General features: G+C 32.4%; 56 protein-coding genes (1 of these 56 running past the window's edge). 27 read left to right on the forward strand and 29 right to left on the reverse strand.

The window, feature by feature from the left end:
• Window positions 1-194: 194 nt before the first annotated feature.
• The 4 genes from BUE95_RS10430 to BUE95_RS10445 all read right to left on the reverse strand — a co-directional run bounded on the left by BUE95_RS10430 (window position 195) and on the right by BUE95_RS10445 (window position 3,807).
• A complete protein-coding gene (locus tag BUE95_RS10430; protein ID WP_073584222.1) occupies window positions 195-800 on the reverse strand; it encodes a hypothetical protein in 606 nt (201 codons plus the stop codon).
• Window positions 801-925: 125 nt separating this feature from the next.
• Complete coding sequence (locus BUE95_RS10435; protein ID WP_073584224.1) at window positions 926-2,335, reverse strand: MBL fold metallo-hydrolase; 1,410 nt, start codon at window positions 2,333-2,335, stop codon at window positions 926-928.
• 63 nt (window positions 2,336-2,398) lie between these two features.
• Window positions 2,399-3,175 carry a sulfite exporter TauE/SafE family protein gene (locus BUE95_RS10440; RefSeq protein ID WP_073584226.1) on the reverse strand — a complete coding sequence of 259 codons (777 nt, stop codon included), beginning with the start codon at window positions 3,173-3,175 and terminating at the stop codon, window positions 2,399-2,401.
• On the reverse strand, window positions 3,175-3,807 hold the full coding sequence (locus tag BUE95_RS10445) for a Crp/Fnr family transcriptional regulator (protein WP_026726080.1): 633 nt from the start codon (window positions 3,805-3,807) through the stop codon (window positions 3,175-3,177). The genes BUE95_RS10440 and BUE95_RS10445 overlap by 1 nt, the downstream gene beginning before the upstream one ends.
• Before the next feature lie 84 nt (window positions 3,808-3,891).
• On the opposite strand from BUE95_RS10445, the gene BUE95_RS10450 reads away from it, so the two are divergent.
• Genes BUE95_RS10450 through BUE95_RS10460 form a run of 3 tightly spaced genes read left to right on the forward strand, consistent with a single transcriptional unit; the run spans window position 3,892 to window position 6,329 of the window.
• Complete coding sequence (locus BUE95_RS10450; protein ID WP_073584228.1) at window positions 3,892-4,449, forward strand: hypothetical protein; 558 nt, start codon at window positions 3,892-3,894, stop codon at window positions 4,447-4,449.
• A gap of 48 nt (window positions 4,450-4,497) precedes the next feature.
• The gene (locus BUE95_RS10455; RefSeq protein ID WP_394333989.1) at window positions 4,498-6,102 is read left to right on the forward strand and encodes a class I SAM-dependent methyltransferase; all 1,605 of its coding nucleotides are present in this window, start codon (window positions 4,498-4,500) and stop codon (window positions 6,100-6,102) included.
• Between the two features lie 8 nt (window positions 6,103-6,110).
• Entirely contained in the window at window positions 6,111-6,329 is a 219-nt protein-coding gene (locus BUE95_RS10460) for a hypothetical protein (protein WP_073584232.1), read from the forward strand.
• A gap of 110 nt (window positions 6,330-6,439) precedes the next feature.
• Here BUE95_RS10460 and BUE95_RS10465 read toward each other — a convergent pair whose 3' ends face one another.
• Window positions 6,440-6,997 carry a 2'-5' RNA ligase family protein gene (locus tag BUE95_RS10465; protein WP_073584234.1) on the reverse strand — a complete coding sequence of 186 codons (558 nt, stop codon included), beginning with the start codon at window positions 6,995-6,997 and terminating at the stop codon, window positions 6,440-6,442.
• A 3-nt stretch (window positions 6,998-7,000) separates the two neighbouring features.
• Entirely contained in the window at window positions 7,001-7,999 is a 999-nt protein-coding gene (locus BUE95_RS10470) for a metal-dependent hydrolase (protein WP_073584236.1), read from the reverse strand.
• A gap of 197 nt (window positions 8,000-8,196) precedes the next feature.
• Between BUE95_RS10470 and BUE95_RS10475 the strand changes: the two genes are divergently transcribed.
• The 7 genes from BUE95_RS10475 (at window position 8,197) to BUE95_RS10505 (ending at window position 18,625) form a co-directional block, all read left to right on the forward strand.
• Window positions 8,197-8,574, forward strand: coding sequence for a hypothetical protein (locus tag BUE95_RS10475; RefSeq protein ID WP_073584238.1), 378 nt, complete (start codon window positions 8,197-8,199; stop codon window positions 8,572-8,574).
• A 185-nt stretch (window positions 8,575-8,759) separates the two neighbouring features.
• Window positions 8,760-9,617 (forward strand): DUF3347 domain-containing protein, encoded by an 858-nt coding sequence (locus BUE95_RS10480; RefSeq protein WP_143165275.1) that lies wholly within the window; start codon window positions 8,760-8,762, stop codon window positions 9,615-9,617.
• Window positions 9,617-10,177 (forward strand): helix-turn-helix domain-containing protein, encoded by a 561-nt coding sequence (locus BUE95_RS10485; protein ID WP_073584240.1) that lies wholly within the window; start codon window positions 9,617-9,619, stop codon window positions 10,175-10,177. The genes BUE95_RS10480 and BUE95_RS10485 overlap by 1 nt, the downstream gene beginning before the upstream one ends.
• A gap of 79 nt (window positions 10,178-10,256) precedes the next feature.
• Window positions 10,257-12,677 (forward strand): heavy metal translocating P-type ATPase, encoded by a 2,421-nt coding sequence (locus BUE95_RS10490; protein WP_073584242.1) that lies wholly within the window; start codon window positions 10,257-10,259, stop codon window positions 12,675-12,677.
• Window positions 12,678-12,688: 11 nt separating this feature from the next.
• A complete protein-coding gene (locus BUE95_RS10495; RefSeq protein WP_073584244.1) occupies window positions 12,689-12,910 on the forward strand; it encodes a heavy-metal-associated domain-containing protein in 222 nt (73 codons plus the stop codon).
• A 260-nt stretch (window positions 12,911-13,170) separates the two neighbouring features.
• Window positions 13,171-15,435 carry a multicopper oxidase family protein gene (locus BUE95_RS10500; RefSeq protein WP_073584246.1) on the forward strand — a complete coding sequence of 755 codons (2,265 nt, stop codon included), beginning with the start codon at window positions 13,171-13,173 and terminating at the stop codon, window positions 15,433-15,435.
• Window positions 15,436-15,913: 478 nt separating this feature from the next.
• Entirely contained in the window at window positions 15,914-18,625 is a 2,712-nt protein-coding gene (locus BUE95_RS10505; protein WP_073584248.1) for a CHAT domain-containing protein, read from the forward strand.
• Here BUE95_RS10505 and BUE95_RS10510 read toward each other — a convergent pair.
• Together BUE95_RS10510 and BUE95_RS10515 are read right to left on the reverse strand one after the other, a co-directional pair.
• Window positions 18,605-19,321 carry a tetratricopeptide repeat protein gene (locus tag BUE95_RS10510; protein WP_073584250.1) on the reverse strand — a complete coding sequence of 239 codons (717 nt, stop codon included), beginning with the start codon at window positions 19,319-19,321 and terminating at the stop codon, window positions 18,605-18,607. The genes BUE95_RS10505 and BUE95_RS10510 overlap by 21 nt on opposite strands.
• 6 nt (window positions 19,322-19,327) lie before the next feature.
• On the reverse strand, window positions 19,328-19,864 hold the full coding sequence (locus BUE95_RS10515) for an RNA polymerase sigma factor (RefSeq protein ID WP_073584252.1): 537 nt from the start codon (window positions 19,862-19,864) through the stop codon (window positions 19,328-19,330).
• Between the two features lie 101 nt (window positions 19,865-19,965).
• Here BUE95_RS10515 and BUE95_RS10520 point away from each other — a divergent pair, with 101 nt between their 5' ends.
• From BUE95_RS10520 to BUE95_RS10565, 10 genes are read left to right on the forward strand one after another with little or no spacing between them, the layout of a single operon-like run.
• Entirely contained in the window at window positions 19,966-21,264 is a 1,299-nt protein-coding gene (locus tag BUE95_RS10520) for an OmpA family protein (RefSeq protein ID WP_159433509.1), read from the forward strand.
• A gap of 3 nt (window positions 21,265-21,267) precedes the next feature.
• On the forward strand, window positions 21,268-22,287 hold the full coding sequence (locus BUE95_RS10525) for a hypothetical protein (RefSeq protein WP_073584256.1): 1,020 nt from the start codon (window positions 21,268-21,270) through the stop codon (window positions 22,285-22,287).
• 1 nt (window position 22,288) lies between these two features.
• Window positions 22,289-22,747, forward strand: coding sequence for a T9SS type A sorting domain-containing protein (locus BUE95_RS10530; RefSeq protein WP_073584258.1), 459 nt, complete (start codon window positions 22,289-22,291; stop codon window positions 22,745-22,747).
• Entirely contained in the window at window positions 22,744-24,411 is a 1,668-nt protein-coding gene (locus tag BUE95_RS10535; protein ID WP_084530275.1) for a T9SS type A sorting domain-containing protein, read from the forward strand. The genes BUE95_RS10530 and BUE95_RS10535 overlap by 4 nt, the downstream gene beginning before the upstream one ends.
• On the forward strand, window positions 24,408-25,682 hold the full coding sequence (locus BUE95_RS10540) for a hypothetical protein (protein ID WP_073584262.1): 1,275 nt from the start codon (window positions 24,408-24,410) through the stop codon (window positions 25,680-25,682). Before BUE95_RS10535 ends, BUE95_RS10540 begins: the two co-directional genes overlap by 4 nt.
• Before the next feature lie 19 nt (window positions 25,683-25,701).
• A complete protein-coding gene (locus tag BUE95_RS10545) occupies window positions 25,702-26,346 on the forward strand; it encodes a hypothetical protein (protein WP_143165276.1) in 645 nt (214 codons plus the stop codon).
• 6 nt (window positions 26,347-26,352) lie between these two features.
• Complete coding sequence (locus BUE95_RS10550) at window positions 26,353-27,075, forward strand: hypothetical protein (protein ID WP_073584266.1); 723 nt, start codon at window positions 26,353-26,355, stop codon at window positions 27,073-27,075.
• A gap of 1 nt (window position 27,076) precedes the next feature.
• A complete protein-coding gene (locus BUE95_RS10555; RefSeq protein ID WP_143165277.1) occupies window positions 27,077-27,472 on the forward strand; it encodes a hypothetical protein in 396 nt (131 codons plus the stop codon).
• 1 nt (window position 27,473) lies between these two features.
• The gene (locus BUE95_RS10560) at window positions 27,474-27,971 is read left to right on the forward strand and encodes a hypothetical protein (protein WP_073584270.1); all 498 of its coding nucleotides are present in this window, start codon (window positions 27,474-27,476) and stop codon (window positions 27,969-27,971) included.
• A gap of 2 nt (window positions 27,972-27,973) precedes the next feature.
• A complete protein-coding gene (locus BUE95_RS10565) occupies window positions 27,974-28,450 on the forward strand; it encodes a hypothetical protein (RefSeq protein WP_073584272.1) in 477 nt (158 codons plus the stop codon).
• 54 nt (window positions 28,451-28,504) lie between these two features.
• Here BUE95_RS10565 and mnmE read toward each other — a convergent pair whose 3' ends face one another.
• From mnmE to BUE95_RS10600, 7 genes are all read right to left on the reverse strand, one after another.
• Window positions 28,505-29,896 (reverse strand): tRNA uridine-5-carboxymethylaminomethyl(34) synthesis GTPase MnmE, encoded by a 1,392-nt coding sequence (mnmE, locus tag BUE95_RS10570; RefSeq protein WP_073584274.1) that lies wholly within the window; start codon window positions 29,894-29,896, stop codon window positions 28,505-28,507.
• 444 nt (window positions 29,897-30,340) lie between these two features.
• Window positions 30,341-31,459: a DNA polymerase III subunit beta gene (gene dnaN / locus BUE95_RS10575; RefSeq protein WP_073584276.1), complete on the reverse strand. Its 1,119-nt coding sequence runs from the start codon at window positions 31,457-31,459 to the stop codon at window positions 30,341-30,343.
• A gap of 88 nt (window positions 31,460-31,547) precedes the next feature.
• Window positions 31,548-33,230, reverse strand: a complete 1,683-nt coding sequence (gldG, locus tag BUE95_RS10580; protein WP_073584574.1) for a gliding motility-associated ABC transporter substrate-binding protein GldG — start codon at window positions 33,228-33,230, stop codon at window positions 31,548-31,550.
• The gene (gene gldF / locus BUE95_RS10585; RefSeq protein WP_073584278.1) at window positions 33,230-33,955 is read right to left on the reverse strand and encodes a gliding motility-associated ABC transporter permease subunit GldF; all 726 of its coding nucleotides are present in this window, start codon (window positions 33,953-33,955) and stop codon (window positions 33,230-33,232) included. The genes gldG and gldF overlap by 1 nt, the downstream gene beginning before the upstream one ends.
• A gap of 58 nt (window positions 33,956-34,013) precedes the next feature.
• On the reverse strand, window positions 34,014-35,015 hold the full coding sequence (locus BUE95_RS10590; protein ID WP_073584280.1) for a serpin family protein: 1,002 nt from the start codon (window positions 35,013-35,015) through the stop codon (window positions 34,014-34,016).
• Window positions 35,016-35,088: 73 nt separating this feature from the next.
• Window positions 35,089-35,385: a putative quinol monooxygenase gene (locus BUE95_RS10595; RefSeq protein ID WP_073584282.1), complete on the reverse strand. Its 297-nt coding sequence runs from the start codon at window positions 35,383-35,385 to the stop codon at window positions 35,089-35,091.
• Between the two features lie 3 nt (window positions 35,386-35,388).
• Entirely contained in the window at window positions 35,389-36,216 is an 828-nt protein-coding gene (locus BUE95_RS10600) for an SAM hydrolase/SAM-dependent halogenase family protein (protein ID WP_073584284.1), read from the reverse strand.
• A 106-nt stretch (window positions 36,217-36,322) separates the two neighbouring features.
• Here BUE95_RS10600 and BUE95_RS10605 point away from each other — a divergent pair, with 106 nt between their 5' ends.
• From BUE95_RS10605 to BUE95_RS10615, 3 genes are all read left to right on the forward strand, one after another.
• Window positions 36,323-37,276, forward strand: coding sequence for a PhoH family protein (locus BUE95_RS10605; protein WP_073584286.1), 954 nt, complete (start codon window positions 36,323-36,325; stop codon window positions 37,274-37,276).
• 314 nt (window positions 37,277-37,590) lie between these two features.
• Complete coding sequence (locus BUE95_RS10610; RefSeq protein ID WP_073584289.1) at window positions 37,591-38,100, forward strand: hypothetical protein; 510 nt, start codon at window positions 37,591-37,593, stop codon at window positions 38,098-38,100.
• Window positions 38,101-38,386: 286 nt separating this feature from the next.
• Window positions 38,387-39,337, forward strand: a complete 951-nt coding sequence (locus tag BUE95_RS10615) for a phosphoribosylaminoimidazolesuccinocarboxamide synthase (RefSeq protein WP_073584291.1) — start codon at window positions 38,387-38,389, stop codon at window positions 39,335-39,337.
• Window positions 39,338-39,400: 63 nt separating this feature from the next.
• On the opposite strand, the gene BUE95_RS10620 is transcribed toward BUE95_RS10615, so the two are convergent.
• From BUE95_RS10620 to BUE95_RS10635, 4 genes are all read right to left on the reverse strand, one after another.
• Window positions 39,401-40,297: a DUF6438 domain-containing protein gene (locus BUE95_RS10620; protein ID WP_143165279.1), complete on the reverse strand. Its 897-nt coding sequence runs from the start codon at window positions 40,295-40,297 to the stop codon at window positions 39,401-39,403.
• Window positions 40,298-40,307: 10 nt separating this feature from the next.
• Window positions 40,308-41,123 carry a hypothetical protein gene (locus BUE95_RS10625; RefSeq protein ID WP_073584294.1) on the reverse strand — a complete coding sequence of 272 codons (816 nt, stop codon included), beginning with the start codon at window positions 41,121-41,123 and terminating at the stop codon, window positions 40,308-40,310.
• A 152-nt stretch (window positions 41,124-41,275) separates the two neighbouring features.
• Window positions 41,276-42,853 carry a S41 family peptidase gene (locus BUE95_RS10630; RefSeq protein ID WP_073584296.1) on the reverse strand — a complete coding sequence of 526 codons (1,578 nt, stop codon included), beginning with the start codon at window positions 42,851-42,853 and terminating at the stop codon, window positions 41,276-41,278.
• Between the two features lie 66 nt (window positions 42,854-42,919).
• Complete coding sequence (locus BUE95_RS10635; RefSeq protein WP_084530276.1) at window positions 42,920-43,759, reverse strand: helix-turn-helix domain-containing protein; 840 nt, start codon at window positions 43,757-43,759, stop codon at window positions 42,920-42,922.
• A 282-nt stretch (window positions 43,760-44,041) separates the two neighbouring features.
• On the opposite strand from BUE95_RS10635, the gene BUE95_RS10640 reads away from it, so the two are divergent.
• Window positions 44,042-44,446 (forward strand): ankyrin repeat domain-containing protein, encoded by a 405-nt coding sequence (locus BUE95_RS10640; protein WP_073584300.1) that lies wholly within the window; start codon window positions 44,042-44,044, stop codon window positions 44,444-44,446.
• 134 nt (window positions 44,447-44,580) lie between these two features.
• Complete coding sequence (locus tag BUE95_RS10645; protein WP_143165280.1) at window positions 44,581-44,985, forward strand: ankyrin repeat domain-containing protein; 405 nt, start codon at window positions 44,581-44,583, stop codon at window positions 44,983-44,985.
• A 48-nt stretch (window positions 44,986-45,033) separates the two neighbouring features.
• Here the strand turns inward: BUE95_RS10645 and BUE95_RS10650 are convergent, their stop codons facing one another.
• The 7 genes from BUE95_RS10650 to BUE95_RS10680 form a co-directional block, all read right to left on the reverse strand.
• The gene (locus BUE95_RS10650) at window positions 45,034-45,549 is read right to left on the reverse strand and encodes a CAP domain-containing protein (RefSeq protein WP_073584304.1); all 516 of its coding nucleotides are present in this window, start codon (window positions 45,547-45,549) and stop codon (window positions 45,034-45,036) included.
• Between the two features lies 1 nt (window position 45,550).
• Window positions 45,551-46,678 (reverse strand): hypothetical protein, encoded by a 1,128-nt coding sequence (locus BUE95_RS10655; protein WP_143165281.1) that lies wholly within the window; start codon window positions 46,676-46,678, stop codon window positions 45,551-45,553.
• A 111-nt stretch (window positions 46,679-46,789) separates the two neighbouring features.
• Complete coding sequence (locus BUE95_RS10660; RefSeq protein ID WP_073584308.1) at window positions 46,790-49,027, reverse strand: monovalent cation:proton antiporter family protein; 2,238 nt, start codon at window positions 49,025-49,027, stop codon at window positions 46,790-46,792.
• An 85-nt stretch (window positions 49,028-49,112) separates the two neighbouring features.
• Window positions 49,113-50,456 carry an adenylosuccinate lyase gene (gene purB, locus BUE95_RS10665; RefSeq protein WP_073584310.1) on the reverse strand — a complete coding sequence of 448 codons (1,344 nt, stop codon included), beginning with the start codon at window positions 50,454-50,456 and terminating at the stop codon, window positions 49,113-49,115.
• 75 nt (window positions 50,457-50,531) lie between these two features.
• Window positions 50,532-51,221, reverse strand: a complete 690-nt coding sequence (locus BUE95_RS10670) for an SIR2 family NAD-dependent protein deacylase (protein ID WP_073584312.1) — start codon at window positions 51,219-51,221, stop codon at window positions 50,532-50,534.
• A 56-nt stretch (window positions 51,222-51,277) separates the two neighbouring features.
• Entirely contained in the window at window positions 51,278-52,063 is a 786-nt protein-coding gene (locus BUE95_RS10675; RefSeq protein WP_073584314.1) for an anti-sigma factor, read from the reverse strand.
• Complete coding sequence (locus BUE95_RS10680; RefSeq protein ID WP_073584316.1) at window positions 52,056-52,586, reverse strand: RNA polymerase sigma factor; 531 nt, start codon at window positions 52,584-52,586, stop codon at window positions 52,056-52,058. Before BUE95_RS10680 ends, BUE95_RS10675 begins: the two co-directional genes overlap by 8 nt.
• Before the next feature lie 55 nt (window positions 52,587-52,641).
• Between BUE95_RS10680 and BUE95_RS10685 the strand changes: the two genes are divergently transcribed.
• Entirely contained in the window at window positions 52,642-53,313 is a 672-nt protein-coding gene (locus BUE95_RS10685) for a TrmH family RNA methyltransferase (protein ID WP_073584318.1), read from the forward strand.
• Here the strand turns inward: BUE95_RS10685 and nhaA are convergent.
• The 3 genes from nhaA to BUE95_RS10700 all read right to left on the reverse strand — a co-directional run bounded on the left by nhaA (window position 53,297) and on the right by BUE95_RS10700 (window position 57,277).
• Window positions 53,297-54,460: a Na+/H+ antiporter NhaA gene (gene nhaA, locus BUE95_RS10690; RefSeq protein WP_073584320.1), complete on the reverse strand. Its 1,164-nt coding sequence runs from the start codon at window positions 54,458-54,460 to the stop codon at window positions 53,297-53,299. The genes BUE95_RS10685 and nhaA overlap by 17 nt on opposite strands.
• A 68-nt stretch (window positions 54,461-54,528) precedes the next feature.
• The gene (locus BUE95_RS10695) at window positions 54,529-55,302 is read right to left on the reverse strand and encodes a carboxypeptidase-like regulatory domain-containing protein (RefSeq protein WP_073584322.1); all 774 of its coding nucleotides are present in this window, start codon (window positions 55,300-55,302) and stop codon (window positions 54,529-54,531) included.
• Between the two features lie 85 nt (window positions 55,303-55,387).
• Window positions 55,388-57,277, reverse strand: coding sequence for a DEAD/DEAH box helicase (locus tag BUE95_RS10700; RefSeq protein WP_073584324.1), 1,890 nt, complete (start codon window positions 57,275-57,277; stop codon window positions 55,388-55,390).
• Window positions 57,278-57,461: 184 nt separating this feature from the next.
• Between BUE95_RS10700 and BUE95_RS10705 the strand changes: the two genes are divergently transcribed.
• Window positions 57,462-57,671, forward strand: the 5' portion of a protein-coding gene (locus BUE95_RS10705) for a trimeric intracellular cation channel family protein (protein ID WP_073584326.1). It continues 405 nt past the right edge of the window; only the first 210 of its 615 coding nucleotides appear in the window; the start codon lies at window positions 57,462-57,464; its stop codon lies off the right edge, out of view.

Below are 57,671 nucleotides of genomic sequence, written 5' to 3' on the forward strand. Positions count from 1 at the left end.
CCGACTGCGCAGATGGTACTGCATTTATGTGGGAGAGTATGTCGCCGCCTTTCTTTTGAAAACCCTTCATCTATCGATGAGGGGTTTTTTGTTACCAATATAACGTCCCAAAGGGACTCTAAATAAGAAATTCTAACTTTCAACAGTTAGGATTTTTCTGTTTTTACAAATAGTAGACTTCTTATCAAATTGATTTAATGAATTGAATAGTTATCTTTTAAAATTTCAATGAAATTATTCAATAGGAAATGGATATTATTAAGTTGTTCTATTGTTTTTAATTTTTCTTGTTTAGCATAATAGAGCATATATTTTCCATCTTCGGGAAGTTCATTAAATAATCCTTTATCATTAATGATTTCTAATCTATCTGGTTGTAAAGAAATGATTTGATTTATCAAGATTTCATTTTTTAAAATGGCGATAGCCTTATATTCATGATTACTTTGGAGGAAGTATTTTTTATCAAAATCTTTATTATTAATCATAATATCTTTTCGATTAAAAACTTTGCCAATTTTTGTTAGAATATCTTCTTGGGTGATACACAATTCGATTTTAATAGGATTGAAGAATTCGACAATCCCAATCATGTATTTTTTCTCAAATGTTCTTCCACCTGAAGTGACATAATAGGTTTTGTTTGCAATATTATATCTAAAACCTGAATGCTCATAGGTTACAAATAAATCACCACTTTCAGATTTTAATATCCCATTTCTTTCAGTAGCAAATTGCTCCCAAATGTATCTTATATCTTTTCCTAGTATGAATTCTTTAATTTTCTTATAAACGGACATTATATTAACTAGATAAATTAGTTTTCAATAAAGATAGTAATTAATGTCATTTTATATAAGTATATGGGGATATAAAAAAATCCGACTTTAAAAGAGTCGGATTTCGTATTTTATCTAAAATTATCTTATTTTAAAGTACTCGGACAAACAAAAGCTGTTAATGGTATATCAGTAGTTCTGATACCAGCCATTCCTTTTTCTACATTGATCATGTTGTGATATCCTCTTGCTTTTAGAATAGATGACATGATTACTGAACGATAACCGCCCGCGCAATGAATGAAGAATTTCTCGTCTTTTGGTACTTCGGCTAATTGTTCGTTAACGTAGTCTAATGGGATGTTTTTAGCATTTACCACATGTTCGGATGTAAATTCTCCTGGTTTTCTTGAGTCGATAACTGGAGCGGTTTCGTATTGTGTTGCGAAAACTTCTGGTGAAATCGATTCAATACTATCGGTTTCGTAACCTGCGGCTTTCCATGCTTCGATTCCTCCTAATAAGAAGCCTAACGTATTATCAAATCCTACACGAGATAATCTTGTGATGGTTTCTACTTCTTTTCCTTCAGGTGTTATTAATAGAATAGGTTGTTTGGTATCTCTAATCAAAGCTCCAACCCAAGGCGCAAATTGTCCATGTAATCCAATGAAAATAGAACCAGGAACATGTTCCTTTACGAAATCATTCTCGTTTCGAACATCTAAAACTAAAGCATCTGTTTGATTCGCAACCGCTTCAAATTCTTTTGGATGTAAAGGCGTTTCCGCTTTCGACATAATTGTATCTAAACTTTCGTATCCTTGAATGTTCATCAAAACATTTTGAGGGAAATATGCAGGAGGTGGTGTTAATCCATCTAATAATTCTTTGATGAATTCTTCTTTCGTCATATTGGCTCTTAAAGCGTAATTGACTTTCTTTTGATTGCCCAATGTATCAGTGGTTTCTTTACTCATGTTTTTTCCACAAGCACTTCCGGCACCGTGATTTGGATATACAATTAAATCATCGCTCAAAGGCATAATTTTGTTGCGTAACGAATCAAATAAATGTCCTGCTAATAATTCTTGTGTTAAATCTTCTACTAATTCCTGAGCTAAATCAGGACGACCTACATCACCAATAAATAAAGTATCTCCGGTGATAATTCCGTGTTGTTTTCCAGTTTCGTCGGTAACTAAATAACATGTGCTTTCTAGTGTGTGACCAGGTGTGTGAATTGCTTTAATCTTTACAGCACCTACTTTAAACTCTTGTCCGTCTGTAGCAACAATGCAATCAAAGTTTGGTTTTGCTGTTGGACCATAAACGATTGAAGCTCCAGTTTTCTTAGCCAAATCTAAATGTCCCGAAACGAAATCCGCATGAAAGTGTGTTTCGAAAATGTATTTTATTTTTGCATTATCTTTTTGTGCTCTGTCTATATAAGGCTGTACTTCTCTTAATGGATCAACAATCGCCGCTTCACCATTGCTTTCAATATAATACGCTGCGTGAGCAATGCATCCGGTATATATTTGTTCGATTTTCATAATATCTTAATTTTTTACAAATTTACGTTCTAAAATTTATTTCTTCTGTACCCAAAGTTACATTTACATTTCTTTTAACAAGATAATGGCAGCCATTACTAATACAAAGTAAGCAAAAATCTTTTTTAATTGGTTTTCATTCGTGTATTTTGTGAGGTACATTCCCAAAAATATTCCCGCGACCGAAATGGCAGAAAACGTTAACAAAAATTGCCAATCGATTTCCAAATTCTGCAAATCACCTATAAATCCTACCAGTGAGTTCATGGCAATGATAAAAAGGGAAGTTCCAACCGCTTTCTTCATCGGTAATTTGGCAAACAAAATTAGCGATGGTATGATTAAAAATCCACCACCTGCTCCGACTAATCCAATGATGATTCCAATAGTAAAGGTTTGAATTCCGATAAGAATAAGATTTCTTTTTTCTTCATTATTGGTATTTTGATTTTTCTTTCTCAATACCGAAAGCGCTCCAAAAACCATAATCACTGCAAAAAACAACATTAAAAAGGAGTCTTTAGTGATGAGAATAGGAGATTCGAATATGACTTTGGGTATTTCGGCTACAATATATTTCCGAGTTAAATAAACTGCTATGAAAGATGGAATGGCAAAGATAAATCCGTTTTTGATGTCGACTAAGTTTTTTCTATAGTTTTGAATCGCGCCAAAAGTAGATGTCGTTCCAACAATAAATAGGGAATATGCCGTTGCTGTAACAGGATTTATGCTCATCAAGTACACTAAGATCGGTACTGTTAAAATTGAGCCACCACCGCCTGTTAGCCCTAAAACTAATCCAATAAACAAAGCCCCAACATAGCCTAAAATCTCCATTAGAATTGAAGAATTTCGATTTTATTTCGGTGTAATTTGATTTTACCTTGTAATTCTAATGCCTTCAATAAACGCGAAATTACAACTCTCGATGTATGCATTTCGTAAGCAATTTCTTGATGTGTATTTTTGATTTCGGTATCACCAATTACTTTCGCTTTATCGGTTAAATATTTGTACAAACGTTCGTCTAAATTCATGAAAGCCAAGGTGTCAATCGCTTCTAACATTTCGTTTAAACGCACATTATAGCTGTCAAAAACGAAGTTTCGCCACGTTTTGTATTTGGTTAACCATTCTTCCATTTTCTCTACAGGAATCATTAACATCGCGCCATCGGTTTCGGCAATGGCACGAATACGACTTTTCGATTGACCCATGCAACACGTTAAGGTCATGGCACACGTATCGCCACGCTCTAGGAAATACAATAACAATTCATCGCCATTTTCATCCTCTCTCAATATTTTAATCGCGCCAGTTAATAAAAGCGGCATCGTTTTGATGTAATCCCCAATTTCAATTAGGTAATCATCGGCTTTAAATTCCTTGTAAATCGCCACTTTAGCAATTTCGTCCAATAAAGCTTCCTCAAAAATATAGCTGTAGGCTTGATCTAAAATAGCTCTCATTTGTAATCCTTTTTTTGTAAAGATACGACGATTCTTTAAAAATCAAATGTTACTTTTGTTACAAAGAAATCGAATTTACGCTTTATGACCTTAAAAAAATACAATGAAACCAATTTTCATAAACACACTTTTTGCGAGTTTACTGAAGTCGATGTTGCTGCGATTCCGAATATCGAGTGGCATTACAAAAGTAAATCGGGTAGTGGGTATTGTTTTACTGAGGAAGGCGTTTATCGTATTTCGAATCATTGGGGAAGAGCTGCGAATTGTAGGTGGCGATTGATTTCTAATGCAAGTTCAAATTCAAAAATCAACAATAGCCAGAATCGAATAGGTTATGCCAAATGGACTGATTTTTATCCGAATAACGAAACTGAAAACTTTTTCTATATAGAAGTTAATTTCGAAACTAAAGAAGCAACTTTCCAACATAAGAATAATCCGAATTACGTCGGAAAATCTGTTTTGCGTAATGCTTCCGAAACCGCAAAAATCATCCGACAAATAAAAGAAATTTTGGAATCAGATGCTTGGGCGAAATATTTGGATTTTGATGATTTGGAGGAACTTCGAAAAACAATTATCTTAAAACTAATCCAAACTTCCATTTCTTTTGCCGAGATAAAAAGAAGTTTAGTGTAAAATGAATCATAATTTTCATAAATTTGAGAATAAACCACTCAATTTATGATGAAACGAAACCAATTACGCGAAGCTATTTTTAGACATTTAGATGGATTAGTTGTTGTTCCTGTCGCTTATTCTCTGTTCAAGAAAGGAATTTTAGCACATCTTTTAAAGGAGAAATCCACAACTTTAGCTCAAATTACAGATGAGTTTCATGCTAATGAAGGCTATTTGAATGTGGCGTTACGCGTTTTGGCATCGCAGGGTTTTCTAAAATACGAAGTAGATAATGCTTCTGGAAATGTTACGATTACTACTTTGCCTATTAGTGAATTTGCGTTTTCGCTTGTTCCTGTGTATGAAGAGACATTTCAATTATTAACCAAAACTTCGGTTTTTACAGCTAATAAAATGGATGTGGATTCTATTGCTTTATTGGAACCTATTTTAAAGAAATTCACCGAAAATTATCATATTCATTTTGAAGAAGATGAACATCTACGAGCTATTCAAGAGCAAATGTTGACGCATATTGAAGGGTATTTAGTGGGTCCAATCGTTGTCAACTTAGGAATGACAGGCATGTTTCACAAGTATTTCATGGAGAGTTCGTTTCGTGCAGATGAATTCCACAAGCATCCTGACGCTTTTACTAAGATTCTCGATTTTTTTGTGCATTTGGGTTGGTTTTCTAAGAAAAACGACAATTATCAATTTACAGAAGATGGTTTTTTCTTTGCCAAACGCGCCTCTGCTTATGGCGTAACGGTTTCGTATCTTCCAATGTTTCAACATATCGATAGTTTGCTGTTTGGAAATGCGATTGAGTTGAGAAACATTAGTAAAAATGAAGACGAAATTCACGTCAATCGAGAAATGAATGTTTGGGGAAGCGGTGGTGCACACGCGACCTATTTCAAAGTAATTGACGATATTATCATCGAACTTTTTAATAAACCTATAGCAGAACAACCAAAAGGAATTTTAGATATGGGTTGTGGAAATGGCGCTTTTTTACAACATATTTTCGAAGTCATCGAACGCCAAACCTTACGAGGTAAGATGTTAGATGATTATCCTTTGTTTTTGGTGGGAGCGGATTATAACCAAGCTGCTTTGAAAGTCACTAGAGCCAATTTGATTAAAGCTGATATTTGGGCAAAAGTCATTTGGGGTGATATTGGAAATCCAGATTTATTAAGCAGCGATTTGCAAGAGAATTATAATATAGATTTGAAAGATTTGTTGAATGTTCGTACTTTTTTAGACCACAATCGCATTTGGGAAGACCCAAAAAATAAGACAAAAGATAGCGTAAGCACTTCCACCGGGGCTTTTGTACATCGAGGTGTTCGCATTTCTAATAATGATGTCGAAGATAATTTATTAGAACATTTTATGAAATGGAGTCCGTATGTTCGTAAATTTGGCCTTTTAATCATCGAATTGCATACGGTAGCGCCCGAATTAACAGCACGGAATCTTGGAAAAACAGCAGCGACAGCCTACGATGCTACCCATGGTTTTTCTGACCAATTTATTGTAGAGATTGAAGTCTTGCGAAAAATAGCAGCTGAAGCGGGTTTACATTCGGATGATAATTATTTTAAAAAATATCCAGATACCGATTATGCAACGGTAAGTATTAATTTATTGAAAGGAAAATAAAAACAACAATGGAAGAACAATTTGACACAATTAAAAAAGACATACAATTGATCATCGATAACATGGCGATAAAGAATTTTTCGGAAGCCAGTATCAAACTAATTGAAGTGAGTGATGATTTAGATGTTATGCTTGATAGTACAGATGATGAAGCGATACTGAGAGAAATAAGTAAATACCAAGTTTTATTGAATCATTTGCAGATTAAAATGAGTACCAAAGACTAGTGGAACAAATTTTTCTTGTGAAGAAGATTAAAAAATCATCAGTTCTGGATACCATTTGTGCTTTTAAAAGTCTCACGAAATGATAGATTTATAAGCATGTGTTTTTAAATTTAAAACAGCGTCCATTGTTCTTTTTCTGGTTTTGTTTCACTCAAAAAAGGAATCGTTTCTAGTATATCATATTGTTTTCTTATGGTATTAAAAATTCTGAGGGTGATACCATTGCAAATGAAATTTAAAGCTACAGATTGAAACAAACTATATGCGATTTGAAGTTGCTCTTTGTTAAGTTGTCTTCCTATTGAAATATGAGGATCTACACTTTTATGGTTGACAGAAAATGGTATTTGTTTGGGAATTTCTCTCATAACGTTTTCCATTTTAAGTTTGCTTTCGATGGTAGGAGCAATGAAAAAAGCACCATTGGTATAATTTCCAAAATCGTTAAAAGTAACAGGGAAAGGAATTTGATAACGACAGTACTCGGCAATACGGGATTTTATAATTTCATACGTTATATCTTCACAGTCAAACTCACAGATTGTTACGTGTGCCAAGGAATTTTTACTTGGAAACCATCCAATTTTAGCACTCAATTGCTCTTTGAGTAATTTAACCGCTTCCAAAACGGTTTCAGAGGGATGAAAAACTACTGAGTATTTTGCCATGTGTTAATTTCCTTTTAATCGAATCATAATCTTTTGAAGTAGCGCTTTTCCGTCCCGTTTGGCTTTAGGCACCTCATAGGCAGTTAAACTTCCATCCGAGTTCGATTTAAATTCATAACTGAACGCAAACTGTGGATTTTCGGGATTATCATTCAATAAACCAAACCGCAAATCATTAAAATACAAGCGATTGGTTTGTTCGGTAACGAAATACCAACCTTCGCTAATTTTTTTAAGTTGCTGAAAATCATACGAATTTATTAATTTTTCTTCTAATTTTAGATTTTTGGAATAGAAAGTAAACCGTATTGGTTGCGAATCAAAAAGGGAATAATCGGCAAGATAATAGCCATCAGAAGTAGCTACATTCACATTCCAAAGTATACAATTGAAGGCGGTCGGTTTTACTATTAATTCTTGATACGTTATTTTTTTATTTTGCAATGCTTTTTCGAATTGTTGCACAGCAAAAAGTTTCAAAATACAAGTTAGAAGTAAATACGAAGAACTCATTACTAAACCTCGAATTACATATTTTCTTCTGACTAAAATTTCTTTGTTTCTCCAAACAAAAATCAAGCTAATCATTAGTGGGATTGTGTATAAGGGATCGATTACAAAGATGGTTTTCAATGCAAACCGTTGTTCCAATGGCCAAAGTATTTGCGTACCCCAAGACGTAAACAAGTCAAGCAAAACATGTGTAACCAAACACCAAAACGCTAATAAAGTGGCGTTTCGGAAACTGATTTTATTCTTCTCAATTTTAGAAATTATCCCACCTAAAACAGGGGATAAAAGACCGAAAAAAAATAGGGAATGGCTCAACCCTCTATGAATAGCAACTCCATCAACATCACTTAAAAATTTCCCAACTACTATATCTAAATCTGGAACCGTACCTAAAACAGCACCATACAAGAAGGTTTTGTTTTGCAGTTTTTTACCTGCCATTAATTCGGCTGTGGCTATTCCAAGTGCGATTTGGGTTAGTGAATCCATTTTGGGAGTATTAGTTAAATTAATTTCTTACTATTTCGAATCGAATCTGTTTTTAAAAATACTTCAATTTCTTCAATAAACGAACATAATATTTGGATCAAAAAAAAAATATTACTTTTTGTCAAATAACCATTTAACACTATTTTAAACAAACCCCAATTCATTTTTTATAAATTTGTAGTGTTTAGAAATGAAAAATGAAAAAATATCACATCATATTGTTTTTACTTTTAGGGTTGTTTTTAGTGCCTGGAAGTGTTATGGCTTGTGATATGGATAACTCAAAGTCCATTTGTGAAAAAGAAATTACTACAAGTAACACCGATAAAAAATGTTGTTGTGGTAACGATAATTCAAATGAAAGTGAGAACAAAGGTTGTGAAGGAAATTGTATGGATTCTAAATGCGGCTGTACTTCAAGTTGTACATCAGTTTCGCTGAGTTTTTTAGCAGATAGTAATTTTACATTTCAAGAGGTTTACTTTTCAATATTTAAAAAAGTAAGTTTTTCTTATACTACACCGTCAATTTCTGATGGTTTTCATTCCATTTGGTTAATACCTAAAATAGGTTAAATTCTTTTTTTGACAGCCACTAGTGTGTCAAATTTATAGCATTGCTATTAAATTAATCATCAGTTTACTTTCCGTTTTTAAAATTATTATTAATTATTTCAAACCGATAGACTTCTAAACTGTAATTCATTATTTATTTATCAACTTATCAAAGGAATTCACTTTGATACAAATACATTATTAAAATGAAAAATTCATTTAAAAATATAATGGTAGCAACTTTTGTATTGCTATCTATTACAATCAATGCACAAATAAATAATGCTACAACTGAAACCGTTACCATATACGGTAATTGTGGCATGTGCGAAGCTAAAATCGAAAAAGCAGGAAATATTAAAAAAGTAGCTCAAGTAGATTGGAATCAAGAAACTCAAATGGCCACTTTAACTTATGATGCTGCTAAAACTAATCCAGATGAAATTCTGAAACGAATTGCATTAGCGGGTTATGATAGCGACCAATTCCTTGCGCCAGATGATGTATATAGTAAACTTCCAGGATGTTGTCAATATGATAGAGTAGCAAAAATTCCAGTAAAAGAAGTAGCTATGGAAGATCACAGTAATCATGCGAATCATCAGGACATGAAAGTAATAGCAACTTCTAAAAATACAGAATTACAAACGGTTTTTGATACTTATTTTTTACTAAAAGATGTATTGATTACCTCTGATGCTTCTGCTACGTCAACAGCTGCTGAAAAATTAGTTACAGCTCTTAACAATGTTAAAATGGATAAATTAGAGATGGATGTACACATGGTTTGGATGAAAGTATTCAATCAATTAAAAACAGATGCCACTCAAATAGCGACTGCAAAAGATATTAAAAAGCAACGTCATCATTTCGTAACTTTATCCAATGAGATGTATTCATTAATGAAAGTAGCTAAATACGATACAACGGTGTATTACCAACACTGTCCTATGGCAAACGACGGAAAAGGAGCCAATTGGTTAAGCAAAGAAAATGAAGTGAAGAATCCTTATTACGGAAGTAGAATGCTAACTTGTGGAAAAACAGTTGAAACCCTTAAATAATGATTTTACACATAAAAAATATGGTTTGCGACCGATGTAAAATGGTAGTGAAGTCTGAGTTAGAACAACTCGGGCTTCAATTGCTATCGGTTGATTTAGGTAAGGTTGAAATCAAGAATACTATTAATGAAAACAAGAAAAATGAAATTTCTAAAGTTTTAATAGCACTGGGATTTGAATTGATTGACGATAAAAAAAGCAGGATTATCGAAAAAATCAAAACCTTGCTTAGAGATCTTATCCAAAATAAAAATGCCGATTTAAATCAAAATTTATCTGCCTATATAGCTGATCATCTAAATCATGATTACAGTAAATTGAGTAACTTATTTTCAGAAGTGGAAGGAATTAGTATTGAAAAATACTATATCAACCTAAAAATAGAGAAAGCAAAAGAGTTAGTAATGTACGACGAATTGAGTCTAAGTGAAATTGCTGACTTACTGAATTACAGTAGTGTAGCGCATTTGAGTAACCAATTTAAAAAAGTCACTGGATTTACACCCACGCATTTCAAGCAAATCAAAGAAGCCAAACGCATCCAAATTGATAAAATATAAATGATGTAAATCATAGCCATAATTATACAACACATTGCCGGTTTTTCATTCGAACTTTGTATCATTAAATCCGTTAAAAATGAAAACAGTAAAAACACAACCGTATGCCATCCCACTCGAAAATGTGGAAAGCGAGCATTGTGCTATGATTGTAAATAAAGGATTGCAGACTGTTACCGAAATTTCTCAACTAAAAGTAGCATTAAATAACAAACAAGCAATCATTGAAACCGATAAACCTGAAATTGCGATACCTAATGCTGTTAAAACCATCCGTGATTTAGGTTATGACGTAGCCACAACTACACAAACCATTCCTGTGTTGCAAATGACTTGTGCTTCCTGTGCTGTGAGTGTAGAGAGTATCATTAAGTTTCTTCCTGGAGTAGTCAACGCTTCGGTAAATTATGCTTCAGCGGAAGTTAAAGTAGAATATATTCCTAGTTTAGTTACGCTAAATCAAATGCGTGAAGCTGTCCAAAGTATTGGTTATGATTTATTTTTGAATCAAGATAATGCCCAACAAGAAACTCTAGAGGATGTCCACCAAAGAAAGCAAAAGCAATTAAAGGTAAAAACAATTGGAGCCATCCTTTTATCGATTCCGTTAGTGGTAATTGGGATGTTTTTTATGGAGATTCCGTATGCGAATTATATCATGTGGGTATTGGCAACACCAATAGTTCTTTATTATGGGAAAGATTTCTTTGTTAACGCTTGGAAACAGTTAAAGCATCGCTCGGCTAACATGGACACTTTAGTAGCTTTGAGTACAGGTGTCGCTTATGTTTTTAGTATATTCAACACGCTTTTTCCCGATTATTGGCACGCAAAAGGATTACACGCGCATGTGTATTTTGAAGCTGCTGGGGTGGTAATTGCCTTTATTCTATTAGGTAAATTATTGGAAGAAAATGCCAAGGGAAATACTTCCTCCGCCATTAAAAAGTTAATTGGCTTGCAACCCAAAACGGTAAACATTGTTGATGCCAATGGGAACCAAATGGAATTACCTATTGAGCAAGTCGAAGTGGGAATGACCATCATGGTAAAACCTGGTGAAAAAGTAGCGGTTGACGGAATCGTAACACAAGGAAGTTCGTTTGTAGATGAAAGTATGTTGAGTGGTGAACCTGTTCCAGTACGAAAAGAAGCAAATGACAAAGTATTTTCGGGAACCATTAACCAAAAAGGAAGTTTTCAATTCAAAGCCGAAAAAGTGGGTACCGACACCCTGCTTTCGCACATTATTAAAATGGTTCAAGAAGCCCAAGGAAGTAAAGCACCAGTTCAAAAATTAGTAGATAAAATTGCCAGTATTTTTGTTCCAATTGTTATTGCAATTGCTTTATTAGCACTAATCGTTTGGATGGTTTTTGGAGGAGAAAACGGATTTACTCAAGGCTTATTGGCATTAGTAACGGTTTTAGTAATTGCATGTCCGTGTGCTTTAGGTTTAGCCACACCAACTGCCATTATGGTTGGAGTAGGAAAAGGAGCTGAGCAAGGTATTTTAATCAAGGATGCAGAGAGTTTGGAATTAGCCAAAAAAATCAATGCAATTATTTTAGATAAAACAGGAACTATTACCAAAGGGAAACCAACCGTAACGGATTCGATTTGGACAGAAGAAAACGATACATTGAAACAAATTTTAGTGGCTATCGAAAAACAATCAGAACATCCATTGGCAGAAGCGGTAGTTCAGTATTATAAAGAGGAAAGTTCAGTAGTCATCCATCACATAGAAAGCATTACAGGAAAAGGAGTGAAGGCACATTACAATGGAGCCTACTATTTCGTTGGGAATAAAAAATTACTTGTTGAAAATGGTATTTCCATCTCGGAAAAGTTAGAACAAGAAGCCTCTAAATGGTTGGAAGCAGCTAAAACTGTAATTTGGTTTGCTAATGATAAAAATGCGTTAGCTGTTTTAACCATTGCCGACGAAATCAAAGCAACTTCTAAAGTCGCCATAGAAACGCTTCAAGATATGAATATTGAAGTATATATGCTTACTGGTGATAATACAAATACAGCCAAAGCAGTAGCAGAACAAGTAGGCATTACTCATTACAAAGGGGAAGTCTTACCCAAAGACAAAGCCGATTTTGTAAAAGAACTTCAAGCAAAAGGAAAAATTGTAGCTATGGTGGGTGACGGTATTAACGACAGTACCGCTTTAGCGCAAGCCAATGTAAGTATTGCTATGGGAAAAGGAAGTGACATTGCTATTGATGTAGCTAAAATGACGATTATTTCATCCGACTTATCAAAAATTCCATTGGCCATTAAGATTTCAGCTAGAACCGTGAATACCATCAAACAGAATCTCTTTTGGGCATTCATTTATAATATCATCGGAATTCCCATTGCTGCCGGAATTTTATATCCCATAAACGGATTTTTATTGAATCCAATGATTGCCGGAGCTGCCATGGCACTAAGTAGTGTTAGTGTAGTTGCTAATAGTTTACGATTAAAATATTTCAATAATTAAAAAATATCAAAATGAAAAATAACATTTTAAAATTCAAAACGAATATCAATTGTATGGGCTGTGTAGCCAAAGTAACTCCCGAGTTAAACCAACTAACTGAAATTGAAAATTGGGAAGTAGATATCCAAAATAAAGAAAAAATACTAACCGTTACTGCATCATCTGAAAAAGAAGTGGAAATTGTGCAAGCGGTTGAAAAAGCAGGATTTAGAATTGAAAAAATTAATTCATAATTCTACCTGCGTCATTTTGAGTATTATTTCGGTTCTAGAGTTCTCGATACTATTTTCAAAAGTAAAAATTGGCATTTTTCCTTTTAAAAATCACTCGAAGTGACGGTAGTGTTATTTCGGTTCTAGAGTTCTCGATACTATTTTCAAAAGTAAAAATTGGCATTTTTCCTTTTAAAAATCACTCGAAGTGACGGTAGTGTTATATCGGTTCGCATTTTATATAATTATACCCAACAGGTTTACTTTCTGAAAATATAAATATGGAAAAACAAAAAAACATTTCAAAAATAGTCACACTTATAGTCATCATGGTATTATCGGCACAAACATTATTTTCCCAAAAAATAGTACGCTACGATTTATACGTTCGTGATACGATTGTTAACTATTCTGGAAAAGAAAAAAGAGCCATTGCGGTTAATGGTCAAATCCCGATGCCGACTTTAACTTTTACGGAAGGAGATATTGCCGAAATATATGTCCATAATGAATTGAAAGAAACCACTTCGCTGCATTGGCACGGATTATTTTTGCCTAATAAAGAAGATGGAGTACCGAATTTAACCCAAATGCCCATTCAACCAGGTACAACACATAAATACACATTTCCTATTATCCAAAACGGAACCCATTGGTATCATTCACACTCAGGATTACAAGAACAAATCGGAATGTATGGTATGTTCATCATGAATAAAAAAGAAGACGATCTTACTTTTAGAAAAGGTATTGATGATTTACCAACGATTCCTGTCATTTTAAGTGAATGGACCGATTTAAAGCCCGAAAATGTTCATCGAATGTTACACAATGCCTCGGATTGGTTTGCCATCAAAAAAGGTTCCACACAGAGTTATAGCGAAGCCATTAAGCAAGGGCATTTTAAAACAAAACTAGGTAACGAGTGGAAACGTATGAATGCTATGGATGTGAGCGACGTTTATTACGAAAAGTTTCTTATTAACGGTAAAAACGAAAGTCAATTAGCACAGTTCAAAGGAGGTGATAAAGTCCGATTGCGTATTGCTAATGGCGGTGCGTCCTCTTATTTTTGGTTGACCTATGCCGGTGGAAAAATTACGGTAGTGGCTAGTGATGGAAATGATGTGGCGCCTGTGGAAGTAGATCGATTACTTATTTCAGTTTCCGAAACCTATGATGTCATAGTGACAATTCCAGCCGATAATACTTCGTATGAATTTTTGGCTACTGCCGAAGACAGAACAAAATCCGCATCCCTTTACATTGGAAATGGGATTAAACAATTGATTTCACCTTTACCAAAATTGAAGTATTTTGAAGGGATGAAAATGATGAATGACATGATGAAAATGAATGGGGAATTAGACGATATGGGAATGAGCATGTCTTTAAACCAAATGGATATGAACGTAGTGATGTATCCCGAAATTACAGGTGAAGCTGATAATAAAGAGAAAAAAACAGAACCAAAAGCAGCAAACGGTCACGAACATTCCAATCACAATAAATACGATGCTAATGCATTGGCAAATATTACCACGCTTAATTATGCCATGCTAAAAGCAACTGAAAAAACAACATTACCAAAAGATGCTCCGGTAAAAGAACTTCGTTTTGAACTTACGGGAAACATGAACCGTTATGTTTGGAGTATGGACAACAAAGTGATTTCAGAAACGGATAAAATCTTAATTAAGAAAGGCGAAAATGTTCGAATTACGCTCTACAACGGTTCCATGATGCGCCATCCAATGCATTTACACGGACACGATTTTAGAATCATTAACGGACAAGGTGATTATGCACCTTTAAAAAACGTAATGGATATTATGCCCATGGAAACCAATGTAATTGAATTTAATGCCAATGTTGAAGGCGATTGGTTTTTTCATTGTCACATTTTGTACCACATGATGGCAGGAATGGGCAGGATTTTTACTTATGAAAATCAAGAACCTAATCCATTAATCCCGAATCCCAAATTAGCCCAACGTAAATTATACGCAGATGATAGCGCTTTTCACATCATGGCTGAAAATGATTTTGCTACTAATGGAAACGATGGTATGGCAATGATCCAAAACACCCGTTGGAGTTTGGGCGCAGAATGGAGATTAGGATATAACGACATGCATGGTTATGAAGCCGAATTTCACTTGGGAAGATACATCGGTAAAATGCAGTGGTTCATGCCATTTATCGGTTTCGATTGGCGTTACCGAGATATGGAAGGTGAGATAGAAAAAAATATCTTCGGACAAAAAAATACAAAAGACCACAGAGCCGTTTTAAGTGCTGGTTTTGCCTATACCTTACCCATGTTGGTACAATTCCAAGCTGAGGTGTTTCAAGATGGAAATCTAAGATTGCAATTAATGCGAGAAGATATTCCTGTTTCCAACCGATTACGAATGGGGTTCATGGTTAATACCGATACCGAATACATGTTGGAAGCACGTTACATCCTAAAACGAAATCTTAGTCTAAGAACCCATTACGATAGTGATATGGGATTTGGAGTAGGGTTGAATTTGAATTATTAATAGAAAAGAGCGCTTTTCAACTGCGCTCTTTTCTATTAAAATCAGTTTTATAATAATTTTGTAAGTCTTTCTAGGTTTTACTTGCCGATACAATATCTTTTTTCTCTTTATTCATAAGGGTTGAAGAGGGTGGAGGTGTACTCGAGGTGTTAAAAATAAGATTAAAAAATATTATATTAGTATCCAATGATATCGTTTTTTAGTCCAAAGTATAAAAAAATACCCAAACGTGAAATAAATTGAAAATAAATAGTTGTAATATAACTTTGAGTTTTTCTTTTAAATCTTTCAAACTTAAATTTGGAAATGGTACATATAACCAATCTCAATTCGATATGATTTAAAATAATATTTAAGTAACATTTTCAGTATTAAAATAATGAAAACTAAAACATTTTTTCAATTATGCTATTTTAATCATGTCAACGTTTATGTAATTTAACTTATTTATTTAAATTTATAACTATAAAATTACAAAATGAAAATGAAAAGCCGTTTTAAAAATATTATTGTAGGTTTTGCGTCTATTTTATGGGTTATTTTATTGTTTTCTTCTTGTAATTCTTCTGATAGTAATACTGTTGCTACAGAAATAGCGTCAAATTTTAAAGTTGAAAAAGAACAAGTAACAGATACAATTCAATTAAATCAATTAATAAAAGAAGCTGAAACTTTTAGTGAAGAATACAAATTTAGAGAAACAATCTATGTTTTAAAAAAGATTGTAACAGATTATAAGGATTATCTTTTAGAAAATGATCCAAAAGAATTAGTCAATGCATATTTAGATTTATCTTTTAATTATTCAAGTATTCACAATCAAAAATATGAATTAGTTTACACCAAAAAAGCTATTGAAATTTGTGAGAAAAAAGGATTAATAACTACTACAGATTATCTTACAGCTTATAATAATTTACATGTTTTTCAACAAAATTATGGCGATTTAAAAAGTTCAAGAGAAACAATAAATGCATTTGAAAAGTATATTGATAAACTAGATAAAGGAGAAGTAATTTTAAGTGAAAAAGACGAGAATTACGCCAAACGGATATTTTACAGAATGGAAATATCGCGAATGGATATTAATACACAACAAGAATTAATAGAAAAGAAGCTACGAGATTTTTCCAAATTTGCATTGGATAGTGGTAATGAAAGAGAAGAAAACTTGAATTTTTATTTATCTACTTATGATGAATTTTGTTATAGATTGTACGAAACAGAACAATACTTTTTAGCAGAGAAACATCTAAAACGATTTAATGAACAAGCATTAGCCTATAATTTTCTTTTTTACAGTATGAAAGCTAATGCAATTTTAGGTTCCGTCTATTATTTTTTAAATAAATATGAAGAAGGATGTAAAAAAATAGATATTGCACTTAATACTATCGAATTTGGTCGTTTTAATTCGAGTAAATACTCTCTTGAAACGATTAAAGCAATGAATTTGGTAGGTTCAAGGAAATTTTCTGAAGCATCTAATTTAGTTGAGCAGAATATAATCGATTTAGTTCAAAATCATACGCAAAAAAAAACTGAAATAGTTGATTTAAAATTTAATTCTTTTAGAGATTTAAATTCTCATAATTACATTAATATTTTTGCTACTTCGGCTCTTATTTTTAAAGATAGTTACATCAATAGTAAGGATATTGATGATTTGAATAAAGCTGAAAAACTGAGTTTAATTGCTGCCGAAATGTTTAATGAATTTTATTTGAATGGCAGTTATAATCCTACTCTAAATAAACTACAAGATAAAATTTCAGAAGGCTTACTTTTTGTGATTTCTGAAAAATATCAAAAAAATGTACCTAAGAAAATTGAATTGCTCAATTGGATTGAAAGAAATGCTTCACAACATTTGTATAAAGAAGTGCAAAAGAAATTTCTTTTGGCAAACGAATCTTTATCTAAAATTTACGATGAATTTACGGAATTAGAAGATAAGAAAAAATATCTGGAAGGAATTAAACAACAAGGAAATCAAGCAAATAAAGAATTAAACGCTATTTCAAATAGAAGTAACCAATTGAAAGCTTTAATTAAGAATAAATTCCCCAATTTTATTCAAGTTAATACTGATTTCGATATTACTTCAATTAAAAATAAAATAGCAGATGCAAATTTGATAAAGTATTATGTTGCTTTTGAAAATGTGTATGTTCTTTTAGTAAATGCAACTTCAATTGAAGTAAAAAAAATAGATAAGGTAGATAGAATTTCGCTAGAATTAGAACAACTAATCAAAGAATACAAAGAGCCAGATGTTGGTTACAAGAATGAAAACAAAGCAATTTCAAGCCAATTAGTTCCTTTTAATATTGATGGAAAAATTACGATAATTCCAGATAAGTTTTTAAACTATTTACCTTTTGAAAGTTTAGAAGTAAATAACAAATTGTGGATTGAAAGCGCACAAATTACTTATGCTTATTCATTTCCGCTTTGGTTGATTTCAATAGAGAATAAAAGTAATTCTGAATTCAATTTGGTTAGTTTTGCACCTAGATACAATCAAAGTAAATTTCAATCAAATCGTGTTGTTAATTTACCTTTTGCAAAAGAAGAATCTGAAAAAATTTGCGACGTTACAAATGGTAGTTTGTTTGCTGATAATCAAGCTACAAAATCAAATTTTATAAACTCTTTCACAAACTATTCTATTTATCATTTGGCAATGCATTCGTACTTGTATGCGGATGATTTTGAAAAGTCGTGTTTACTCTTTGCTAATAACGAACCATTATATTTTTATGAATTATATGAGTATTTTCTACCCGCAGATTTAGTTGTTTTGAGTGCTTGTGATACTGGAAATGGAACTTTAATTAAAGGCGAAGGTATTATGAGTTTATCAAGAGCTTTTGCTTATAGCGGAGTTAAAAGTGCTGTGGTAAGTTTATGGCAAGTTCCCGACAAAGAAACATCAGAATTGATGATTTTGTTTTATGAAAATCTTGAAAAAGGATTGGAAAAAGACAAAGCGTTACAATTGGCTAAATTGGAATTTTTAAAGCAAAATCCTTTAAAATCGCATCCTTATTATTGGTCGGGTTTTGTTTTAAACGGAAACAACAGTGCATTAAAAACAAAATCCTATTATTGGTTCTATATAATAGGATTTGGATTATTTACACTTTTAATTTTATTCAGAAAAAAATTAATCCAACTTAGACAATAATTCTTTCGATTTTGACTGAAAAGGATTTACGGTTTTAACGACTTCGTTTAATAGCTTTTTAGAATTTTCAATATCATTTTCTTTTAAATAACATAAGGCTTTGTACCATTTTATGTAGAAATAAAAGTTATTATTGGAATCACCTTTAAAAAGTGAAAATGTGGCTATAGCTTTTTTATGCTCATTTAATTCCATTTCAGATAATCCGATATAAAAAATAGCATAATCGGTTTTTTCTATTTTATATATTTCCGTAAACAATTCAATTGCTTTTTTATAATTTTTAGAATCATAAGCAAAAAAAGCTTCACTTTTAATATTTAAAGTGTTTTCACCTCTAGTTGTTGGTGCTTCAATATTTGGAAAAGTCTCATAGAAATCAGCATATAAATTATCATTTTTAGCAGAACTATTCCAAAAGAATATAAAGCCCAAGCTTAAAATAACAACAATACTAGCAGCAATTGATAACCAAGTTTTGTTATTGCTTTTTTGTTTTCTTGAGTTTTCAATTTCTTTTAATTGGTTTTTCATTTTTTTTCGTTCGCTTAAGGCAACGGCTATTTTTGCTTTCTTTTGAAATTCAAATTCGGCTTTAAATTCCGAATCATTTGAGAGCAATTCGTTAAATTGTTGTTTCTCTTCTTCAGAAAGGTTGCCTTCGAAATAGTTGTTTAATAATATATCTTTATCCATGATTAATTATTTTTTTATTAAGTCTTTGAGTTGTTTCATACATCTCGATTTTTGACTTTTTAATACATCTTTATTCGTGTAATTAAGAATAGTTAAAATCTCATCTAATTTTTTTTCTTCATAATAAAAGAGCTGAATCACCTTTTTACATTGTTCGCCTAAGTTCTCAAAAGCAGTTTGTAATAATTTAATTTCAGTATCTTCTTTTTCTTCATCATACGATTCAAATTCATAATCAACTAAATTAAAATCGTCAATTATATGCATTTTTTTATCTTTTTTAAGCAATTGAAAAATCATAAACTTACCAATGCTAAATAAATAAGTGCTTATTGAACTCTGTATACTGTCAAGTTTGCCTTTTTTCGCATTTTCACATAGAGCAATAATCGCATCTTGATATATATCCAAGATAACATCAACATTTAAATTATACTGAGAAGCAAAAGCAATAAATCTCGTTCTATTGTCCTCATATATCTTTTTGATTGTCCTACTATCATTTTCTTTTAATAGTTGTATCAACGATGATTCTTTATTCATTAGTGTAGACTTTTTTCAAAAGTAAACAAATTTCAAAATCGATGTTTACTTTTTTTTATTCCAAACACTAAATGTATAATAACAACATAAAAAAATCAATTATGAAAAAAAATGTTTTTACTTTAATTTTATTAGGATTTAGTTTTTTTATTACTAACGCACAAGAGACTGTTGGCGGTAGAGTAATAAAAAATGCAAAAGATAAGACTTACAATAAAGGAGAGCAAAAATCAGATGAAACAGTTGATAAAGCTCTAAATAAAGCTGAAGAAACTTTAACAAATATTTTTAAGAAAAAAGATAAAAAGAAAAAAGGGAATAATGATGAAACAAGTGATTCAAAAACTTTAAGTTACGATCCACCTGTAACTAAAACTGATAAAGCTGGTAATACAGATTACTCTGCTTATAAAGATTTTGATTTTGTTCCTGCAGAAAAAATTATTTTTTTCGAAGATTTTGCAGACCAATCTATAAAAAGATGGGGTGCATATGATGTAAACGAGTTAGCTGTAGTTGCTAACGAAGGAAAAAATTGGCTTGAGGTTAAATCTGGAAGCTTTTACCCATTAGGGCTAAAAAACTTACCTAAAAATTTTACTTTAGAATTTGATGTCTACACACCAGATAGAAATACTGGATCGCTTGGATTAAGGTTTTTAGACAAATCGCAAGCTAATTCTTTGCAAGATCCTTACTTAGATAATTCTTCTGAAATTACAATAAGTCCTATTACACAGATGCCAAAAACAGGGTTGGCAACTTTTGCTATAAAAAAAAATAATGACCAAATAAACCCAGAGAATGAATTTCAGTTTTATTCTTGGCAACCTGAACTAAATAATTATTATGCAAAAATAAGTTTAAAGTGTGAGAATAATAAATTGTCATTATGGATAAATAAGGAAAAAATTATCGAAAATGCTGAATTTTTAGTAGCAAATAGAGACCATTTTTTAGCGTTTCATATTCAAAATTACTTTGTAACTGAAAACAGAATGTATTTTACAAATTTTAGATTGGCAACTGGTAACGCCAATCCAAAAAATGATATTACTGCCAATAAGAAGTTTGTAACTCAGAACATCTTCTTTGATGTGAATTCTGATGTTATTCGTCCAAATTCTTACGCAATCTTAAAACAAATTGCAGAAAGCATTCAATCCATTGATGGTAATATCAAAATTGTTGGTCACACAGATAGTGATGGAAAAGATACCGATAATTTGGTCTTGTCTCAAAAAAGAGCAGAATCGGTTAAAAGAGCTTTGGTAAATGAATTTGGAATTGATGCCAACAAATTATCTACTGAAGGAAAAGGGGAAAGTGTGCCTTTAAATAAAAACACTAATGCTTTAGAAAAAGCTCAAAATAGACGTGTTGAATTCATAAAACTATAAAAAATGAAAAAAATAATTTTATACATTAGTTTCTTATTTGTTTCCGCTTTTAGTTATTCACAGTTAACAAAGCCAATGAATTGGTCTGGAATATTAACAGACAATTTAGGAAATCCAATACAATCAACTCCAGTATTATTAAAATTTGATATTGTAAAGGGCAATGCTACACAAGTTTTACAATTTACAGAACTTCATAATAATGTTTTAACAGATCAAAATGGTTTTATTAATGCTGAGATAGGATTAGGAAATGCCACTTTTGGAAATTTTGATTTAATTGATTGGAGCGATACCGATTTACTATTAAGAGTTTCTGTTGATTCAGGTAATGGTTTAGTGATTTTAGGACTAAATCCTTTGAGAGCAGTTCCTTATTCGATTAAATCTATGAGTTCTAATTTTTTACAATTTGACAATAACTTTGTAACCATTTCGCAAGATGGTTCGAATGAAATAAGTTTTGTTACTGATAATTTTCAGCGTGCAAGTATTTCTGGTCAAGGACAATTTCAAGTTGAAAATCTATCAGGTACTGGCACAAGAGAAGTGGTTGCTAATGCTGATGGTCAACTACAAAGAAAACCAGTTCAAACTAAATATTTAAGTATTTCTGGAGCAGCTTTTGTTGGAAATGGCTTGTATCAAGTACTTCATCTAAGTAATACAAGTGGGGGTGTTCTTACAAATGTATATAATCCATGGCCATTAATTTTACCTCATGGTGCTACTATTACTAATTTCAAAGTAACTTTTTATGATAATTCTACTAGAAATTTTGAATTAGGAATTGTAGAGATTGATAATAATTCTGGAGCAACTGCTTCTGCTTTTAATACTGTTTTTGATTCTAATAATTATCCAACTTTTGCTTCAAATCAAGTTCAAAATATCCCGATTACTAAAACAATAGACAATTTAAATAAATCATATACATTGGCTTTGGCATCAGATGAGTGGCCTTTACAATCAGGAAGTTTTGATTTGAGGTTTTTAAGTGTTGTAATTACATATCAAGAATAAGATGAAAGCTACAGTACTATTCCTTTTCTTTTCGGTCAATTGTATTTCACAACAATTATACCGTCAAACCTTTAGTGGTGGTTATACTACTTCAGCTAATGGAAAATCATTAATTGGTGAAGTTTTTAACAGAAACTATTCCGATGGAAACCTTACGGTAGGTGAATCTATTTTGTATCAAATCGCATTGTTAAATACTTTAAGTATTGATGACGTAAATAATCAAAATTCTGATGTATTGGTTTATCCTAATCCGGTTGAAAACGAGCTTTTTGTACAACATCAAGAAATTACGAATTGGCATGTTCGAATTTATGATGTAATTGGAAAACAACTCACATCAACATTTGTGAATCAAGGTTCCATTAATCTAAGTTTTTTAAGTAGCGGAACGTATTATTTGTTTTTTACAAACGAAGAACATTCAGTCAACGTAACGAAAAAAATCATTAAAAAATGAGAAAAGTAGTCTTTATATTTTTGTTACTTCCAATACTTGGGATAGCTCAAAATTGGGAACAAATTATTATAGCTTCTGGTAGTGATAGTTCAAATCCAATGTTCTTAACAGAGTTTAATGGCGAATTGTATTTTTCAGCAAGAGGTTCAAATGTTAGTGGAATTGGAAATGAATTATACAAATCCAATGGAACTCAAATGGGAACGACTTTGATTATGAACTTAAATCCAAATTTTTCAGCAGATAGTTTTCCTAGCAATTTTACAGTTTTTAATGGTGAGTTATATTTTACTGCAGATGACGGAGTACATGGAAGAGAACTTTTTAAAACCAATGGTACAACCATAAGTTTAGTAAAAGATATTAAAACAGGAAGTGATAGTTCTACAAACCTTTGGGATAACTGTCTAGTTTTTCATGAAATTAATGGTTTTTTGTATTTTTTTGCAGAAGATGAAAATGGACAAGGATCTGATCTTTGGAAAACAGATGGGACAAGTGCTGGCACTGTAAAAGTTCTTGAATTGAACACAAATGAGACTACTGGAAAACTACAATATTTTAAAAAATTAAATACCGATTTATACTTTCAATTTATTGACTCAAGTGGTCATAAACAAATTATTAAATATGATACAGTTTCAAATGTGCAAACTACCGTTTTAAATGTTTATCCAATAGGCAATACTGGATTTTACAACTATTTAACCATATTTGATAACAAACTATTTACTTTTGCTAATGGTAGAATTTACTATACTGACGGTATAAACAGCAATTTTGTGACTTTGGGTGTTACCGGAATTTCTTCATTTAACAAATTCACTGTTTTTAATAATCAACTTATTTTCTTAGGAAACTCATCAACATTTGGTAACCAAGATATTTATAAATGTTATTACAGTGTTGCAGATAGCGCTTACAAAGTAGAGTTAGTTTACAATTTCAATGCAGGAGGAAATAATTCTTTAAATCCTTTAGTCGGAAGTTTAATTGATGACGGAATTCCATATTTCACAGCATTAAACAATAAGCTCTACATTGCTGCAAGAGAGCAAACTTCACCCAATGGAGGTTTAGTTTATCAAATTTACGAAACAGATGGTATTACAACCCAAGTTGCAATTCCTGTTACACATAGCGGTTCGCCTACTTCTCGACCAATTTATTGGATTACGGCAAACAATAACAAGTTATATTTTTTAATGAGTGGCGATAATAGCCCTGAACAATTATGGGAAGCTAATCCAATAAATGGAAATTTTACACAACTTTCATCCTACACAGGTCCAACAACACAACCAAGACAAATTTTTACTAGACCGTTGAAATCTTGGAATAATGATTTCTACGTAGAAGGAACAACAACAGTTGAAGGATATGAATTATGGAAATTTGGAACAGGAACTTTAGGTGTTGAAGAGGTTACTTTAGAGGATAAAATTCAAATCTATCCCAATCCAACTCAAGATTACGTAAAGCTTACAATTGAAAATGAAGAAGCATATCAAATTGATATTTTCAATGCTGTTGGTCAACAAATAAAGTTAAGAATTCATAATAAAACTATCGATTTAACTTCTTTACCAACAGGAATTTATTACATAACAATTTTGAATTCATTAACTGGTAAAAAAATCACACAAAAAATCATAAAGAAATGAAAAAACTAATTTTAATTTTTGCATTAGTATTTAGCTTTAATTCTAATGCACAATCTTTTTCAGATGGAGTTTACAACACCAATTATGGAACTATTAATTTGACTTTTGAACAAGGTTTTGAGTATCCAAACGGAGGAATAGTTTATGGCGATTATAAAGGAATTGGGACTATTACGGGTTCGACAGCTAACGTAGGAAAAGAAATTGTTGGAAATTTTCATAACGGTGCTGCTGAAGGAAAGTTTATTTTCTTTTCGCCATCTGGCAAACAACACTTTTTTGATAGTGGAATTACTTCTTTTAATGGAAACTGGGGGTATGGTACAGATAATAAATATTCTACAAACCCCGATTACATTTGGAAAGTAACATCAAAAGCTGGCGGAAAAGATGCTGTTAAAAACGTTACAAATGTTTGGAGCGGTAAATGGAACACCACACAAGGTTACATTATTTTACAGCAGGTGGGTAACAAAATAACAGGTAAATATCATGATGTGGGAAATATTGATGCAACCTATAATCCTTCTACAAAAAAACTAACAGGAACTTTTACAAATAATGGTAAAAAAGGATATTTAGAATATTCTTTTGAAGGGAATAGTTTTAAAGGGAAATGGGGTTGGACAACAGCACTTTCGGGTGGTAACTGGGACGGAACCAAACATGTGAAAAATAATAAAGTTATTACGAGTAGTTCAACTTCAACAAGCAATAATCAAAATTCCACAACAATACAACAAGGATTAACTAGTGACGCTAATTCTTCTAATAATCCTAAGAAAATTACAGTTAAATTATTACATATTTTTCAAGGTAATGGAGTTTTTAATAGATTTCCTGATTTATATGGAATTGTTTCAGTTGATATAATAAAAGTTACTCAAAACAGTTCAGAATCAGTAAGAAGTTTTGGAAATAAATCAAAATATCTTTTAAATTCGACTGAAGACTATGCTTTTCGTTATGGTGGTAATGATGGAAGTGCAGTTCCAAATTCTCCTCAATATACACGTGAATACAATATTAGTTCCCAAGATTGGAATGATAGAAATGTAAAATTCGAAATTAGAATTACTCATCATATAAAAGGAAAAATAAATGGTCCGAATCAGGATTATGAAAAATACACAGAGGTTTTCGATTTAAAAACTATTCCTGTAGACGGAAGTAACAATATTTGGGTAGGGTATAACTATAAAAACGGAAATTATGTTGACTATGGATTAGAGTTTGATAAATCTAGAGTCTTGTTTAAAATAATTAAGTAACCTTTTTTATTTAATACAAATGAAAGCGATTTATTTTTTACAATTATTATGGATAATATCACTCTTTTCCTGCAACAAAGCCAAAGAAAGCATGCAAGATGAAGTTACTGATGCAGTGGAAAATGCAGTAGAGCGTAAAACTGGAACTCAAGTAGATTTACCAGATACAAGCGAAATAGCTGATAATGGTGGTTTTATCAACTACAAGTCTGCAACTAAAACGTATCTTACTGAAAAGGAAAAAATGCAAGCAACTGTGATTTTTCAAAAAGACAATGACGGGCTATCAATTGCTTTTCAAATGACAGGTGAAAACGGGAAGTCTTTTGTTGCAACGATAAGTGATATCTCTGAAAAATTTACATTGCCATTAAAAGCAAAATTTGCAATCAGTAACAAATATGATGGTGAAAATCCAACTGCAAATATAACTTTCATGGAAGTTAACGATACTGGAATGAAATCTTCTGAAGTTCCTTTTGAAGGAGAAATGATCATAACAAAACTTTCAAAAGATGAAGTAATATTTGAAATTAACGGAAAAGGAAGCGATGCAATGAATATCGATAGTCCTTCTAATTGGAATGTAATAACAGGTAATGGTAAACTTGTTCATCCAATTATTTTGAGTTACGGTATTGATAAAAATAACATTTTAAAATAAACTAACATGAAAATAGTACAGCTTATATTATTAAGTGTTTTTCTTTTTGCCTTTTCGTGTAAAGAAGAAAATAAAAACGAACTAGAAAATCAATTAGAAACAGCGATTGAATCGTCTGGTGGAAAAACTGCAGACGAATGGAACGGTAAATTAGACCAGTTGTTTACACTTGAAATGGCATCTCAAGTAACTCATTACGATGCTTCAGAAGCTGTTAAAGATTATAATCAAGTACTAAAAAATCCTCAAACGCACAGTGTACAGTACAAATGGGATAAAGGTAGAGTTGAGGTTTCAGATAAAATTAAAAACCCAATAACTGGTAAACCTATGGAAATTCCAACTAATGATTATGTTGAGGTTTCTTGGGTAAGAACAACCACTTTAGAGGAATTCAAGCACAATTATCATACGCCAACAACTGAAGAATTGGCAAATGCTTCTAAAGCTATGGATGCCAAAACGAAAGAAATGCAAAATTCAGGAAAAGCTACATCTGATCAAGCTGCAAAAGCAAAAGAAATAGCAACTTCTTTAGGCGAGGGATTAAGTTATACTGAAATTCCAAGCATTGGGAATTATGCAGTTTGGAATAATAAGGATAAAAATTTAAAAGTTTTTTATCAAGGATTAGAGTTTCAGGTTTATGCCAACTTAGGGAATGAAGATAAAAATAAAGAAGCTTGTATAGCAACGGCAAAATTAATAATAACAGAAAAACTTCAATAAAATGAGAATAACTCTTTTAATTATTACTTTGTTCTTTGCTCTTAGTTCTCAAGCCCAATTGCAGTTTTGGAATACAAATGCCACATCTAATATGCCATTATTTGAGATAAAATGGGGAGAAAAAACAACCATTTATTCAAAAGTAGGATATGAAACCAAGCCTACTTATGTTTTTAATAAAGTGGCACCTCAAGTTTATAATGGAGATGGAAAAACAAAATTTAAAATGATAGTTGAATCAGTTGATAATGTAGCAAAACGAATTTTTGAAATCAGTTATACTCATTATCGACAAACCAATTATTATTTGGGTTATATAAAGGCAACCTACATTTATCATGATAAAAGACCTGCAAAAGTTTTAGAAGAATATTATGAAACAGTTAAAAACCCATGATATGAATTCATTAAAAAAAATAATAGCAACAATATTTTTAATAGTAGCATCAAATAGTTTTGCTCAATATGTACAAGGTGAAATAAAAGTAAAGGAACAATCTAAACTTGAAATAAGTTTAAAATCAAATAAAGCAGTAAATCTATTTGCCGATTTCAGAGAAGATAAATTTCCTATACAATTTGTTTTTACTGGGAATTCTTTACCATTAAATTCTGACAAGAAGATTGTAGTCTCATTTGTTTTTACAACAACTTTGAAAAAGGATGGTAAAGTAATTGCTTCAAGTAAAAGAAGTCCAATGCCTTTTTTTCCTGGAGATATGTTTATACCAGTTGAAACATTTGATTTTATTTCAATGTTGTCTTATTTAAAAGAAAATTCAGATACTACAGTTTCTGAAATTCCTAAAGGAAATTATGAAATCATCTTAGAAGCGAAACCTGTGGGGGTTAAAGGAGAAATTAGTGAAGCAAAACTTAATTTAAAACTTAATTAATTATGAAAAAAGTTATTACAATATTAGTCATTATGATTTTAGGATATTCATGTTCAAGTGATGATAGTCCAGCTCAAGATAAAGTTATTGGCGAATGGCAACACACCAAAACGGTTCGAATTACGTACGGTGGAGCTGAAACGGAAGACCTTGTCGGTGGTTGTCAATTGTTAAGCAGATTTATAATCAATGCTGATGGAACTTTTGTTGAAAGAGAATTCGACTTTAATGCTGTTTTTGATGAGTGTAGAGAACAAAATAGTTCTTTTACTGGCGATAAAATTTGGGCTAAAAGCTTAAATGGGCAATATGTTTTTCATCAAATTAGCACTAATCCTAGTTATGATTCTGTTTATGAAGTTGCCGTAGAGTCTTCGTTCACAGGAAATACGATGGAATTAAAATTTAAAGAAGTAAATAGTAATCCAAACAATCCTGATGATATAGAATATTATATCAGAACATATCAAAAACAATAGTTTTAAAAATAAAGAGGTTTCTCCAGACAACCTCTTTTTAAATGTCTAATAAATTTATTTCCCGATACAGAAATTCGCAAAAATATTTCCTAACAACTCATCATTAGTCACTTCTCCAGTAATTTCTCCAAAATAATGCAACGCAGAGCGAATATCAATAGCCATTAAGTCCGAAGAAAGACCTGAGTCTAAGCCCCATTTCACTTTTTGGACTTCTTCTAATGCTTTTAATAAGGAATCGTAATGGCGGGTGTTGGTTACAATTGTTTCGTTATTTCGTAAAGCGCCAGTATTTACAAATGACATTAATTCATTTTTTAATTCGTCAATACCTACTTTTTGTTTTGCAGAAATAAAAATTGAATTTTCAATTTGAGATTCTAGATTTCGGAGTAAACTCTCTTCTAGTTTATCTTTTTTATTAAATATCGTAAGTAATGCTTTTTGAGGATATTTGTTTTTAATTTTTTCTACTTCTACTTTTAAACCTTCCAAACTCTCCATTGTTAGTTCCGTACTGTCAACAAGGAATAAAACCACCTGTGCTTGCTCAATCTTTTCAAATGTCTTTTGAATCCCGATACTTTCCACCACATCTTTCGTTTCACGAATTCCTGCAGTATCAATAAATCTAAAACCAATTCCGTCGATTACTAATTCATCTTCAATCGTATCACGAGTTGTTCCCGCAATGTCAGAAACAATGGCGCGTTCTTCATTCAATAAGGCATTCAATAAAGTCGATTTCCCAACATTCGGTTCGCCCACAATAGCAACAGGAATACCATTTTTAATAACATTTCCAACGGCAAACGAATCAATCAAACGTTTTAAAACGAATTCAATTCGCTCTAATAATACATGAAATTGGGTTCTATCAGCAAATTCTACATCTTCTTCTGCAAAGTCTAATTCCAATTCGATTAAAGAAGCGAAATTCAGTAATTCTTCACGCAATTTCGCAATTTCGTTACTGAAACCACCACGCATTTGTTGCATCGCGATTTGATGTGACGCTTCATTATCCGAAGCAATTAAGTCAGCAACCGCTTCGGCTTGCGATAGATCCAATTTCCCGTTCAAAAAAGCACGTAAGGTAAATTCACCTGCTTGTGCCATTTTAGCTCCTCTACGAAGCAATAACTGGATGATTTGTTGTTGGATAAAAGTAGAACCATGACACGAAATTTCAATCACATTTTCACCTGTATACGAATTTGGACCTTTGAAAATGGAAAGCAGCACCTGATCGTACACTTTACCCTGATCTACAATATGGCCGAGGTGAATCGTATGCGTTTTCTGTTTCGTAATATCTTTCCCTGAAACCGATTGAAATACTTCCGCCGCTATCGTAATAGCATCTTTACCAGATAATCGAATAATAGCAATCGCACCCGCTCCAGACGGTGTAGCTAATGCAACTATGGTTTCTTGTGGAATCATGTTCTAAATTTAATCCTGCAAAGATAAATCAAAGTCAGAAGTTAGAAGTTAGAAGATGGAAGTTTTTTTAGTTAGGAGTTGTTACACAAAGTCTCACTAAGTTTAGCACAGAGTTACACCAAGTTTTTATTTGCGTTCTTTGCGAAAAAATGTTGCTTCTTTCCGTAATAAAAAATATCACTTGTTCAAGAGATGCTTGCCAGCATGACAAACTAAGTAGATAGGCTATTGTGAACTATGTAAAGTGAAACGCCTAAAATCAACACAAAGCAACTCTATTGTGTCTATGTGTTTAAAAGAAAACCCGCACTTGAAAATCCGTTTTATCCGCGTGCCAATGCAATAAAATTAAAAAACCACAAAAGCTATAGCCAAGTGGTTCTTAAGTTAGTTAGGGTTGGTAATAAGATTTTTCAGTTAGACTGTAAAATCAATTATTGTAAATTAGTTGCTCAACATTACTGGCATTACAAGCATCGTAACGGTTTCGCCTTCGTCTAAACCGTCAACTGGGGTTAAAATACCCGCTCTGTTTGGCATTGACATTTCTAATTGGATTTCATCACTTGATAAATTATTCAACATTTCTGTTAAGAAACGCGAGTTGAATCCGATTTGCATATCGTCTCCTTGGTAGTCACAAGTCAAACGTTCGTCAGCTTTGTTTGAGTAATCGATATCTTCAGCTGATATATTCAATTCGGTTCCTGCGATTTTTAAACGAATTTGGTGCGTTGTTTTGTTAGCAAAGATAGCCACACGACGAACCGAGTTTAAAAACTGCACTCTGTTGATTAATAATTTGTTTGGATTTTCTTTTGGAATAACCGCTTCGTAGTTTGGATATTTTCCATCGATTAAACGACAAGTTAATACATAATTCTCAAAAGAGAAAGTTGCATTTGAATCGTTATATTCGATTGAAACTTCAGCATCAGAAGCACCTAAAATTCCTTTTAAAATGTTTAAAGGTTTTTTCGGCATAATAAAATCCGCAACTTGAGATGCTTTTACATCCGTACGAGCGTATTTTACTAATTTGTGAGCGTCTGTGGCTACGAAGATTAATCCTTCTGGTGAAAATTGGAAGAAAACACCACTCATCACTGGGCGTAAATCATCGTTTCCAGCAGCGAAAATCGTTTTGCTTACCGCAGTTGCTAATACTTCTGCAGGAACTAATGTTTTTGAAGGATCGTCTAAAACTACTGCTTTAGGGAATTCTTCTCCTGGAGCGTAAGCAATCGCATATTTACCCGAGTTCGAACTAATTTCTACTGTAGAATTGTCTTCAACAGTAAACGTTAACGGTTGCTCTGGGAAGGTTTTTAAGATATCTAATAAAAGTTTTGCAGGAATAGCTACACTTCCTTGGCTCGTAGAATCAATTTCTAACGTTGCCGTCATCGTTGTTTCTAAATCGGAAGCTGAAACTTTTAATTGGTTGTTGTCTAATTCAAAAAGGAAATTATCAAGGATAGGTAAGGTGTTGCTGCTGTTGATAACACTTCCTAAAACTTGCAATTGTTTTAATAAATACGAACTCGATACTATAAACTTCATTATCTTGTATTTTAAAATCGTGATTTGATTTTATATTTCACAAATATATTCTAATTCTGCTCAATCGCAAAAACAATTTTATTAACAACTAGCGGCTGTATTTTCTTTTTCGTAAGAATGTAAATAAAAACCCAAAGATAGCTAAGATAACTATTGGTAATCCGACAGTTACTAATTGTGCTATGGTGTAGTTTTTGTAAACTTCTTCTTTATTTAAAAGCGGTAAATCGACGTCTTTACTTCGTATGTTAATAAGTCCGTTGTCGTCTAAAAGGTAATTTACGCAGTTCATTAAGAACTCTTTGTTGCCATATAATTGATTCGTCCATTTGTCGAAACCTAATTCTAATGGCATCCCTTTGTCTAACTGGTTTTTAATCACATCACCATCCGAGATCACAATCATTTTATTGTCTTTTCCCGTCGCTTGAAACGAATTGTCTTTGAATGGTAGCACTCGATTTTGATACATCGAATGGAATTTTCCTTCCATTAAAACTGCTACTGGAAGTAATCCTTTTCCTAAATATTCTTCTTCAGTGGTTTCTTCTGTCACCATATCTAATGAAATTGGACTTGGAGTACCCACCGTCTTCGAATATTCAGACGAACTTAAAAGAACTGTTTTTTTGATGTCGTTCTTTAATAATTCAATAGGTGATGCAAATTCAAACTTAATCCCTTCCATGTTTTTCACGATAGGATTGGTTGACGTTGGATAGATAAACGGCGCAAATTTCCAAGTGTATTCTTGCATTTGGGTTTCGCTTCCTTGATTTCCAGAGGCTAGTTTAATAGGCGTGGCATATTCGTCTTTTACCAATAAGGGATTGATTCGGATACCGTATTTGAAAAACATATCGGATAAGTTCAATTCGCGTTGTGCCGCTAAAATCGTACCCGTTTCGTTATACAAACTGTCCATATCTGCCGAAACGACATCGACTAACCACAACGTTTTTCCGCCATTGATAATGAACTGGTCCAATACTTGTTTTTCTTCTTCTGTGAAGGCTTCTGTAGGTTTTGCAATTACGGCTAAATCGTATTTTTTTAAGGCTTCTAATGTCTGAGTAGGTTGTTTGGCTACCGAATCCAATGTAAAGGGGCCAATGTAATAACTTTCTTTAACCGTTCTTAGGAAATCCGCCATAAAAGGTTCTAACATTTCTCCGTTACCTTTGATTACCGCGATTTTCTTTTGTTTTTCTTTCGAAATTTTATTGATGGCCTCTGCAAAACCAAATTCCAAATGCTGTACCGAACTAATTACTTTTTCTTCAGTAGTAGCCCCCATTAAGTTTTTCAATAACGCCACTTTCGTGAATTTATCACCATACGTCGCTTGCGCCCAAGGGAATACCACTTCTTGCGATTGCTTTCCTTTGTCTTCTACGGTGATGCTCAACGGTTGCATCCCTTTGGCATAGAATTCTTTCATTTTTTCTACTCGTGTCTCCTCTTTTTCAATCGGATTTTTGAAGTTAAAAATGATGTTTGAATTATAAGCCGTGAATTCCTCTAAAAGTTGTTTGGTTTCGTTTTGTAAACGTTTAAATTCCGGTGGAAAGTTTCCTTCTAAATAGACTTCGATGTAAAACGGACTATCGACACTTTTGATGATGTTTAATGTCGTTTCTGAAAGTGTATAACGTTTGTCTTGCGTTAAGTCAAAACGTTTGAAAAAGAAGTTACTAATTAAATTGATAACGATGATTGCTAAAAATACAATTCCTAATTGCTTTAAAGCTTTTGATTTGTGCTCTTTCATTACCATTTCAATGATTTAAGTTGATAAACCGTTGCCGATAAAAATAAAAACGTCACACTCACAAAATACACAATATCACGTGTATCTAACACACCGCGACTCATACTTTTAAAGTGATAATCCATTCCTAAAGCAGCAAACATCGAACTATAATTTCCAAGGAAAGAAGCAATGCCATCAAATCCGAAATAGAAAAAGAAACAACAAAAAACAGCAATAATAAAAGCCACAATTTGATTGTCTGATAAAGTAGAAGCAAAAATTCCAATTGCAGTGTAAGCTGCTATCAAGAACAACAATCCGAAATAGGAACCTAATGTGCTTCCCATATCAATATTACCTTGTGGATTTCCAAAATGCGAAATCGTCAACACATAAATAATGGTAGGAACAATCGCTAAAACAATTAAAACTAAAGCGCCCAAGAATTTACCATTTACGATGTCCCAATTCGATAGCGGTTTGGTAAACAACAATTCAATGGTTCCTTGTTTTTTCTCATCCGAAAAACTGCGCATGGTTACGGCTGGAATTAAGAAAATTAAAATCCATGGTGCCAATTTGAAAAACGGACTCATATCGGCAAAACCCGAGTTTAATATGTTGAATTCGCCTTCAAAAACCCAAAGAAATAATCCGTTGAGTAAAAGAAAAATCCCGATGACTAAATATCCAATCGGCGAACCAAAAAAAGATTTTATTTCTCGTAATAATAATGCTTTCATTTATGTTTTTCTTGTTTATAAGTTTAAACGTTTAAGAGTTTAAAAGTTTGAATAATATTTATTCTTTTATCATTAATTCAGTGTTTGTAGTCCAAAGACCAAAATATGGATTTTTTGAATCAGTTCTTTTCAACAATATCAAAAAAGGTTTATCAAAAATCATTTTTTTAGGTTTTGGTTTTTCAATTTCTTCAATTTCTTCAACAGCAGCAACTTCAATTTCAGCTTCACTTACAATTTCGGCTCCACTTTCGTTTAATATAAAAGCTGTTCTTTGATATGCTCTTTCTATGTTATAATTTTCATTTTGGGAGCTAAATTTGTTACCTTCTAATGAATCGTAATTTGTCTCAATATTGAAATTAAATTTAGGAATTATTAATTGATCTTCCTCTTTGTAATAATACTTCCAATTTATTTTATTGTTTTTTATCTCTTTTTTACCAATTTCAGTTAGTCTCTCAATTTCTAAATTCATTTCAGAAATTGAATTGAATTTTTTTTCCGACATGAATAATATTACTTCATGTTCTTTTTCTTTAGGTATTAATTTAACTATAAAGTTACTGTCATTTTTATAGTATATAATTTTTATGTTTTGAAATTGTTCATAAGTACAAAGACCAATTAAGCCAAAAGCAGCAACTTTTTGACCATTAAAAGTAAGTTTATTACTGAGATTTTGAAGTTGATGTTCAAAGGGTAATGATTTGTCAAATTCAGCTTTTGCAATTATTAAATTTCCATTTATTTCGGCACTAGACTCATATTCGTTACTTTCTAATACATTTTGAAATGATTTCGAATTATTAAGTAAATTTAATTGTGTAAACTCTGTTTGAATGCTTAAGGGAGAATTAATTTCTTTTCTTATTTCGTCCCATGCAAAAAGTAAGGACGCACAATATATAGAATTTTCATTATCTGAAATTTCATTTTCTAATGTTGGAATAAACTGTGTATTTTTATAATCAGATAGCTTCTTTACTTCTGTAAATTTTTTGTCGCTCTTGCAACTAAATAAAGATGTTAAAATGATTATATATAAAAAGTACTTCATTTATTTTTTTTTTGTTTATAAGTTTAAATGTTTAAGAGTTTAAAAGTTACTCCCAACTTCCATCTCCTAACTCCTAACTCAAAGTAACCAATCTATCCACGCTCCACGCTTCTGGTTTGTCGCTGAACAACGTTTTAGTATAACTCCAAACACCATCAAACAAAGCCGATTTTCTGTAATTTTCTAAAGCTTCTTCGTTTTCCCAATAACTATACGTAAAAAAAATACTTTTGTCGTTTTTGTCTTGATACAATTCTAAAAAACGGTTTCCTTCGAAGTTGCGTATGTGGTGTTTCACTTCTTCAAAATTATTTAAAAAAGCTTCGATTTTATCTTCTTGAAAACGCATTTTTACAATTCTTATGAACATATCTTATTTGAATTTAATGGATACTGCATCTCTAAAGTGCAACCCTAATAAGGTCGCAGCCGAACCTACCGTTTTGGGATTACTCTTGTATATGGCAATTTCTAAATAGCCGTTTTCATTGAATAACGCTAAGAAATCACCTTCTAAGTCTTTTAATTGTTTCACATCCGAAACGGGAAAATCGGAGTAGCTTTTGTGCAAACGACTGAACTTTTTGTTTTTGATTACGATTTCGAACTTTCTTCCTCTAATTGTATCGTTAAATTGTTTTTGAGAAATATTGGTAACACAATTTCCAAAGGAATCAATGTACACAATTTGTCCTTTAATTTCGCTTAAATCATCAGATACGGATGAGGTCAAAACACTTACCGGTTTCAACGATGAAATTTCTTTACCTATGACATTTAACAATCCACCTCGTGCAATATGACAAGCTACTGCCACAAATACATCCATATCACTTGCATTCATATTCAATCGGTCGTGTATGGTAATGGCTACGATTTTCTGTGCTATTTTCTTCTGAATCAACGTGTTTAAAATTCCATTATCAGCACATATAAAATAATGATCGTCCCATTGCATGGCAATATGTTGGGTGTCGCCCACACGTTCACTATCAACCCCAATAATATGAATGGTTCCTTTTGGAAAGTTATGATAAGCGGCTTCAATACAATAACTCGCTTCTAAGGTGTTAAATAAGTCAATCTCGTGTGAAATGTCTACTATAACCGCTTCTTTGTGTTCCGATACTATTTTGCCTTTCAAAGCACCTACGAAGTAGTCTTTGTGTCCAAAGTCGGTAGTTAAAGTAATTATTGACATTTTTTTGTTTATAACTTATTTGAAATCCAACAGTAGTTTTTACTAAATTTGATTGCAAAGCTAGTATAATTTTAGCGTTTCAAAAATAATTAAAAAAAGAAAGCCTTTGAACGAAAGAATCATTGAATTAGTAGACATTGCTCCAAAAGAATTTTGGGGTGCGCAAGACGCTCATCTTGAAACTATTAAGAAGTATTATCCAAAACTTAAAATCGTAGCACGAGGAACTACTCTTAAGGCTTATGGTGAGCCTGAAATCTTAGATGAGTTTGAAAATCGCTTTAGAAGATTGATGCATCACTTTACGCGTTACAACAGTATTGATGATAATGTTATTTTGAGGGTTTTGGAGACAAGTCATCAACATGATGCCGAACACATGCACGACCGCGATAAGATTTTAGTGCATGGAATAGGAGGAAAGTTAATCAAAGCCATGACACCTAACCAACAAAAATTGGTGGATTATGTACATAAAAATGACATGGTTTTTGCTGTTGGACCTGCAGGGACAGGAAAAACGTATACTGGAGTTGCTTTGGCCGTAAAAGCGTTGAAGGAAAAACAAGTCAAACGCATTATACTAACGCGTCCAGCTGTGGAAGCAGGGGAGAACTTAGGTTTTCTTCCGGGAGATATGAAAGAAAAGTTAGACCCTTACATGCAACCCTTGTACGATGCCTTGCGCGATATGTTGCCCCCACAAACCTTAGAAGATTATATTTTAAAAGGAATTATCCAAATTGCTCCGTTAGCGTTTATGCGTGGGCGTACGTTAGATAACGCTTTCGTAATCTTAGACGAAGCGCAAAATACGACACATTCTCAAATGAAAATGTTCTTAACCCGTATGGGAAAAAACGCCAAATTCATCATCACGGGCGACCCAGGTCAGGTGGATTTACCAAGACGAACGATTTCAGGATTGAAAGAAGCGCTTTTAGTATTGAAAGATGTTGAAGGCATTGGAATCATTTACTTAGATGATAAAGATATTGTGCGTCATAGATTAGTGAAGAAAATTATTGATGCTTACAAGAGTATTGAGAATAATGATTAGATAAGTTTTCGAAAAATAGACTCCTTAAAATTTAAAACTGCGAATTATAAGGATTTAGTTTTTAAAAAATAAAAGAACGTATCTGAAAGTCCTGTCCTGTCAAGCTGAACTCGTTTCAGTTTCTATGAATAATAATTTATAGCTTCCGAATTGAATTTGGGAGGACAAATCGGTACTTTTTGATACGTTTTTTTATTTCTAATTCCTCAAAAGAGATATTCCATAAACGTTAAAAAAATCTTATAATTTGTCCCTTTAAAAAATAAAACTTCAATTTTTCTCGTTCCAATTTGTAAACCTTAAAATCTACAAGTATGAAAAAAGTTGTTTTATTTTTAACCACGCTATGTTTTGGTATCAGTTATGCACAAGAAATTCCAGAGGTGGATATCACAACCCGAAATTCTTGGTTTAAAGCAGGATTAACCACAGGTGTTTCCTTGGGAGATAGCAAAGACCTTGCTTCTTTCAATGTTGGAGTTGATGTTAGAGGGCAATATTTATTTGATCCGCATTTTGGGATTGGTATAGCATCGGGATACAATCATTTTTTTGGGAAAGATGGTATCGAGGATTTTGGAGTGATCCCTCTAGCGGGTTTTGCGCGCTATTATTTCCAGAATGAAGGGGTATTTGTGGGAGCCGATTTCGGTTACGGGTTCTTAACCAATGTGGATGATACAGGGGGATTGTATTTTAATCCACAAATCGGATATCATAACAAGAAATGGAACATATATGGTTATTATCAAAATACCTTTACCGATGGTATTGCTATTCGTTCTTTAGGAGTTGGGGTAACGTATAATATTATGTTTAAATAAATTTTCGTCCTACCGATTTTCTTAGAAAATGGTATCGAGAGAAGAAAATTGGGGTCAAAAACCGTTCTCAATTTTCGTCACTTCAAGTACAAAGCGTATCTATAAGTCCAATCTTGTCAAGCTGATTCGCCTAGGCGAATTAGCTTCTATGAATAATTATTTATAGATTCCGAATTAAATTCGGAATGACAAAACAGTACTTTTAGATGCGCTCTTTTTTTATAAAATCTTTTTTTGAAAGTAAATAAATAGTTTACTTTTGCACAACAAACAACAACACAACATAATGAACACAATTACGACTACCCATTTCAATTTTCCGGGTCAGAAATCAGTTTACCGTGGAAAAGTTAGAGAAGTTTACAATATCAACGATGACTTATTAGTGATGGTGGCTACCGACCGTCTTTCGGCATTTGATGTGGTTTTACCTAAGGGAATTCCTTATAAAGGACAAATCCTAAATCAAATCGCTACGAAGTTCATGGAATTAACGGCTGATATTGTACCGAATTGGTTAGTAGCCACTCCCGATCCAAACGTAGCGGTAGGACATTTGTGTGAGCCGTTTAAAGTAGAAATGGTAATTCGTGGGTATTTATCAGGTCATGCTGCGCGTGAATATGCAGCAGGAAGAAGAATCCTTTGCGGTGTGGAAATGCCAGAAGGATTAAAAGAAAACGATAAATTTCCAACACCAATCATCACGCCAACAACAAAAGCAGATAACGGTTCGCACGACGAAGACATTTCGCGCGAAGCTATTTTAGCGAACGGAATTGTAACGGAAGAAGATTACCTAATTTTAGAAAAATACACTAGAGCCTTATACCAAAGAGGAACGGAAATTGCAGCCTCTCGCGGTTTAATCTTAGTAGATACGAAATACGAATTCGGGAAAACAAGGGACGGACAAATCGTATTAATCGATGAAATCCACACGCCTGATTCTTCGCGTTATTTCTACGCTGAAGGGTATCAAGAAAGACAAAACAACAACGAAGAACAAAAACAATTGTCAAAAGAGTTCGTACGTCGTTGGTTAATTGAAAACGGGTTCCAAGGAAAAGAAGGACAACAAATTCCAAACATGACCGACGAATACATCGAAACGGTTTCAGAACGTTACATTGAGTTATTTGAAAACATCATTGGAGAAAAGTTCGTAAAAGCGGATATTTCTAACATTAATGAACGAATTGAGAAGAATGTTTTGAAGTATTTACAGAATAGATAAAAATTACTTTTATATAGTAAGAATCCCGAGTTAGCTCGGGATTTTTTTTGTTTTGGAGATTTATTAATCATCTTGTTCTGAAATTAAACTATATCCCGCGGCTCTTAATTGTACTGTATTCTTTAAATCTTCAAATTTTGAATAAAGTGCCTTTAGGCTATAATGGTTTTCCATGCCATGGTCAAATATATGTTTGATTTTACCATTATTATAGCTGATTGTAAGGTCACACATTATGTGACTAGAACTTCTCTCAAAATACTTTTCTTTTAAACTTGGAAAATCCATATAATTCAGTAAATCAATTAATTCGGTGTATTCTTTCGAAGATAATCCTCTTTCGGCTTTATAATGGTATAAGGTATCGTTTATGCCTTTTGATAATTTAAAGGTTGCTTTATGATTTTGGTTTATTACAATTTCATATTCACCTCTAATATTAAATCCATTAAATGTGATTTTTTCAATGTTATATTTTTTAGGGTTACTATTGTAATTAATAAGATTGCGATATTTGTAAATCAGTGTATCAACTCTGAAATTAAATTTAGAACCTTTTTTTAATACTAAAAGGTCATGATTGTTTTTTCTGATAACTTTTGGAATTAAATCAGTACCACTTTCATGTAATCTAAAATGATTAATGGAATCATTGCCATAATTCATAAAAGCATAAGGGTACATTCTACCATATTTGTATTTTCCAGCAACAAAAAGATCTGTGTAGCCGTTATTATCAAAGTCTCCTTTACAATAAGGTTGCATTGAGAGAGTAGAATCTTTTAGCATTTCTAAACGATAATTGTATTTTGTAAAGCTTGAGTCAAATGGCTTAATAAAATTTTCAACTTCGCTTATAGAGGCTAAACTGTCTATTTTAGTTGGTGTAAAGCCATCTTTCGATTCTTTTTTACAAGAAATAAAAAAGGAAACCAACGCTAAGCAAATTATTTTTTTCATGTTTAAGTTATTACAGTTGATTTTTAATTTCTTTTATTATTTCACTTACTTCTTCGGTTGAATAAATGCAACCATGGCAAACTTTTACATTTCCTTTTTTATTTGTTACGTTATGAAACAAATCTAATTCTTGTTGACTAAATTTAGTCCCCGATTTCATTAATTTTAAAAATCCTTCAACTGCAAACATTTGTTTTTCAGTATTAGTTGAATGTAGCCATTTTAAAATACTTTCTTTGTCTTTTTTGGCCACAAATTCATTCAATTGCATTCTCTCTTTTGAATACATTGCTCCAGCTCCACAACCGTTTCCAAAAGTTATATTGGTTAGAAATAATTCTTTTTCGTTTAGTTCTGCTTGAAAATTATTTTTGAATGAAGTTTTTAAATTCTCAATTTCTTTATCGTTCTTGAATTTTTCTATCAATTCATAATAAGGTTCCCATTCGTAAGAATCTGACCAGCTCGATTTTACTTTTTTGTTTTTTTCTTCGTTAAATTCATAGTAAATAATCTCATTTTCTGAAGTAATTAATTTTACTTGAAAACATTCTAATGAAGTTGTTTTCTTTCCATTTTTATAAATGTATTGATAGTATTCAAAAACACCTTCGTTAAAACCAGGAGCTACTTCTCGAAAATATATCCAACGGCCATTTATTTTATCTTCATCAAATAACTTTTCAATACAGTTTTCAAGTTTTAAAAAATCTTTAGTTGAAAGTGCACTTTTGATATCGTCATTATTTTGAAAAAATAATTTAAAAGTTAAAACAGAACCAATAATCACAAGAATTGATACTATAATTAAAGTGTTTTTTTTCATGTTTCTATTTTTGAAAACTGTTTGTCTTATTTATTAAAAATAATAATTCTTTTACAGATACCTACAATTAAATGTCAAAAGAAATGATAAAAGGGTCAACGACACTCGTAAAAGAGGATAAGAGAAAATCCTTCTAAATCGGGATTATAGTTTTATTGATTATTCTCTAACGCTAACACTTTTTTAAACATGGCATCGTGATTATAAAGAAATTCTTTTCCAAACACATTTTCTTTTGTTGTAGTTCGCAAATACAACTCATCAATGGAATACGGAACAGGGTATTCTACATTGTTTTTAAAAGTATCTTCTGCAGTTTTATTGTCTGTGAAATCAATTTGAGGCTCCACTCTAAAAATAACTTTACTATTGGGCAACATTAAAACAAAGGGACTTCTTTGCAGTCCACCAAGTAAATCAGGTGTTTCTCCAATGTTAATCAATTGCTCACTGTTTTTGGCTAAACTGGCTAAACTGCTTGATGCTGAATAAATAAAACGATCTTGTAAAATATAGATTTTACCTGTAAATGGATATTTTACGCTATCAGGAACTACAAAATTGTTTCTCATTTTTATATAAAACATTTCGGGTTCTTTTAAAGTTGGAACATTAACTTTAAATGTAAAAAGGGAATTTTTTTGTATCGAATCACGATTATATTCAAAATAATTTCGGGTAAATGGACTCCAATTTATTCCAAGAATCAAATTTGAACGTAAAGTGTCTTTTACTATTTTATTTAATACTTTGCTGTAAGTGTAATCAGAACCACCACCATTTCCTCTAATGTCAATTACAACAGCATTCACTTTGTTTTTCTGAATAATGTTTCCAAGACGACGATTAATAGAATCGCCTAAATGTTCTTCCATTCTAGGAAGCTTAGCATAAAAAATGCCTTGTTTATCAAAATAATGGGTAATTAAAGAATCCTTACTACTATTGTAACCATATTTCCAATTTCTCTCTTCTAAAAAATTTACCTTATCATTTTTAATGATATTCAATTCGTAAATTTTAGATGCTTTATCTTCAAAAACTAACTTTAGTCTACCGTTTTTATACACTTCAGAATGACGATAAAAATTCTCTTTGTAAGTTCTTTTATTGGTTCTGTCCCAACGTAAAGGGGAAGCCAATTCGGTAAGATCATTAACGAATTTGTGAATTGCTATTCCATTACAACTGATAAGTTTCATAGAAGTAGGATAATTTTTTTCCTGGTATGAAAAAGGTAATAAATTATAGTATTCACCAGAAGTATACATAAGATTCAAATCTAAATTGGTGTACACTTCTTTATTAAAATAGCGATCATATTTATAACTATTTTCGGTATCGGTACTATCGATACCTTTTACAAGTCCTAATGGAATTCCATATTTTTTCATATTGTCCAATAGCGCAGGGCCTAATCTGTTTGTGTGACCGTCTTGTGCTGAATTAAGAGTTTTATCTACAATTTGCAGAAATTCTTTGGTTGTAGTTTTCTTATTGATTTGCTTTCTAAGACTTTTTGCGTGTTTATCAAAATCGATTCCTCTTACTTCTTTATTGAAATAAACAATTGGACTGGTTTGTTTGATTAATGACACCAAAGTATCATGATCTTCTATCATTTGCGAATAAGACAACTCTGGTAACCTATCTGAATTAGAAGTAGATTGTTTTGAGGAGGAACAAGCAACTAACAAACAAATAATACTTATAGAAAAAAACTGTTTCATTATATTTTATTTTAAGTACAAATGAAATCAATTGTTTTTGACTAAAATTGTAAAAATCGTTCACAACTATTTTTTATTGTAAATCCAAGTCAAATCATTTTGTTGTACCGAAACTTTCTCAATTAGTTTTTTGGGAGTACTGCCTGTAAAAATTTTAAAATCCTTTATCAAATGGGCTTGGTCGTAATACTGATTAAGAGCGTCTATTTCACTAGGCGAATGTTTTCCGGTTTTAATTTCGTCTAAAATAGTTCGAAATCGAACGGTTTTTAAATACGATTTTGGGTTTTGTCCCAAATTATTTTTAAACAAACGAAATAACGAACTGTCGCTTACTTTTATAGTTTTAGCCAAAGTTTCAATAGAAAAATTCTCGGAATTATTTGTAGCGATGAGGTGTAATGCTTCTTTTAACTTATACGGAATATCATGGTTTAGCTTCTTTAAAAGTAACATTTCTAATATAGCTGTTCTTTTAGCAAAATCATCTTCTTCAAAAATTTTTTCTAGAATGTAGTTGTTCTTAGTAGAAAAAACCGCTTCAAAAACACGATCAGAATTCATTAATTCATCATAAGATACATTGGTAAAAGCTCTTAAAGCCGACGGATAAAAAATAATACAAACTTGGTCTAAACTTGAATTGATATCCACTTGAAAAGGCATTTTATGAAATCCGTAGAGTTTACTAACAAAGGAATTGTTCCCTTGCGTAATGATACAATGATTCGTATTGGATTGATTGAGGTAATTAATGTTGTTCTGCTTGTAAATTGCCAAGCATAAATTCTTGTTTGGAAAAGTGGTGTAATTTAAAATGCTAGAATCAGTCTTTTTAAAATAGAGAAAATATTGGACATATTTTTTCAATGTTTCATTTTTGGGCTTTATGATTATAGAATTCATTTCTTATTTTAGGGCTGATTTCGTTTTACATTTTAAAAGAATAATTCTCCGTAAAGATAGAGTAAGCTGTTTAATTTATTTTACTACGTAATAATTTTTATAAAAGTATCCAACTAAGAAGAACGGTTAGCTTATGAAGTCATCACACTAAAGTAAAAATAACACCACAATTCACTGACTTTTTTTAGGCCATTTGTTAAAGTTATGTTAGATTTTAAAAAAGCTGTAACGAATGGTTCAAGAGTTCGTCCTATTCTCATCAATCATTAAAAATTAATCATCATGAAAAAAACGAACAGATTTTGGGTAATCGTACCCGCAGTAGTAATGTTGTTTAGCAATGCTGTATCAGCAAATGTTTTCTCTACAAATGAAAATGTTTTGGTATCTGAGATAGTAGCTTTACCTCCCTCACAGTTGAATCTTGCAATTAGTAAAGGTGATTTTGCCAGAGTTAAAGAATTAGTTGAAATAGGAGTTGATATTAATAAGAAAGACGAGAGAGGCGTATCTCCTTTAATGTATGCTATTGTATTTGATCAACCTCAAATTGTTTCTTATTTAATTGGAAATGGTGCAGATTATAGAGCTACTGATGCTAGTGGAGTTGCTGTATATGAATATGCAGAAAAGTCCAAATCAAAAGAAATTATAAAGTTGATTAGCGACGCTCGTAAGAGAAGATAATAATGAGTCCCGATTTTATCGGGACTTTTTTTGTTCCGTTGTTATTTGTTAAAATTTTGTTAGAAGTATAAGGTTTGCGTAACAAAATCTTTTTGGGTTCGTCTTCAGGCTATCAATCATCAAAATCAATCATCATGAAAAAAACGAACAAATTTTGGGTGCTGCTACCTGTTTTAGGAATCTTATTTAGTAATGCTTTACAAGTAAACGCCGCTACAAAAGAAAACACTAAAGTTTCTGTAGTCATTGTAAAGCCCGAACCTACCCAGTTGAATTTAGCTATTAGTAATGGAGACCTTTCAAAAGTACAAGAGCTTGTTGGAAAAGGAGTCAATATCAATGACAAAGACGAAAGAGGAAAAACCCCTTTAATGTATGCTATTTTATACAAACAAACGGATATAATTTCTTTTTTAATTCAAAATGGAGCTAAGCTTACTACTAAAGATTCAAGAGGTTTTGTCGTAGCAGATTATGCAAAAAAATCAAAATCAGCGACGATTATAAAGATAATAGAAGAAGCACGTAAGAGAAAGTAATTGAGAGTCCCGATTAATCGGGACTTTTTTATAAAGACAATTTAAACATTATTTTTCTATAGCTCCAAAAATTTGAACGGCATAAATTCTCTTATCTTGCCAATCGATATTCAAACAAATTGCCGTAGAAGTGTATTTTACATCGAGAATGTTCTTGTAGTGGCTAGGCGAGTTTTTCCATAGATTAAATATTTTTAAAGCTAAAGCGTCTAAATCGGCATTCGAATAAACATGATCTTTAATTCCTATAAATAGTATGTTTTCTCCAATTAATGTGTAAGAATTAGTGCTATAGAAATAAACTCGATCTTTTGGAGTCTTTTTTTTTGAATTCGACTGTTCGTGCGACAAAGTTTTTATTTTTGTAAGGTATTTTACATGGTCATCTGCTGCTTTTTCCAATTGAGTATCTAGATCGAATTCTTTTCTTCCGTTCTTGGTCCGCTCTTCGTTGATGAGTTGAACGACTTTAGTTTTTAATTTTTCTAAATCAATTTTATTTTGATTTTGACTGAAACTTAAAGCAGAAATGAATAATAGGAGTAGGGTGATTTGGGTTTTCATGTTAGTTGGAGATTAGTTCTTGCTTTAATTTATCCAAAGTGGTTTCTTTGAAATTTAAATCAAATTCACTTCTTGAATTTTTTTCTATATAAAACGAATCATACATGATTTTATTTCCTGAATTAGCATAAATAACAACTTTGATTCTACCGACAATTTTAACTAGATTTGATTGAATTTCAAAAGGCTTTAAATCATAGTTTAATATTGATTGATTGTTTTGATAAATTAGATTCAATGAAAAGTATTTAAGTTCTTGATTTGTGTTTCTAAAAGTTATTTTTTTCTCAACTTCATAATCTAAGATTTTATCAATGTTTATCCAACCTAATTTATCTGAAGTAAAAGAATAGATTTGATCTTGATTTTGAAAAAAATCATATCTTTCCATTTTTTCTTCAATAGGTAAGTTTTGATCTTTTAATAGTATATCCCAACCACTATTTGATTCAATTAATGCTTCAATCCTTTTTTTATTTTCTTCATTTAGAATTTTTAAATATTCCAATGAATCTATCTTTTTAACAATACTTAGACTATCAAGAATAACTTTTTTCTTAAACTTATCAGGAATATTTTCATATTCCCATTTCCCGGAATTGAAATATTTTAGATTTCTGACTATATCAGATATTTCAGTGTAAATTTGATTCTTACTCAATTCCCATTTAAAAACAGAATCATTATTGTTATAATAAATAGTACTCTCTGTTAATGGTTTGTTTGGTATTGTAACATTGTAAGATTTACCTTTTCTGATTTTCAGTTGTTTACCTTCTTCTTTAAAATTAATGTAAAAAATTCCCGAAGACTCTAGTAATTCGTCTTTATTTGTTACAGTTGATAAACCATTTAAAATCATATCTTCTTTGGAGTAAAACTCTTTTAATTCAAAAGTGATTTTTCCATTCGTATAATTTTCAAACAAATCTTTAGTAATCCAAATTTTAGTACCTTCTTTCCCTGAAACTAAAGTGTTATTTTTCAGAACAAACTCAAAAGTTTGCAATTTATCCGTTTTTAATTTTGAAGAAATTGCAATGGAGTTTTCTTCAATTGGTAAAGAATATTTCTCTTTTTGGCAAGAAAATATTGTAAGAGATAATAGAAGGATGTAAAATGATTTCATAAAGTTAGTTTTCAAAGAAATGCCAACTTTCATGCCAAAAAAGAGATTCCTTCTGAATGACAAACGTTGTAGATAACTCAACACTGTTACTGCCAACTGACCACTTGAAAATTACCCCTTCAAAAACGCATTAATCTTTTTTCTATCACCAGCAATCCACAAAATATCATCGGATTCTAAAACCCAGTGCGATTCTGGGTTTAGAATACGTTTTCCGTTGCGTTCGATACCAACGATGATGCCGTGCGTTTTCTCTCTAATTTGAGATTCTCGGATGCTTTTTCCAATGCAAACACGGTTTTTAAGTTCCAATTGTTGCAAGATGATGTCCTCTTTAACAGCTGTTACAGGAGCATCTATTTCGTGTTTATCTAAGTAATTTTTAAATAACTTTACTTGTTCATCGGTACCAATTATGTTAATTTCATCTCCAGGAAACAAACGTTCTGATCGTATGGGAATATTAATGGTAATTTCACCACGTTTAATCGCGGCGATATTGATTCCAAATTGTTCTCTAATTTTTAATTCTTCTAGCGTTTTTCCGGCTAAATTAGACTCTTTAGCAATTTCAAAATCAGCCATGTGACCATCCCAAGGAGAAAGTACATTCTGACGTTTACTGGCTTGTTTAGCGATTTCTCTATCGTTAAAATTTCTCAAAAAGTGCCCTTCAATTTTATTATAAAAGGCATGTAATCGTTTTGGAAATAGCACATAAGAAACTAAACCAATAACCAATGCAATAAAGGCAATAACAGGAGAGAAAAATTCATTCAATACAAATCCCATGTAAAAAAGGGAAAGCGCAATTCTAAAGAAGACTAATACGATAATTGGGCCTTGGTATTTTCGGACTTGCATTAATTCTTGTACTTGTTCTACAGCTACTCTTCGTAACGATAATGCCCATAAAAATGGTGATAAAATGACAACCGTTATTAGAGCAGCTATAGCATTTCCAAAACGAGAATCTTCAACTAAAGGCAAAATATATTTAGACGAAAGTAGAATTATCGCCACAATAATAATAGAGTGAATTATTACCTGAGTTAAATACGCTTTCAATACAATTTGCCAGGTGCTAACCGATTTAATAGCTTCGGTATTAGCACTATAGCGTTCTATTTTTTTTATCCAACGTCTTGGAAGCTTTTTTTCTAAGTAGAGTGAAAAAGGTGTCGAAAATTTCACCATAAATGGTGTTGTAAATGTAGTTATGGCTGAAACGGCAACCACAATAGGGTATAAGAAATCGCTTGTTACATTTAATGTCATTCCCAAAGTAGCAATAATGAAGGAAAACTCTCCAATTTGCGATAAACTCATTCCCGTTTGTATCGATTGCTTTAAGGGTTGACCAGAAAGTAAAGCTCCGATGGTTGAGGAAAGCGATTGCCCAAGAATTACAACCAAAGTTAAAATCGCAACCGGAAATCCATATTTCATTAACATTTCTGGATCGATTAACATTCCTACCGATACGAAGAAAACGGCTCCGAATAAGTCTTTAACCGGTTTTACCAAATGTTCAATGTGTTCGGCTTGTGTAGTTTCAGCAATAATCGAACCCATAATAAACGCACCAAGAGCAGGAGAGAACCCTACATTTGCAGCAAATAATACCATTAACAGACATAAAGCTAACGAAATTATTAGCAACATTTCATCCGTCAAAAGATGCTTTGCCTTTTTTAATAAGGTTGGAATGAAGAAAATTCCCGCTACAAACCAAATTGTTAAGAAGAATACTAGTTTTAAAACCGATTGCAATAATTCGCCACCCGAAAATTGCTGGCTTACGGCAACGGTTGACAATAAAACCATCATTAAAATGGCTAAAATATCTTGTACGATTAACGCTCCGATTACATTTCCTGCGAATTTTTGTGTTTTGACTCCTAATTCGTCAAAGGTTTTTAAGATGATGGTGGTAGATGAAATGGATAAAATAACCCCTAAAAATAAACTGTTCATTTTACCCCAATCCATTAGTTGTCCAACGAAATAGCCTAAAGCCACCATTGAAATAATTTGAGTTAGTGCGGTTATAGAAGCCGTTCCACCCACTTTCATCAGTTTTTTAAAACTAAATTCGAGTCCTAAACTGAATAGAAGGAATATTACACCAATTTCAGCCCAAACCGTAACACTATTCATGTCTTTCACGGTAGGAAAGAAATCGAATTCACTTCCTGCTAAAAATCCAGCTACTAAATAACCTAAAACCAGCGGTTGCTTTAGTATTCTAAAAATTAAAACTGCAATAGCAGCTGTGACAAGAATTAACCCTAAGTCACTAATTAAATTGGGTAAATGAACTGTTGAGGCAGTTAGTAATATTGGCATATATTTGAATTTTTACTAAAGTAAAAAAAAATCTGCTTGAATCAAAATGACTAAAGCAGATTTGTTAAAGTTATATTTAGTTGAATTAAATCCCCAAATAATTACTTGGTGTAATTTGCATTAACTCCGCTCTCACTTCTTCTGAAACGTTTAAAGTTCCGATGAAATTATGAATCGCTTCTTTGTTAATTACGGTATTCGTTCTGGTTAAGTCTTTTAGAGCTTCGTAAGGATTTGGATAACCTTCTCGACGTAAAATTGTCTGAATCGCTTCTGCAACTACGGCCCAGTTTTTTTCTAAATCTTCTGCGAATTTGTCTTCGTTCAATAACAATTTGTTCAATCCTTTTAACGTGGCTTCAAAAGCAATTAAAGTGTGTCCCATTGGCACCCCTATGTTGCGTAAAACGGTACTATCAGTCAAATCGCGTTGTAAACGTGAAATTGGTAATTTTGCAGATAAATGTTCGAAAATCGCATTTGCAATTCCTAAATTCCCTTCCGAATTTTCAAAATCAATTGGATTGACTTTATGTGGCATAGCTGAAGAACCAATTTCGCCTGCTTTGATTTTTTGTTTGAAATAATCCATTGAAACATACGTCCAAATGTCTCTATCTAAATCGATTAAGATCGTATTGATACGCTTTAAAGCATCAAAAAAGGCTGCAAAATGGTCGTAATGTTCAATTTGTGTTGTTGGAAACGAATGGTGTAATCCTAAACTGTTTTCTACGAAATCCGTTCCGAATTTTCTCCAATCCGTGTTTGGGTACGCCACTTTGTGCGCGTTGTAATTTCCTGTGGCACCTCCAAATTTAGCGGCAAAAGGTACGTTAAATAACAAACGCATTTGCTCTTCTAAGCGCTCTACGAAAACTAAAATCTCTTTTCCTAAACGAGTTGGAGAAGCCGGTTGTCCGTGTGTTCTGGCTAACATTGGAACGTTTTGCCATTCCATTGCTAATTCTTTTAATTTCGCAATGACGCTTACTAAACCTGGTAGATATACATTTTCGAATGCTTCTTTTGTTGAAAGCGGAATCGCTGTATTATTGATGTCTTGAGAAGTCAATCCGAAATGGATAAACTCTTTAAATTCTTGTAATCCTAAACTGTCGAATTTCGATTTGATGAAATATTCCACCGCTTTAACATCGTGATTCGTAGTTTTTTCGGTTTCTTTAATCCAAAGCGCATCTTCGGTAGAAAAGTTTTTGTAAATAGCTCTTAAAGAATCGTAAATCGATTTATCAATTTTAGCTAATTGTGGTAAATCAGCTTCGCGCAAAGCAATAAAATATTCCACCTCTACCAAAACACGGTATTTAATTAAGGCTTCTTCTGAAAAATAAGGAGATAAAGAAATAGTTTTGCTTCTATAACGACCATCAATTGGCGAAATAGCATTTAATTCTGTTAATTGCATTTTGTTGTGTGTTGTTTAAAAGAAGTGCAAATTTAGTAATTAGTGATTAGTTATGAGTAATTAGTTGGGAGTTTTTTATTTTAAATTTAAAAGTTCCTCTTTTACAATTTTCATTCCTTCAACTGCGGTTAGGGGTAACACTTTCAACTCATTTGGTAAATCGTAAATCGTAGCTGGATTTGGATCGATGTAATAAACAGGAACGTTTGGGTCTACATAGTTCATCAATCCAGCGGCAGGGTATACTTGTAAAGAAGTACCGATAATAATTAAAATAGCAGCGGTTTCTACGATATCGATGGCGTGTTCAATCATGGGTACATCTTCTCCAAACCACACAATATGAGGTCGTAGTTGGTTTCCTTCCATGTCTAAATCACCTAAATTTAAGTCATGTTTCCAATCAATGATAAAATTTTCATTGGAAATGCTTCGCACTTTTAACAATTCACCATGCAAATGAATGACTTTATTACTTCCTGCTCTTTCGTGTAAATCATCAACATTTTGTGTTATAATATGGATATCAAAATGCTGCTCTAATTCCGATAAAATTTCATGGGCTTTGTTGGGTCGTACCGATAAAAGTTGGGCTCTTCTTTTGTTGTAAAAGTCTAAGACCAATTCAGGATTTTTTTTCCATCCTAGAGGTGAAGCTACTTCCATTATATCATGTCCTTCCCATAAACCGTCGGCATCTCGGAAGGTTTTTAATCCGCTCTCGGCACTAATTCCAGCACCAGTCAGTACTACAATTTTTTTCATTTTCTTTTACAATTTTTTTTAAAAATAAATGCGCCTATAAAAGACGCATTTGAGTATTATACTTTTCCTAAAGTGTAAAGTTGTTCTAATGTTGGACTGGCGCTACCACCAGCAGGTTCTAAAGTAATTCCAAATGCTTGAGGAGAATCGGTGTTATCCACTTTTATAACTTTAGTTGTACTAGTAGTATAAGAGTCAAGTAAACCAATGCTTGTTGGCGTTAAGACGGGTTCTAACTGTAACGACCATACTTGATATACCATTCCTTTTGGCGGTTCTGGTAACCCTGAAGCATCGATGTAAACTGTTTTAGTAGTTTTGTTGTAATAAGCCTTAGCAAAAGCTTCTGGCGCTACTTGTTGACCAGCTAAAGCAATAGCAACATTGCTTGTATCTCTCAAAATAGCCAAGACTTCTTCAGATTCTTTTTTCTTCAATTCTAAATCAACAACCGATTCTTGTAATAAGTCTTTCTGAGTTGAAACAGTATTCAAGGTTTCGTTAGTTTGATTTAATTTGTAAAATTGAAGTCCGAAACCAACCACTAATACGGCAGCGGCAACCCAACCCGTGTATTGCGACCAATTTGAACGTGGTTTCATAGTTACAACTTTATTTCTTCCTAATAATTCAGCGCGTATTTTCTCGAAATTAGTTGCTGATAGGTGAGGAGCTACACTATACGATAAATTAATTACCGCATTTTCGATAGCTTTTATTTCTTCTTTTACTTCAGGGTATTGTGCTGCCATTTGGTTAACTTCCGCAATTTCTTCTTCGGAAAGTTTTCCAAATACATACAATTCTAAAATACCTGATTCGATATATGCTCTACTATTCATTGATCATCAGTCTTAATTCATTCATACAATTTCTATTTTGAGTTTTCACGGTTCCTAATGGAATTTCTAACTCTTCCGATGCTTCCTGCTGCGTATACCCTTTGAAAAATAACAAATCGATCAGTTGGATACACTTGGGTTTCAATTTTTTGATGAATTCTTTTATTCCTATTGCATCTATTTTATTGATTGTCTTCGCATTGTCATCTAACAGATGTACGAAATTATCAGCAGATAAGTTTTTTTGGCTGTTGTTAAAGTTTTTAGAACGTAATTTATCAATTGAAGAGTTGCGTGCTATATTTAACATCCAAGTGTAAAGCCTCCCTTTGGTAGTGTTGTAAGAATCGATGTTTTTCCAAATCTTAATGAATACTTCTTGGAGCACGTCCTCAGCTTCCTCTTTATCTTTGATTAAATTAAAAATGATGCCATATAAACTCTTGGCATAATTGTCATATAGTAAAGTAAATGATCTGTCATCTTTCTTGAGTAACAGCGGTAAAAGTTCTTCTTGTGTCATGCAGTTTTCTTTTTTTTGTCTAAAATAATAAAAAAAGTAGTATTATTTTTGCGATATGAAGAAATTTAATCAAGAGTTGTTAACATATTTAGAAGGTTTTCTTACAGAGAACAGAAAAGAAGGTTTTTTAAGGGTTTTAAAAAACAGAACCAAACATTTTACCATTGCCATGGAAGATGTATATCAATTGCACAATACAAGTGCTGTAATGAGAAGTTGTGAAGTTTTTGGTGTGCAAGAATTGAATGTGATCGAACAGAAATTTGGAAAACGAATCGATTCAGAAATTGCCATGGGCGCTCAAAAATGGGTGGATGTTAATCGTTTTAATACGGTTCAAAGTTGTATTGATGATATGCGTGCTAAAGGATACCAAATAATTGCAACGACGCCTCATAACGACTCTTGTATGTTACACGAATTCGATATTTCAAAACGTTCGGCAATATTTTTTGGTACAGAAAAAAACGGACTTTCTGAAGAAGTAATTAAACAAGCGGATGGTTTTATTAAAATCCCGATGGTGGGTTATACCGAAAGTTTAAATATTTCGGTTTCTGCAGCCATTATCATCCAAGATATCACAACGCGATTGCGACAATCTAAAATCGATTGGCAATTGACCGATGCTGAAGTCCTCGAAAAACGTTTGGATTGGACCCGAAAATCAATTAAAGATATTGAATTTATTGAACGAAAGTTTCATGAAATCAATGTGGACCTTTAACTTTTATTTTATAGCGTTTTTTCAGTGAAAAATTTAAAATTAAATAGCCAATAATACCCGCTATTAAAGAAGAAATTAAGATAACAAATTTAGCATTATTAATTGTAGTTTCGTCTTCAAAGGCTAAAAGGGTAATAAAAATAGACATTGTGAATCCAATTCCGGCTAAAAATCCAACGCCAAATATGGTTTTCCAATCGAGACCTTTTGGAAGTTTACATAGGTTTAATTTGGTGGCAAGTAATAAAATTAAAGTAATACCTACAGGTTTTCCAATAATTAATCCTAAAGCAATTCCTAGACTGTAGTTTTGCGTGAAGATGGAACTATAATCTGTTCCGATTACTATGGCTGTATTTGCCAATGCAAAAATTGGCATAATGATGAAAGCAACAGGTTTATGTAAAAAATGTTGTAATACATAAGAGGTCGATTTTTTCCCTCCATTTCCAAACGGAATGGCAAAAGCCAAAAGGACACCTGTAATGGTTGCATGAACACCAGAATGCAACATGAAATACCACATTACTATTCCTCCTATTAGGTAAGGGATGAGGGAATAGACTTTTAAACGATTTAAAAGCAATAAAAACCCAAAAATTGCAAGCGCAATTATAAGGTTTAACCACAACAATGTTTTGGTGTAAAAAATAGCGATAATAAGGATAGCGCCTAAATCATCAATGACAGCTAATGCTGTTAAGAAGATTTTTAAAGCGATAGGAACTCGATTTCCTAAAAGCGATAGTATGCCTAGGGCAAATGCGATGTCAGTAGCCATTGGAATTCCTGCACCAGACTGCGTTTCTGTTCCAAAATTGAAAAGTAAAAAAATCAAAGCAGGAATTAACATACCGCCCACAGCTCCAAACATCGGGAGTAGCGCATCTTTAACTTTAGACAATTCTCCCTTGTAGATTTCCCGCTCCAATTCTAAACCAATTAATAAAAAGAAAATAGTCATTAAACCATCATTGATCCAATGCTCAATACTATGTCCAGAAAAAGAGGTTTCCCAAAAATGAATATAGGTACTGCTCAAGCCAGAGTTGGCTAAAATTAAGGAGATTAATGTAAAGCCGATTAAAACTAATCCGCCCGATTTTTCACTTTCAAAAAATTCTTTATAAAGTTTGGTTACTTTCATGTGTTATAAATATAAATTCTTCCAACTCTATTCGAATTAGTCAATCGTAATACAAATGGAATGGAATTTTATTTGTTTTTTCTTAAAATTTTATACTCTTCATAACATGCGTTGATTGCATCCATGATTTGTAAATCGTTTGCAGTTTGTATAAAATATTCGGAGTAGTTACAGTTTTGAAGTATTAGAGGAATGTCATCTTTGTCAATTTCTAATAAAGCAGCTAGCGTTACTCGATCAAATTTGGTGGCTAAAAGATTTCTAACAGTATCATCTTTTTTCATTTCTTTCAATTTCTTCATTTCTTTTGGACGTTTACCAAAAGCATTATAAAGGAAATCTGCAGGATTGAAAATAGAACCGATTACTCTGGAGACTGCACTTGGCGATTTATCTCCAACTTCATATCCTCCTTTTACACCAGGAATATCATATCGATAACTGTCTTCTGATACGGGTATAAGCTTTGTGTCTACTTGTAAATAACCAGTTAAATTGTATTTAGCAATGGTTACATCATTTAATTCGTAGACTTTCTCACTGAGATAAATTTTTGTGGGATTGTCTTTAATCCAGTCATTGGTTACTTTCACTTTAACCGTTTCATAGCCTAAAAAGGAGAATAACAAGGTGTCGTTTACTTTAGCCGCAATTTCAAATAAACCGCTTGGAGAAGTAATGGTTCCTGTGACATTTGTGGTATTAATAACGTGCACATTTGCCATTGGTAAACGCGTCTCGTTTTGAATAACTGTTCCTTTGATAAATTTAACGATAGAGTCGTTTTGTGCATTTACCAATGAGGAACTAATTAAAATAAAAAAAACTACAAAATATCTCATTCTTTATTTATTGATTCAAAAATACGAATCTAAAGATGATATTTTGTAGTTTTTAGAAAATTTATAAGAAAATTAACGAAAAAATCTAGCTTCTTCTTGGTCTTCTTGGTCTTAATGAATCACCAGTACTTTCGGCACGTCTCGGTGCTCTATCAGAAAATCCGCCTTCTCTTCTTGGAGCTGAACTACTTCTTTCTCCTCTGAATCCGCCTTCTTTTCTTGGAGCCGAACCTCGGTCGCTTCTGAAACCTCCATCTCTTCCGCCTTCTCTTCTAGGAGCTGAACCACTTCTTTCACCTCTAAATCCGCCTTCACGTCTTCCGCCACCAGAATTTCTTCCATTGTGATCACGTCTTCCACCACCGTCGTTTTTAGAAATTTCAACATTTATTCTTCTACCGTTCATGTCATATCCGTTAAGAATAGACATTACTTTGTCAGTATGTTCTCCATCAGTATTAAAGAAAGAGAAACCTTCTTTCACGTCTACTTTAAATACGTCATCTCTGCCTAAGTCTAATGTTTCTTTGATGAAGTCTTTCAATTGCATCCAATCGAAATCATCTCGAGCCCCAATATTGATGAAATAACGAACGGGATCACCTGCTCTAATTTCTCTTGGTTCTGAACTTCTTTCTCTATCACTTCCTCTTTCACCTGATAAATCACGTTTTGATTTGTAATAGTTGATGAATCTATTAAATTCAACAGATACCATTTTCTTAATTAATTCCTCTTTAGATAAACCATCTAAAACTTCATTAATTGCTGGTAAATAGTTGTCAATTTCGTGATCAACTTCTGTGTCTTTAATTTTTGTTGCTAAATGTAATAACTGAATTTCGCAGATTTCGATTCCAGATGGAATTGTTTTTTCTTGGAACTTTTGTTGGATTATACGTTCAATAGAATGAATTTTTCTCAATTCACTTTTTGTAACGATGACAATTGAAGTACCTAATTTTCCAGCTCTACCTGTTCTTCCTGAACGGTGATTGTAGGTTTCAATTTCGTCTGGTAATTGGTAGTTAACAACGTGTGTTACATTATCTACGTCAATTCCACGAGCAGCAACGTCTGTTGCAACTAACATCTGGATTTGACGACCACGGAACGATTTCATTACACCATCACGTTGTGCTTGTGATAAATCTCCGTGTAATGCCGCTGCATTGTAACCATCTTCAATTAATTTTTCCGCAACCGCTTGTGTATCCCGTTTTGTTCTACAGAAAACCACAGAAAAAATGTCGGGATTAGCATCTGCTAAACGTTTTAAAGCTTCATAACGGTCTCTAGCGTTTACCACGTAATATTCGTGAGAAACAGTAGCTGATCCAGAATTTTTATGTCCAACCGTAATTTCTACTGGAGTCGACATGAATTGTTTTGCAATACGCGCTACTTCAGCAGGCATAGTTGCAGAGAATAACCAAGTGTTTTTCTCGTCTGGTGTGTCCGATAAAATGGAACAAATGTCTTCGTAGAATCCCATGTTTAACATCTCATCTGCTTCATCTAAGATACAAAAATCAATGTTTTTAATGTTTACAAGACCTCTGTTAATCATGTCTTGCATTCTACCTGGGGTAGCCACAATAATTTGGGCACCACGTTTCACTTCTCTAGCTTGTTCTGTAATGCTTGCACCACCATAAACAGCCACAGTATGTAACCCTTTTATGTACTTTGAGTATAATTTAATCTCGTTGGTGATTTGTAAGCATAATTCACGTGTTGGCGATAAAATTAATGCCTGAGTATTTCTATTTTCAGCATCAATTTTTTGAATTAACGGGAAACCAAAAGCTGCGGTTTTCCCTGTACCTGTTTGCGCAAGGGCAACTAAATCTGTGTTTTGTTCCAATAGTACTGGAATCGCTTTTTCTTGTACTTCTGACGGATTCTCAAATCCTAGATCTTTTATCGCCAGCAGTAGCGACTCATTCAATCCTAATTGTTCAAATTTATTCATAAAATATTTTAAATTGGGTGCAAAGGTACGGTTTATTAATTAGATAAACTAATTTGTTAGGTATTGATTTTCAATTTGTTATGATTTTACTTCTTTTGGTAGATTTTGTAATTATTATTTTTATCCCTCTTAGCGGGTTAAAAAAACGCAAAATTGAAGTACTTTTGTTTGAAATACTACAATAATGTTTGAACTTTTAGATGTTACAGGAACTCTGGTTTTTGCTATTTCGGGGGCTTTAACGGCTATTTATAAAAAATTAGATTTGTTTGGGGTGTATTGCATTGCTTTTGTAACGGCACTTGGAGGTGGAACAATCCGCGATGTGATGATTGGAAGAACACCTGTGGGTTGGATGCTCGATATCGATTATGTTTATATTATTACCATCGGA

The sequence above is a fragment of the Flavobacterium cucumis genome, from assembly GCF_900148835.1.
GTDB classification, from domain to species: domain Bacteria; phylum Bacteroidota; class Bacteroidia; order Flavobacteriales; family Flavobacteriaceae; genus Flavobacterium; species Flavobacterium cucumis.

Coding starts and splice junctions, on each gene's coding strand:
- BUE95_RS10590 (WP_073584280.1), bottom strand. CDS start 35,015: ATGAAGTACTTTTTATATATAATCATTTTAACATCTTTATTTAGTTGC.
- dnaN (WP_073584276.1), bottom strand. CDS start 31,459: ATGAAGTTTATAGTATCGAGTTCGTATTTATTAAAACAATTGCAAGTT.
- BUE95_RS10460 (WP_073584232.1), top strand. CDS start 6,111: ATGGAAGAACAATTTGACACAATTAAAAAAGACATACAATTGATCATC.
- BUE95_RS10525 (WP_073584256.1), top strand. CDS start 21,268: ATGAAAAAAATAATTTTATACATTAGTTTCTTATTTGTTTCCGCTTTT.
- BUE95_RS10450 (WP_073584228.1), top strand. CDS start 3,892: ATGACCTTAAAAAAATACAATGAAACCAATTTTCATAAACACACTTTT.
- mnmE (WP_073584274.1), bottom strand. CDS start 29,896: ATGATTCCACAAGAAACCATAGTTGCATTAGCTACACCGTCTGGAGCG.
- BUE95_RS10490 (WP_073584242.1), top strand. CDS start 10,257: ATGAAAACAGTAAAAACACAACCGTATGCCATCCCACTCGAAAATGTG.
- BUE95_RS10520 (WP_159433509.1), top strand. CDS start 19,966: ATGAAAAAAAATGTTTTTACTTTAATTTTATTAGGATTTAGTTTTTTT.
- BUE95_RS10685 (WP_073584318.1), top strand. CDS start 52,642: ATGAAGAAATTTAATCAAGAGTTGTTAACATATTTAGAAGGTTTTCTT.
- BUE95_RS10635 (WP_084530276.1), bottom strand. CDS start 43,759: ATGAATTCTATAATCATAAAGCCCAAAAATGAAACATTGAAAAAATAT.
- BUE95_RS10495 (WP_073584244.1), top strand. CDS start 12,689: ATGAAAAATAACATTTTAAAATTCAAAACGAATATCAATTGTATGGGC.
- BUE95_RS10660 (WP_073584308.1), bottom strand. CDS start 49,027: ATGCCAATATTACTAACTGCCTCAACAGTTCATTTACCCAATTTAATT.
- BUE95_RS10480 (WP_143165275.1), top strand. CDS start 8,760: ATGAAAAATTCATTTAAAAATATAATGGTAGCAACTTTTGTATTGCTA.
- BUE95_RS10475 (WP_073584238.1), top strand. CDS start 8,197: ATGAAAAAATATCACATCATATTGTTTTTACTTTTAGGGTTGTTTTTA.
- BUE95_RS10435 (WP_073584224.1), bottom strand. CDS start 2,335: ATGAAAATCGAACAAATATATACCGGATGCATTGCTCACGCAGCGTAT.
- gldF (WP_073584278.1), bottom strand. CDS start 33,955: ATGAAAGCATTATTATTACGAGAAATAAAATCTTTTTTTGGTTCGCCG.
- BUE95_RS10695 (WP_073584322.1), bottom strand. CDS start 55,302: ATGAGATATTTTGTAGTTTTTTTTATTTTAATTAGTTCCTCATTGGTA.
- BUE95_RS10465 (WP_073584234.1), bottom strand. CDS start 6,997: ATGGCAAAATACTCAGTAGTTTTTCATCCCTCTGAAACCGTTTTGGAA.
- BUE95_RS10615 (WP_073584291.1), top strand. CDS start 38,387: ATGAACACAATTACGACTACCCATTTCAATTTTCCGGGTCAGAAATCA.
- BUE95_RS10610 (WP_073584289.1), top strand. CDS start 37,591: ATGAAAAAAGTTGTTTTATTTTTAACCACGCTATGTTTTGGTATCAGT.
- BUE95_RS10620 (WP_143165279.1), bottom strand. CDS start 40,297: ATGAAAAAAATAATTTGCTTAGCGTTGGTTTCCTTTTTTATTTCTTGT.
- BUE95_RS10630 (WP_073584296.1), bottom strand. CDS start 42,853: ATGAAACAGTTTTTTTCTATAAGTATTATTTGTTTGTTAGTTGCTTGT.
- BUE95_RS10680 (WP_073584316.1), bottom strand. CDS start 52,586: ATGACACAAGAAGAACTTTTACCGCTGTTACTCAAGAAAGATGACAGA.
- BUE95_RS10670 (WP_073584312.1), bottom strand. CDS start 51,221: ATGAAAAAAATTGTAGTACTGACTGGTGCTGGAATTAGTGCCGAGAGC.
- BUE95_RS10565 (WP_073584272.1), top strand. CDS start 27,974: ATGAAAAAAGTTATTACAATATTAGTCATTATGATTTTAGGATATTCA.
- BUE95_RS10530 (WP_073584258.1), top strand. CDS start 22,289: ATGAAAGCTACAGTACTATTCCTTTTCTTTTCGGTCAATTGTATTTCA.
- BUE95_RS10600 (WP_073584284.1), bottom strand. CDS start 36,216: ATGTCAATAATTACTTTAACTACCGACTTTGGACACAAAGACTACTTC.
- BUE95_RS10505 (WP_073584248.1), top strand. CDS start 15,914: ATGAAAATGAAAAGCCGTTTTAAAAATATTATTGTAGGTTTTGCGTCT.
- nhaA (WP_073584320.1), bottom strand. CDS start 54,460: ATGAAAGTAACCAAACTTTATAAAGAATTTTTTGAAAGTGAAAAATCG.
- BUE95_RS10595 (WP_073584282.1), bottom strand. CDS start 35,385: ATGTTCATAAGAATTGTAAAAATGCGTTTTCAAGAAGATAAAATCGAA.
- BUE95_RS10655 (WP_143165281.1), bottom strand. CDS start 46,678: ATGAAATCATTTTACATCCTTCTATTATCTCTTACAATATTTTCTTGC.
- BUE95_RS10540 (WP_073584262.1), top strand. CDS start 24,408: ATGAAAAAACTAATTTTAATTTTTGCATTAGTATTTAGCTTTAATTCT.
- BUE95_RS10535 (WP_084530275.1), top strand. CDS start 22,744: ATGAGAAAAGTAGTCTTTATATTTTTGTTACTTCCAATACTTGGGATA.
- BUE95_RS10445 (WP_026726080.1), bottom strand. CDS start 3,807: ATGAGAGCTATTTTAGATCAAGCCTACAGCTATATTTTTGAGGAAGCT.
- BUE95_RS10550 (WP_073584266.1), top strand. CDS start 26,353: ATGAAAATAGTACAGCTTATATTATTAAGTGTTTTTCTTTTTGCCTTT.
- BUE95_RS10675 (WP_073584314.1), bottom strand. CDS start 52,063: ATGAATAGTAGAGCATATATCGAATCAGGTATTTTAGAATTGTATGTA.
- BUE95_RS10430 (WP_073584222.1), bottom strand. CDS start 800: ATGTCCGTTTATAAGAAAATTAAAGAATTCATACTAGGAAAAGATATA.
- BUE95_RS10500 (WP_073584246.1), top strand. CDS start 13,171: ATGGAAAAACAAAAAAACATTTCAAAAATAGTCACACTTATAGTCATC.
- BUE95_RS10645 (WP_143165280.1), top strand. CDS start 44,581: ATGAAAAAAACGAACAAATTTTGGGTGCTGCTACCTGTTTTAGGAATC.
- BUE95_RS10545 (WP_143165276.1), top strand. CDS start 25,702: ATGAAAGCGATTTATTTTTTACAATTATTATGGATAATATCACTCTTT.
- BUE95_RS10555 (WP_143165277.1), top strand. CDS start 27,077: ATGAGAATAACTCTTTTAATTATTACTTTGTTCTTTGCTCTTAGTTCT.
- BUE95_RS10510 (WP_073584250.1), bottom strand. CDS start 19,321: ATGGATAAAGATATATTATTAAACAACTATTTCGAAGGCAACCTTTCT.
- BUE95_RS10440 (WP_073584226.1), bottom strand. CDS start 3,175: ATGGAGATTTTAGGCTATGTTGGGGCTTTGTTTATTGGATTAGTTTTA.
- gldG (WP_073584574.1), bottom strand. CDS start 33,230: ATGAAAGAGCACAAATCAAAAGCTTTAAAGCAATTAGGAATTGTATTT.
- BUE95_RS10640 (WP_073584300.1), top strand. CDS start 44,042: ATGAAAAAAACGAACAGATTTTGGGTAATCGTACCCGCAGTAGTAATG.
- purB (WP_073584310.1), bottom strand. CDS start 50,456: ATGCAATTAACAGAATTAAATGCTATTTCGCCAATTGATGGTCGTTAT.
- BUE95_RS10515 (WP_073584252.1), bottom strand. CDS start 19,864: ATGAATAAAGAATCATCGTTGATACAACTATTAAAAGAAAATGATAGT.
- BUE95_RS10455 (WP_394333989.1), top strand. CDS start 4,498: ATGAAACGAAACCAATTACGCGAAGCTATTTTTAGACATTTAGATGGA.
- BUE95_RS10485 (WP_073584240.1), top strand. CDS start 9,617: ATGATTTTACACATAAAAAATATGGTTTGCGACCGATGTAAAATGGTA.
- BUE95_RS10560 (WP_073584270.1), top strand. CDS start 27,474: ATGAATTCATTAAAAAAAATAATAGCAACAATATTTTTAATAGTAGCA.
- BUE95_RS10650 (WP_073584304.1), bottom strand. CDS start 45,549: ATGAAAACCCAAATCACCCTACTCCTATTATTCATTTCTGCTTTAAGT.
- BUE95_RS10470 (WP_073584236.1), bottom strand. CDS start 7,999: ATGGATTCACTAACCCAAATCGCACTTGGAATAGCCACAGCCGAATTA.
- BUE95_RS10625 (WP_073584294.1), bottom strand. CDS start 41,123: ATGAAAAAAAACACTTTAATTATAGTATCAATTCTTGTGATTATTGGT.
- BUE95_RS10700 (WP_073584324.1), bottom strand. CDS start 57,277: ATGAATAAATTTGAACAATTAGGATTGAATGAGTCGCTACTGCTGGCG.